Origin of the sequence: Acinetobacter sp. YH01020 (genome assembly GCF_013420275.1) — a bacterium.
GTDB classification, from domain to species: domain Bacteria; phylum Pseudomonadota; class Gammaproteobacteria; order Pseudomonadales; family Moraxellaceae; genus Acinetobacter; species Acinetobacter amyesii.
Genome location: NZ_VOYN01000022.1, coordinates 1 through 51,661, shown reverse-complemented (window position 1 = coordinate 51,661; position 51,661 = coordinate 1). Strand labels below are relative to the sequence as shown.

Annotated in this window: 50 protein-coding genes and 1 pseudogene; 28 read left to right on the top strand and 23 right to left on the bottom strand. The window is 39.2% G+C overall.

All coding sequences use genetic code 11. From position 1 onward, the window contains the following. Positions 1–867: IS4 family transposase (locus tag FTT85_RS10075; protein ID WP_180183472.1), on the top strand; the 867-nt coding region annotated here is incomplete at its 5' end. Positions 868–917: 50 nt separating this feature from the next. Here the strand turns inward: FTT85_RS10075 and putP are convergent. Further along, complete coding sequence (gene putP, locus FTT85_RS10070) at positions 918–2,420, bottom strand: sodium/proline symporter PutP (RefSeq protein WP_180183471.1); 1,503 nt, start codon at positions 2,418–2,420, stop codon at positions 918–920. A gap of 423 nt (positions 2,421–2,843) precedes the next feature. Between putP and aspA the strand changes: the two are divergent. From aspA to FTT85_RS10045, 5 genes and pseudogenes are all read left to right on the top strand, one after another. Beyond that, a pseudogene (aspA, locus tag FTT85_RS10065) lies at positions 2,844–4,292 on the top strand (aspartate ammonia-lyase). A 335-nt stretch (positions 4,293–4,627) separates the two neighbouring features. Next, entirely contained in the window at positions 4,628–4,984 is a 357-nt protein-coding gene (locus tag FTT85_RS10060; protein ID WP_180183470.1) for a hypothetical protein, read from the top strand. 179 nt (positions 4,985–5,163) lie between these two features. Continuing rightward, on the top strand, positions 5,164–8,631 hold the full coding sequence (gene mfd, locus FTT85_RS10055; protein WP_180183469.1) for a transcription-repair coupling factor: 3,468 nt from the start codon (positions 5,164–5,166) through the stop codon (positions 8,629–8,631). Between the two features lie 222 nt (positions 8,632–8,853). Then, positions 8,854–9,288 (top strand): HIT domain-containing protein, encoded by a 435-nt coding sequence (locus FTT85_RS10050; RefSeq protein ID WP_067762788.1) that lies wholly within the window; start codon positions 8,854–8,856, stop codon positions 9,286–9,288. A 61-nt stretch (positions 9,289–9,349) separates the two neighbouring features. Further along, on the top strand, positions 9,350–10,816 hold the full coding sequence (locus FTT85_RS10045) for an adenylate/guanylate cyclase domain-containing protein (protein WP_078193484.1): 1,467 nt from the start codon (positions 9,350–9,352) through the stop codon (positions 10,814–10,816). 175 nt (positions 10,817–10,991) lie between these two features. Here the strand turns inward: FTT85_RS10045 and fdx are convergent, their stop codons facing one another. From fdx to FTT85_RS10005, 8 genes are all read right to left on the bottom strand, one after another. After that, a complete protein-coding gene (gene fdx / locus FTT85_RS10040; RefSeq protein WP_180163468.1) occupies positions 10,992–11,330 on the bottom strand; it encodes an ISC system 2Fe-2S type ferredoxin in 339 nt (112 codons plus the stop codon). A gap of 16 nt (positions 11,331–11,346) precedes the next feature. Next, on the bottom strand, positions 11,347–13,206 hold the full coding sequence (hscA, locus tag FTT85_RS10035; RefSeq protein ID WP_180183468.1) for a Fe-S protein assembly chaperone HscA: 1,860 nt from the start codon (positions 13,204–13,206) through the stop codon (positions 11,347–11,349). A 39-nt stretch (positions 13,207–13,245) separates the two neighbouring features. Continuing rightward, positions 13,246–13,761 carry a Fe-S protein assembly co-chaperone HscB gene (gene hscB, locus FTT85_RS10030; protein WP_180007824.1) on the bottom strand — a complete coding sequence of 172 codons (516 nt, stop codon included), beginning with the start codon at positions 13,759–13,761 and terminating at the stop codon, positions 13,246–13,248. Positions 13,762–13,865: 104 nt separating this feature from the next. After that, the gene (iscA, locus tag FTT85_RS10025) at positions 13,866–14,186 is read right to left on the bottom strand and encodes an iron-sulfur cluster assembly protein IscA (protein ID WP_078188668.1); all 321 of its coding nucleotides are present in this window, start codon (positions 14,184–14,186) and stop codon (positions 13,866–13,868) included. Between the two features lie 37 nt (positions 14,187–14,223). Then, entirely contained in the window at positions 14,224–14,610 is a 387-nt protein-coding gene (iscU, locus tag FTT85_RS10020; RefSeq protein ID WP_078188667.1) for a Fe-S cluster assembly scaffold IscU, read from the bottom strand. Between the two features lie 104 nt (positions 14,611–14,714). Next, positions 14,715–15,932, bottom strand: a complete 1,218-nt coding sequence (locus tag FTT85_RS10015; protein WP_180183467.1) for an IscS subfamily cysteine desulfurase — start codon at positions 15,930–15,932, stop codon at positions 14,715–14,717. Position 15,933: 1 nt separating this feature from the next. Then, the gene (locus FTT85_RS10010; RefSeq protein WP_078188665.1) at positions 15,934–16,407 is read right to left on the bottom strand and encodes an Rrf2 family transcriptional regulator; all 474 of its coding nucleotides are present in this window, start codon (positions 16,405–16,407) and stop codon (positions 15,934–15,936) included. A 112-nt stretch (positions 16,408–16,519) separates the two neighbouring features. Beyond that, positions 16,520–17,167: a hypothetical protein gene (locus FTT85_RS10005; RefSeq protein WP_078188664.1), complete on the bottom strand. Its 648-nt coding sequence runs from the start codon at positions 17,165–17,167 to the stop codon at positions 16,520–16,522. A gap of 207 nt (positions 17,168–17,374) precedes the next feature. On the opposite strand from FTT85_RS10005, the gene FTT85_RS10000 reads away from it, so the two are divergent. The 4 genes from FTT85_RS10000 to FTT85_RS09985 all read left to right on the top strand — a co-directional run bounded on the left by FTT85_RS10000 (position 17,375) and on the right by FTT85_RS09985 (position 21,463). Further along, positions 17,375–17,845: a phasin family protein gene (locus tag FTT85_RS10000; protein WP_180183466.1), complete on the top strand. Its 471-nt coding sequence runs from the start codon at positions 17,375–17,377 to the stop codon at positions 17,843–17,845. A 166-nt stretch (positions 17,846–18,011) separates the two neighbouring features. Next, entirely contained in the window at positions 18,012–18,284 is a 273-nt protein-coding gene (locus FTT85_RS09995) for an HU family DNA-binding protein (RefSeq protein ID WP_078188662.1), read from the top strand. 132 nt (positions 18,285–18,416) lie between these two features. Then, positions 18,417–20,282, top strand: coding sequence for a SurA N-terminal domain-containing protein (locus tag FTT85_RS09990; RefSeq protein ID WP_180090032.1), 1,866 nt, complete (start codon positions 18,417–18,419; stop codon positions 20,280–20,282). Positions 20,283–20,545: 263 nt separating this feature from the next. Then, positions 20,546–21,463: an alpha/beta fold hydrolase gene (locus FTT85_RS09985; RefSeq protein WP_373886885.1), complete on the top strand. Its 918-nt coding sequence runs from the start codon at positions 20,546–20,548 to the stop codon at positions 21,461–21,463. Positions 21,464–21,540: 77 nt separating this feature from the next. Here FTT85_RS09985 and FTT85_RS09980 read toward each other — a convergent pair whose 3' ends face one another. Further along, on the bottom strand, positions 21,541–22,410 hold the full coding sequence (locus FTT85_RS09980; protein ID WP_180183473.1) for a DUF2797 domain-containing protein: 870 nt from the start codon (positions 22,408–22,410) through the stop codon (positions 21,541–21,543). A 34-nt stretch (positions 22,411–22,444) separates the two neighbouring features. Between FTT85_RS09980 and FTT85_RS09975 the strand changes: the two genes are divergently transcribed. Next, a complete protein-coding gene (locus FTT85_RS09975; protein ID WP_180114243.1) occupies positions 22,445–22,915 on the top strand; it encodes a DUF6231 family protein in 471 nt (156 codons plus the stop codon). A 111-nt stretch (positions 22,916–23,026) separates the two neighbouring features. After that, the gene (locus tag FTT85_RS09970; protein WP_180114242.1) at positions 23,027–23,653 is read left to right on the top strand and encodes a YidB family protein; all 627 of its coding nucleotides are present in this window, start codon (positions 23,027–23,029) and stop codon (positions 23,651–23,653) included. A gap of 99 nt (positions 23,654–23,752) precedes the next feature. Here the strand turns inward: FTT85_RS09970 and FTT85_RS09965 are convergent, their stop codons facing one another. From FTT85_RS09965 to FTT85_RS09955, 3 genes are read right to left on the bottom strand one after another with little or no spacing between them, the layout of a single operon-like run. Next, entirely contained in the window at positions 23,753–24,361 is a 609-nt protein-coding gene (locus FTT85_RS09965) for an OB-fold-containig protein (protein WP_180183465.1), read from the bottom strand. Between the two features lie 16 nt (positions 24,362–24,377). Continuing rightward, entirely contained in the window at positions 24,378–24,704 is a 327-nt protein-coding gene (locus FTT85_RS09960; RefSeq protein WP_078188656.1) for a Rieske (2Fe-2S) protein, read from the bottom strand. Continuing rightward, a complete protein-coding gene (locus FTT85_RS09955) occupies positions 24,704–25,708 on the bottom strand; it encodes an adenosine kinase (protein ID WP_180183464.1) in 1,005 nt (334 codons plus the stop codon). The genes FTT85_RS09960 and FTT85_RS09955 overlap by 1 nt, the downstream gene beginning before the upstream one ends. A gap of 278 nt (positions 25,709–25,986) precedes the next feature. Between FTT85_RS09955 and FTT85_RS09950 the strand changes: the two genes are divergently transcribed. The 4 genes from FTT85_RS09950 to FTT85_RS09935 all read left to right on the top strand — a co-directional run bounded on the left by FTT85_RS09950 (position 25,987) and on the right by FTT85_RS09935 (position 31,634). Further along, positions 25,987–26,436 carry a GNAT family N-acetyltransferase gene (locus tag FTT85_RS09950; protein WP_078188654.1) on the top strand — a complete coding sequence of 150 codons (450 nt, stop codon included), beginning with the start codon at positions 25,987–25,989 and terminating at the stop codon, positions 26,434–26,436. A gap of 173 nt (positions 26,437–26,609) precedes the next feature. Further along, positions 26,610–27,377, top strand: a complete 768-nt coding sequence (locus tag FTT85_RS09945; RefSeq protein WP_180183463.1) for a hypothetical protein — start codon at positions 26,610–26,612, stop codon at positions 27,375–27,377. 141 nt (positions 27,378–27,518) lie between these two features. Continuing rightward, on the top strand, positions 27,519–30,458 hold the full coding sequence (locus tag FTT85_RS09940; RefSeq protein WP_180022829.1) for an insulinase family protein: 2,940 nt from the start codon (positions 27,519–27,521) through the stop codon (positions 30,456–30,458). Between the two features lie 18 nt (positions 30,459–30,476). Continuing rightward, positions 30,477–31,634 carry a phospholipase A gene (locus FTT85_RS09935; protein WP_180022830.1) on the top strand — a complete coding sequence of 386 codons (1,158 nt, stop codon included), beginning with the start codon at positions 30,477–30,479 and terminating at the stop codon, positions 31,632–31,634. Positions 31,635–32,011: 377 nt separating this feature from the next. Here FTT85_RS09935 and FTT85_RS09930 read toward each other — a convergent pair whose 3' ends face one another. From FTT85_RS09930 to ilvA, 4 genes are all read right to left on the bottom strand, one after another. After that, complete coding sequence (locus tag FTT85_RS09930) at positions 32,012–33,349, bottom strand: TrkH family potassium uptake protein (RefSeq protein WP_168378596.1); 1,338 nt, start codon at positions 33,347–33,349, stop codon at positions 32,012–32,014. 51 nt (positions 33,350–33,400) lie between these two features. Continuing rightward, on the bottom strand, positions 33,401–34,060 hold the full coding sequence (locus FTT85_RS09925; protein WP_168378595.1) for a TrkA family potassium uptake protein: 660 nt from the start codon (positions 34,058–34,060) through the stop codon (positions 33,401–33,403). 104 nt (positions 34,061–34,164) lie between these two features. Beyond that, a complete protein-coding gene (locus tag FTT85_RS09920; protein ID WP_180183462.1) occupies positions 34,165–34,632 on the bottom strand; it encodes a hypothetical protein in 468 nt (155 codons plus the stop codon). A gap of 194 nt (positions 34,633–34,826) precedes the next feature. Then, complete coding sequence (gene ilvA, locus FTT85_RS09915; protein WP_180183461.1) at positions 34,827–36,365, bottom strand: threonine ammonia-lyase, biosynthetic; 1,539 nt, start codon at positions 36,363–36,365, stop codon at positions 34,827–34,829. A gap of 107 nt (positions 36,366–36,472) precedes the next feature. Between ilvA and rpiA the strand changes: the two genes are divergently transcribed. After that, positions 36,473–37,144 (top strand): ribose-5-phosphate isomerase RpiA, encoded by a 672-nt coding sequence (gene rpiA, locus FTT85_RS09910; protein ID WP_180183460.1) that lies wholly within the window; start codon positions 36,473–36,475, stop codon positions 37,142–37,144. Positions 37,145–37,260: 116 nt separating this feature from the next. Then, positions 37,261–37,938, top strand: coding sequence for a SprT family zinc-dependent metalloprotease (locus tag FTT85_RS09905; RefSeq protein ID WP_180183459.1), 678 nt, complete (start codon positions 37,261–37,263; stop codon positions 37,936–37,938). 213 nt (positions 37,939–38,151) lie between these two features. Here FTT85_RS09905 and FTT85_RS18720 read toward each other — a convergent pair whose 3' ends face one another. Continuing rightward, complete coding sequence (locus FTT85_RS18720; protein ID WP_228157131.1) at positions 38,152–38,430, bottom strand: hypothetical protein; 279 nt, start codon at positions 38,428–38,430, stop codon at positions 38,152–38,154. A gap of 131 nt (positions 38,431–38,561) precedes the next feature. Here FTT85_RS18720 and argC point away from each other — a divergent pair, with 131 nt between their 5' ends. The 5 genes from argC (at position 38,562) to FTT85_RS09875 (ending at position 43,594) form a co-directional block, all read left to right on the top strand. Continuing rightward, complete coding sequence (gene argC / locus FTT85_RS09895) at positions 38,562–39,614, top strand: N-acetyl-gamma-glutamyl-phosphate reductase (protein ID WP_180022834.1); 1,053 nt, start codon at positions 38,562–38,564, stop codon at positions 39,612–39,614. A gap of 79 nt (positions 39,615–39,693) precedes the next feature. Beyond that, complete coding sequence (locus FTT85_RS09890) at positions 39,694–40,443, top strand: hypothetical protein (protein ID WP_180026241.1); 750 nt, start codon at positions 39,694–39,696, stop codon at positions 40,441–40,443. A gap of 18 nt (positions 40,444–40,461) precedes the next feature. Next, the gene (clpS, locus tag FTT85_RS09885; protein WP_078188641.1) at positions 40,462–40,875 is read left to right on the top strand and encodes an ATP-dependent Clp protease adapter ClpS; all 414 of its coding nucleotides are present in this window, start codon (positions 40,462–40,464) and stop codon (positions 40,873–40,875) included. A gap of 12 nt (positions 40,876–40,887) precedes the next feature. Then, positions 40,888–43,164, top strand: coding sequence for an ATP-dependent Clp protease ATP-binding subunit ClpA (gene clpA / locus FTT85_RS09880; RefSeq protein WP_180183458.1), 2,277 nt, complete (start codon positions 40,888–40,890; stop codon positions 43,162–43,164). 76 nt (positions 43,165–43,240) lie between these two features. Then, complete coding sequence (locus FTT85_RS09875; protein ID WP_180177366.1) at positions 43,241–43,594, top strand: YnfA family protein; 354 nt, start codon at positions 43,241–43,243, stop codon at positions 43,592–43,594. A 47-nt stretch (positions 43,595–43,641) separates the two neighbouring features. Here FTT85_RS09875 and FTT85_RS09870 read toward each other — a convergent pair whose 3' ends face one another. The 3 genes from FTT85_RS09870 to FTT85_RS09860 all read right to left on the bottom strand — a co-directional run bounded on the left by FTT85_RS09870 (position 43,642) and on the right by FTT85_RS09860 (position 45,896). Then, positions 43,642–44,118, bottom strand: a complete 477-nt coding sequence (locus tag FTT85_RS09870; protein WP_180183457.1) for a hypothetical protein — start codon at positions 44,116–44,118, stop codon at positions 43,642–43,644. A gap of 91 nt (positions 44,119–44,209) precedes the next feature. Continuing rightward, positions 44,210–45,130 (bottom strand): ornithine carbamoyltransferase, encoded by a 921-nt coding sequence (gene argF, locus FTT85_RS09865; RefSeq protein WP_078193464.1) that lies wholly within the window; start codon positions 45,128–45,130, stop codon positions 44,210–44,212. A gap of 112 nt (positions 45,131–45,242) precedes the next feature. After that, positions 45,243–45,896 (bottom strand): TetR/AcrR family transcriptional regulator, encoded by a 654-nt coding sequence (locus tag FTT85_RS09860; RefSeq protein WP_180183456.1) that lies wholly within the window; start codon positions 45,894–45,896, stop codon positions 45,243–45,245. A 239-nt stretch (positions 45,897–46,135) separates the two neighbouring features. On the opposite strand from FTT85_RS09860, the gene prpB reads away from it, so the two are divergent. Next, positions 46,136–47,020, top strand: a complete 885-nt coding sequence (gene prpB / locus FTT85_RS09855; RefSeq protein WP_180183455.1) for a methylisocitrate lyase — start codon at positions 46,136–46,138, stop codon at positions 47,018–47,020. A 3-nt stretch (positions 47,021–47,023) separates the two neighbouring features. Next, positions 47,024–48,160 carry a 2-methylcitrate synthase gene (gene prpC, locus FTT85_RS09850; RefSeq protein ID WP_078193462.1) on the top strand — a complete coding sequence of 379 codons (1,137 nt, stop codon included), beginning with the start codon at positions 47,024–47,026 and terminating at the stop codon, positions 48,158–48,160. A 64-nt stretch (positions 48,161–48,224) separates the two neighbouring features. Here the strand turns inward: prpC and FTT85_RS09845 are convergent, their stop codons facing one another. Further along, complete coding sequence (locus FTT85_RS09845; RefSeq protein WP_180171442.1) at positions 48,225–48,842, bottom strand: aminotransferase; 618 nt, start codon at positions 48,840–48,842, stop codon at positions 48,225–48,227. Positions 48,843–48,920: 78 nt separating this feature from the next. Continuing rightward, on the bottom strand, positions 48,921–49,397 hold the full coding sequence (locus FTT85_RS09840; protein ID WP_180183454.1) for a CinA family protein: 477 nt from the start codon (positions 49,395–49,397) through the stop codon (positions 48,921–48,923). A 236-nt stretch (positions 49,398–49,633) separates the two neighbouring features. On the opposite strand from FTT85_RS09840, the gene FTT85_RS09835 reads away from it, so the two are divergent. From FTT85_RS09835 to FTT85_RS09825, 3 genes are all read left to right on the top strand, one after another. Next, positions 49,634–49,864, top strand: coding sequence for a hypothetical protein (locus tag FTT85_RS09835; protein WP_078190858.1), 231 nt, complete (start codon positions 49,634–49,636; stop codon positions 49,862–49,864). Positions 49,865–50,374: 510 nt separating this feature from the next. Next, positions 50,375–50,521, top strand: coding sequence for a hypothetical protein (locus tag FTT85_RS09830; RefSeq protein ID WP_180183453.1), 147 nt, complete (start codon positions 50,375–50,377; stop codon positions 50,519–50,521). Positions 50,522–51,052: 531 nt separating this feature from the next. Then, positions 51,053–51,262 carry a cold-shock protein gene (locus tag FTT85_RS09825; RefSeq protein WP_180183452.1) on the top strand — a complete coding sequence of 70 codons (210 nt, stop codon included), beginning with the start codon at positions 51,053–51,055 and terminating at the stop codon, positions 51,260–51,262. Positions 51,263–51,661: the final 399 nt, after the last annotated feature.

The following is a 51,661-nucleotide window of genomic DNA, read 5'->3' as shown; positions in this document are numbered from 1 at the left end:
CAACTTTTTAGCAACCTACTTAAGCACTGTGAAAATTCTAAAATTGCTCATAAATTTCGATTCAAGAATCCATTGTATTCACTTGATGCCAGTCATATCGATTTATCACTTTCACTATGTGCGTGGGCAAAAGTACATGAATCAAAAGCGAGTATAAAACTCACAGTAGGATTAAATCATAGTAATACCATTCCTGATTTTGTAGCGCTTGGAAATGGAATAGAAAATGATATGGTGCAAGGAAGACCTTTCAAATTTCCATCAGGGAGTATTGTGGTATTTGATAAAGGTTATTTTGACTATCAATGGTTTGCAGAAATGACGGATCGGAAAGTCAGTTTTGTTACACGATTACGCCCTAAAACAGTCTATCAAGTAAAATCAAAGAATAAGATACCAACTTGCAAAGGAATTCTTGCGGATGAAAATATTGAATTAAGTAGTGCTTATGCAAAAAAACGTGGAGCACCTAAATTATTAAGACGTATCGAATTTTATGATAAGGACAAAAAGAGAACGTTTGAATTTTTAACCAATAACTTTCATTTAGCGGCATCAACAATAGCGGCTATTTACAAAGATCGTTGGAAAGTGGAATTATTCTTCAAAGCGATCAAACAAAATCTAAAATTGAAAGCATTTATTGGTCGCAGTCGAAATGCAATATTAACGCAAATATGGATCGCTTTAATTGCATATTTATTGGTGAGTTTTGCAAAGCATCTGGCTCAAGAGGGTTGGACTGTTCAACGAATGTTAAGAATTATCCAAGTGAACTTATTCGAAAGGAAGTATTTGAAATCGCTATTCTCACCAGACAAGAGGGCGATAAAACAAGAGGAACCTCAATTGAGATTCCTCTTGTGATTTTTGTGGGACAGCAGTGGCATTTAGCCCCTTTTTTAGTGTCAGAAATTTTAGATTTTAGACATTTCTTTTTGATATTGCGCTTCGGCTTTTTCAAAGCGTTCAACCACATCCGCTTCTGGTGCTTTGCCCAATAAGCTCACGACAACGATACTGATCGCAGAGAAAATAAAGCCTGGAATGATTTCGTATAAACCAAGGTGGCCTAAGTAGTTTTTCCACACGATGACAGTCACAGCACCCACGATCATGCCAATGATAGCTCCGTTAAGCGTCATACGTTTCCACAGCAATGAAAGAATAATCAGCGGGCCAAATGCAGCACCGAAACCTGCCCATGCATAAGCCACTAAGCCTAAAACTTTACTTGCAGGGTTCATTGCAAAGGTGATTGCAAATACGGCAATTGCCAAGACCATCGCACGTCCAATCCAAACCAATTCTTTTTGCGATGCGTTTTTACGAATAAATCCTTTGTACAAATCTTCCGTCAAGGTGGTTGAACACACCAATAACTGACAGCTAAGTGTGCTCATCACCGCAGCTAAAATTGCGGCCAAAATAATCCCAGCAATCCATGGATTGAATAGAATTTTAGTCAATTCCATAAATACCGTTTCAGGGTTTGCATTAACGACGCTTGCCAGTTCTGGGTGAACTTGGAAGTAAGCAATACCGATATAACCGGCTGCTACAGCACCGCCTAGACATAGGATCATCCATGTCATACCAATGCGACGTGCATTCGGAATGGATTTAACAGAATCGGCTGCCATAAAGCGAACCAAAATATGCGGCTGACCAAAATAGCCTAAGCCCCACGCCATGCTGGATAAAATCGCAACTGTACTTAAGCCTTCAAATAAATTGGAAGCTTGCGGGCGAGCTGTTTCCAAAATAGCAGCAAGATTTTGACTGTTATCACCTAAAGCAAGGTAGGTGATGATCGGTGTGATCAGCAGTGCAAAGATCATCAGACCCGCTTGGAAAGTATCGGTCCAACTGATCGCTAAGAATCCACCAATACAGACATAGCTGATGGTTGCAATTGCACCAATCCACAGTGCTGTTGTGTAGTTCCAACCGAATAAACTTTCGAAAAGTCGTGCGCCAGCCACCATGCCAGAAGCACAGTAAATCGCAAAGAACACTAAAATCACTACAGCTGAAATGATACGTAAAATCTTTTTACGGTCTGCAAAACGGCTCGTGAAATAATCGGGCAGGGTCAGGGCATTATTTTGATATTCGGTATGAACACGCAAGCGACCAGCAACGATCAACCAGTTCAACCAAGCACCGATAATTAAGCCGATTGCAATCCAAGCTTCGGAAAGACCAGATAGATAAATTGCACCAGGGAGACCCATGAGTAGCCAACCACTCATGTCGGATGCACCTGCTGAAAGTGCAGTCACAACACTTCCTAAACTTCGTCCACCTAAAATGTATTCGTCAAAGTTATGCGTAGCTCTGTAGGCATACAAACCAATGGCAAGCATTGCAAGAATATAAAAAATAAAGGTGACTAATGTCGGGTTTAAATGGCTCATAGGCGGTTCGTCCTTAATGAAAGCAAATCATCTCTGTCCTAGATGAAAATTTGTACTTCTGTCGTAAGTCGCAGATTCAAGCACGATTTAAAAATTACACTCTGTAACCTTTAAGCATATTTTATGTATATTTTGTGTAAACACTATTTTTTCTTATTACAAATCGAATTTTTTATTGTACTGTTGAAATGTTGTCCAGAAGGGAATTTAAATTTTGTTAAGTAAATCTACCTAAGACTTTTCATCACAAAAAGAGAACTAATGAAATTAGGTAAAAATTACACAATGTTACATAGTGAACAAGAAATGTGCATTTGAAATATTTGGTTGCAAATGTGCATCACATCATCTGTAGTGAGATGATTTGAACAGGTCGAATATGAGGTATGCATAGTCTTGGTGCGTAATTAGAGGGAATGCGCAGTGACAACGGTTCAAATGGAAAAAACGAGAATAGAGCATGATTTATTGGGGGATAAAGCAGTCCCGCAGTCATGTTATTACGGCATACATACATTGCGTGCCATCGAAAACTTTCAAATATCAAAGCAGCATGTCGGACAAAATGTAAACTTTGTACGCGCTATTGCTCAGGTAAAAAAAGCATCAGCAGAAACCAATTATTAATTTAACTTAATACAAGATGATATTCGCCAAGCGATTCAGCAAGCGTGTGATGCTTTGATTGATCATCCTGAACAATGGGCAGATTCATTTCCAATTGATATTTATCAAGGTGGAGCAGGCACTTCTATTAACATGAATGCCAATGAAGTCATTGCCAATATTGCCCTTGAATCGCTCGGAGATGCGAAAGGCAGTTATCAAAGGATTCATCCCAACGACCATGTCAATAAGTCACAATCCACCAATGATGTCTATCCAACAGCGCTGCGTCTAGCGACATATAGTGCTTTTGATGCTTTATTTGTAGTGCTAAATCAACTTATCGGAAGCTTACATGTTAAAGCTGATGAGTTTAAACATGTCATCAAAATGGGGCGTACACAGTTACAAGATGCAGTTCCGATGACTTTGGGGCAAGAGTTCCGTGCATTTGCAACATTATTAAAAGAAGATTTGAAGTTGATTGTGCAAAATCGACAGCTTTTATTGGAAATTAATTTAGGTGCGACAGCAATTGGTACTGGCGTGAATTCTCCTGCAGGTTATGCGGCCAAGGCCGTTGAAAATCTAGCTCATTTGACCGGTCTAAAATTGCAAGGTGCAGAAGACTATGTCGAAGCAACCAGCGATTGTGGCGTATTTATTTTATTATCGAGTTGCTTAAAACGTTTAGCTGTCAAACTTTCTAAAATTTGTAATGACTTACGTCTTTTAAGTTCTGGGCCACGAACAGGTTTAGCGGAAATTCGTTTACCTGAGTTACAAGCAGGTTCGTCGATCATGCCTGCAAAGGTCAATCCTGTGATCCCTGAAGTGGTCAACCAAATTGCATTTCGAGTAATGGGGAATGATTTAACCATTACTTTGGCCGCAGAAGCAGGGCAATTACAATTAAATGTCATGGAGCCTGTGATTGCATTGTCCATGAATGAATCGATTGAGCTTTTGGTGAATGCCGTAAAAACATTAGATAGCAAATGTATCCAAGGAATTCAGGCAAATGAGCAAGCATGTTTTGATGCTGTGATGCGTAGTGTAGGAATCGTGACCTTACTCGATCCATATTTAGGTCATGCAAAATGTGATGAAATCGGTAAGCAATGTATTGCCGAAAATAAAACCATTCGCCAAGTGGTTTTAGAGCAAGAGCTGTTAACTGTAAGTCAATTGGATGAAATTTTCTCGATTGAAAATTTAGTTTCTGAAGTGACACCATTTAGTATGCCACTCGCTCAAGTGAGTTAAATGCTTATTTAAGACTTTTAAATAGCCCCATGATGAGTAATAGCCCCATGATGAGTAAATGACGAAGGTTAATCCTTCGTTTTTTATTTGAAGAAATCAGTGGTAAATCTAGAAAACTAATCTGATGGCAGTGATGTTTTAGATTTCTAAAAGAAAGTATTGGGTTGAAAATAAAACGCTATATTTGCTTAAGATCGTAATTATAGTTCTATATATAGTCATGAAGGTTTGGATGAAAAATTTAGCGCATAGATAAAGTCAGAAATACTTTAACTTGCCCAAAAAAGGATGTAATCGAAGTACAATAGGTTTTTTATCATGTTGTAGATAGTCAGATGTTTAATAAGTTAGTCGATTTATTCAAAGGCGCTAAAGAGTCGCCTGAGCAACTTTACTTAGAACAACACCACATTCAATATGATGAAACACAGGGCTATATCATTGAAGGCGTAGTTTTAAATACATTGTCTGAACGTATGGAATATCTGTCGAATAGAAAAATGACAAATTTCGATGATTTAAAACAGCTCTATGCAACTGCAATGATTATCAATGAAAAAATAGACTTGGAAATTGCAAATCAACGCTTTGTTGCACGATTAGGCAATACTGAAGAAAATCTGTTGCAGTTTAAACTCTATGTCAAACTATTGAATGATTATTATCGTCAATTCATCCGTGATCGTAAGTAAGTGAATGGACTGCAGTGTTTGAGTTTGATGTGTGCGTTAAGGGTACTCATCAATAGAAAATACAATCACAAATCCACATTGGTTAAAACACTGTATATAGTTGCTTAAATCTCGGAATGTAAAAAGCATCGTGTTAATATGATCACCAAGTTATTAAAACATTAAAAGCTATTTACATCATGTTCCAGCAAGAAATTTCACAACTCAATCTTAAACAGCTCAAAGCTGGCGAAAAGCGGTGGGTCGGAAACTTACAAGGCTCATCTGCTGCATTATTATTTAAAGAAATTAGCAAACAATCCAAACAGTTGTTTGTGATTGTAGCACGTAATAATCAGCATCTCGGGCAGTTAGAAAGTGAGCTGGAATTTTACGGAATTAAGCCGACTATTTTCCCTGATTGGGAAATTTTACCTTATGACCGGCTGTCGCCACATCAAGACATTGTTTCTGAACGCTTGGCGATTTTGTCTAATATGCCACAGCAAGGCGTGTTGTTGGTTTCGGCAACAACCTTGGCGCAGCGAGTTGCGCCTGCATCTTGGGTATTAGGTGAACACTTTGATATTAAAGTGGGTCAAAAATTTGATATCGAACAACAAAAATTAAGATTAGTACAAGCGGGCTATCACTTGGTGGATACCGTTTATGATCATGGTGAATTTGCAGTACGCGGTAGCATCATGGATATTTACGCTTCGGGACAAAGTTCACCGATTCGTGTTGACTTATTTGATGATGAAATCGATACCCTCAAATTCTTTGATCCTGAAACTCAGCGAACCACCCAAAACTTAGATCATTTTACGGTTTTACCTGCAAAAGAATTTCCATTAAAAGAAGCGCGGTCACTGTTTCGTGATCGATATGCGGAAAATTTTCCGACGGCAAATCCAAAGAAAAATCCAATTTATCAGGATGTACAAGATGGCATAGCTTCACCGGGTATTGAGTTTTATTTTCCGTTGTTCTTCTCTGAACAAGCCATGAAAGAGCAAAGTACGCTATTTTCGTACTTACCAGAGAGTGGCATTGTCATTACAGATAAAGCTATTGATGACACATTGATTCAATTTTGGTCAGACATTGTACGTCGTTATGAAGACCGCCGTCATAATGTCGACCAACCGATTTTGCCGCCAGAGCAGATTTTCCTACAACCAAATCAAGTGTTAGAACAATTAAATCTTTGCCGTCGTATTGTGGCTTCACCTGAGGCTTTTGATGAACGTAATGGCGTGATCAATCTTACTGCTGAGATTCCACCCCGTTTACCTGTCGATCCTAAACGTGAAAAGCCATTTTCTGCTGTTAAGCAATATATCGATGCGGCAAATTATCCAGTGCTTTTGGTGGCTGAAAGCGCAGGCCGACGTGAAACCTTAAAAGATGCGTTGCGTCCGAGTTTGGGTGATATCCCGACGGTCGAAAGTTTTGATGATTTTATGCATTCTATGCATGCGATTGCGATCACCAATGCGCCCTTAGATCGTGGTTTATTACTAACTGATAAGCTCAGTGTAATTTCTGAAAATCAGCTGTATGAACACCGTGTGGTTCAACGTCGTCGTAAACGCCAACAGGAAGTATCAGAAGAGTTCCTAGTTCGTAGTTTAACCGAGCTAAGTATTGGCGCACCAGTGGTTCATATAGATTATGGTGTGGGGCGATATGCAGGTTTAATTACCTTGAGTATCGATGACCAAGACCATGAATTTTTGCAGTTAGACTATGCCGATGCAGCCAAAGTGTATGTCCCTGTGACAAACCTGCATTTAATTAGCCGATATAGCGGTGGTGACCCAGATCTAGCACCATTACATAAATTGGGCACAGATGCATGGTCTAAAGCCAAACGCAAAGCTTTAGAGCAAATCCATGATGTGGCGGCAGAACTTTTACATATTCAAGCCCGTCGTCACTCGAAGCCGGGTTATGGATTTGAACTGGATCAAAGTCTCTATATGCAGTTTGCCAGTGGCTTCGCCTATGAGGAAACCCTAGATCAAGCCAATGCTATTGAAGCGACACTCTATGACATGCAACAAGCGAAGCCGATGGATCGCTTGGTTTGTGGTGATGTCGGTTTTGGTAAAACAGAAGTGGCCATGCGTGCTGCATTTGTGGCAGTAAAAAATAACAAACAAGTGGCTGTACTTGTTCCAACCACGTTGTTGGCGCAGCAGCACTACGAGTCTTTCAAAGATCGCTTCGCGGATTGGCCTGTACGTATTGAAGTCCTTTCACGCTTTGGTTCATCAAAATCACATACCAAAACCATTGAAGACCTCGCAGAAGGCAAAGTGGATATCGTGATTGGCACACATAAAATCTTGCAGGAAAGTGTGCAATTTAAAAATCTCGGCCTCATGATCGTGGATGAAGAGCATCGTTTTGGTGTACGTGATAAAGAGAGAATTAAAGCCTTACGTGCCGATGTAGATATGCTGACGCTAACTGCAACGCCTATCCCACGTACGCTGAATATGGCTTTTAGTGGTATGCGTGATCTATCTATTATTGCAACGCCACCTGCACGTCGTCTTGCTGTGAAAACCTTTGTGCAAGAACACACTGGAGATTCGATTAAAGAAGCCATCTTGCGTGAACTGTTACGTGGTGGGCAAGTGTATTTCTTACACAATGAAGTGGAGACCATTGAACGTACGGCAGAAACTCTACGTGAATTGGTTCCTGAAGCCCGAGTTGCGGTAGCACATGGTCAAATGCGTGAGCGTGAACTAGAGCAAATCATGCAACAGTTCTATCACAAAGAATATAACGTACTGGTGTGTTCAACCATTATTGAAACTGGGATTGACGTGCCAAACGCCAATACCATTTTGATTGAGCGTGCAGATAAACTGGGACTTGCGCAGTTGCACCAATTACGTGGTCGTGTCGGTCGATCGCACCATCAAGCATACGCCTATTTACTTGTACCTTCGCTCAAAGGCTTAAAGGGTGATGCTGAAAAACGCCTAGATGCCATTTCTCGTGCATCGACTTTGGGTGCGGGCTTCATGTTGGCTACAGAAGACTTAGAAATTCGTGGCGCAGGTGAGTTGCTGGGTGAACAGCAAAGTGGCTCAATGCAAACCATCGGTTATAGCCTGTATATGGAAATGCTTGAAAAAGCCACCAAAGCCATTCAAAAAGGTAAAACGCCTAACTTTGACTCTCCATTGTCATTAACGGCTGAAATTAGCATGCACATGCCAGCCTTAATTCCAGATGATTATTTAGGTGATGTACATCAACGGTTATTGTTCTATAAACGCATTAGTAATACGGATACTCAAGAGAAACTAGATAATATTCGTATGGAGTTGATCGATCGTTTTGGCTTGCCGCCGCAAGCAGTCAAGCAATTATTCTCTGTCCATCAGTTGCGTTTAAAAGCGGAACAATTGGGTATCACAAAAATTGATATCAGTTCACATGGCGGCAGTATTGAGTTCTCACCAGATACACCAGTTCAAGCCATATCGATCATTCAAATGATGCAAAAGCATCCGACTTTCTTCCGAATGGAAGGTGGACAGCGTCTAAAAGTGATGGTCATGCTCGAAGAATATGACAAACGCATTCAATTTATAAATGACTTATTAGACAGTTTGCTGAAGGAATTGGCGCCAAATCAATAGATTTGGCGTATAAATTGCTTGTTTATAATGAGTAGATTTTATGCGTGTTTTTTATATAGAAGAAACGCTTGATTTTTTTGAAAAATTTATTAGAGTCATAAGCACGCAACGTTTTATTCAAATGCAGTTTATTTGTAATGAAACGTTCTGTACAGAATATTCACACCCATAAGGATGTGATAGTATTAGCCATCATTCTAATTTTGCATCATTTATAAAGATATGTTTAGTTTACATCCACAACTTGCTCAAGATACGTTTTATGTAGGCGACTTTCCTCTGTCAACATGTCGTTTGATGAATGATATGCAATTCCCGTGGCTTATTTTGATTCCACGTGTTCCGGGAATTACAGAGCTTTATGAATTAAGTCAGGCAGACCAAGAGCAGTTTTTACGTGAATCAAGCTGGTTATCAAGCCAATTGTCACGTGTATTCCGTGCAGACAAAATGAATGTAGCTGCATTGGGTAATATGGTTCCACAATTACATTTTCATCATGTTGTTCGTTATCAAAATGATGTGGCTTGGCCGAAACCAGTTTGGGGTACGCCAGCAGTTCCTTATAACAATGATGTCTTGGCACACATGCGCCAAACACTAATGCTTGCACTACGTGGTCAAGGCGATATGCCTTTTGATTGGCGTATGGACTAATCCCGATTTACGGACAATATCAGGATAGTAGAAGAATGAGTGTCCGTATGGGGGCGATCGAGTGCCGTTAGACAATTTAATCAGCAAAGAGCCTAAACAGTTTGAATATTTTCATCGTTTGATGGGATATATCATGCTGTCTTTGGTGATTGTTGTCTATCATTACACTCAGCCAGATACGCAATATCAAATCTATATTCCTGCATTTTTATTTTTTCTGATTTTAGTCGTTCCTAAGTTTTCTCATTGGTTAATTTATCGATATAGCAATCAAGTTAAGCGTAATGTGCTTTTTCTGATCGATATCATAGTAATTGCTGTACTAATGTCTGCAGTACATTTAAGCCTTGTTTTAACTTTTCTTGCGGTCTTTGCGCTGCTATATACAACCATTTATAACAAAATCAATTTCTTAATGATGTCCTTGGCCGGGATTGTAGGCGTCACTGTATTTTATTTATGTAATATTTATGTCTTTGGTTTTCAAGAATATTTTGAGTCAACCAGCAGTGAGTTAACCGTTCTAGGTTTTTTGTGCCTTATTACGTATTTCAGTGTGGGGACATTTTATCAACACACCCAAGTTCAGTCTTTGAGCAATAAAAAGAACCACTATTATGATCAGATGAATCGTTATATGGAATTCGCCAATCAATTGAGTCGTTATGCGCCTATGCAACTTTGGCAATCGATTATGAAAGGTGAGTCTGAAGCTAAAATCGAATATAAACGTAAAAAACTCACGATTTTCTTTTCAGATATTCAAGGGTTCACAGAACTTTCTGAAACATTAATCCCAGACGATTTAGCATTTCTACTCAATGACTATTTGAGTCATATGACTGAGATTGCCAAACAGTATGAAGCGACTGTCGATAAATTTATGGGTGATGCAATTCTAATCTTCTTTGGTGATCCACATAGCCAAGGCGTAGAGCAAGACGCAAAAACCTGTTTAGAGATGGCAATGGTCATGCGTCAGCAAATGAAGTTGCTGCGTGAACGCTGGATTAAAATGGGTTATCCGCCGCTACACATTCGTATGGGTATTTCTACAGGGTATTGCCACGTTGGGAACTATGGTGCGGCTCACCGTATGGCTTATACCATCGTGGGTCGTGATGCCAACTTGGCTGCAAGATTACAGAGTGCTGCCGAAGTCGACGAAATTTTGATTTCAGACGATACGCATCATTTAGTGAAAAATGACTATTTATGTGCACCCAAAGCACCGATCTTCTTAAAAGGCATCAAAGGCCCAGTACGTACTTGGCAAGTGATGGAAAAATACACCTCTCAGAAAACAGATTATCAGCGGTGGTTCGATTACGAATATAAAGGTTTTAATCTATTATTGAACTTAGATGAAGTGCAAAACTTTGAATATCCTGAACTAATACATGTTTTAGAACGTATGATTCAACGCTTACAAACTCAGCAAAAAATGACCAACTCTGCTGGTATTGTTAAACTGAATTTAGAAGACGAAGTGATCGAAGAAGTCAAAAAAACTGAATCTCACTCTTAATTTCACATATACATTATAAAAATTAGATCTAATCGTATTGCCTTAAATTGTAAAAATAACTCAATTCATGCTTTTATCAAAACGTCTTCTTTTTTTTGATATGTTGAATACATTTATGTATAAAAAAGCCAGTTACGATAAACTGGCTTTTTAATTATAGAAAATATTCTATAAATTAATGATTTTCTGAAGCATGGTTGATGGTGTATTTGGGAATTTCAATTTCCAAATCTTCATCTTCAATTTGTACTTGGCATGACAGGCGAGAGTCTGGTTCTAATCCCCAAGCACGATCGAGAAGATCTGCTTCGACATCATCCATTTCATCTAGACCATCAAAACCTTTACGTACAACCACATGGCAAGTGGTGCATGCTTTAGACATGTCGCATGCATGCTCAATTTTGATGCCGTTTTTTAACATGCTTTCGCAAAGGTTAGCATTTGATTCGACTTCAAACTCAGCGCCGTTTGGGCAGATTGTTGCGTGAGGCAGTACTTTAATACGTGGCATAATCTTGACCTATAAATTAATTTGAGTTTGACCAGTCATCGAGTTTTGTGCCTTTCAGTGCGGCATCAATGTGCTGATTCATACGAGCTGCAGCAAATGCATCGCTATGTATTTTAAGCTGTTCTACAGCATGTTCAATAGCTTTGATATCTGTCGTTTCAAGTGCAGCATCTAAAACACTGCGTGCAGCAGTGAGGGAACTGTGTTGCTCTTGGCTGAGAAGTTGAGCATCTACTTTAAGTGCTTGATCAAGTGCTTCAAGTTCACGTTTTGCTTCCACTTTGGTTTCTTGAAGATGACGTAAGTTTTTATCTTCTTCAGCAAATTTATAACCATCAATCAGTAAGCGTTCAGTGTCGGCATCAGATAAACCATAAGAAGGTTTGATGTCAATTTGAGCATGTACACCAGAAGTGGTTTCTTTGGCAGACACCGTGAGTAAACCATCTGCATCGACCTGGAAAGTCACTTCAATGCGCGCTTGACCTGCAGTCATCGGTGGAATTCCACGAAGAACGAAACGACCTAGACTGCGGCAATGTTCAACCAGATCACGTTCACCTTGTACAACATGAATCAACATCGCTGTTTGACCATCTTGATAGGTTGTGAATTCTTGGCGACGTGCCACTGGAATGGCTGTATTACGCGAAATAAGGCGCTCAACCAAACCGCCCATGGTTTCTAAACCTAAAGAAAGCGGCGTGACGTCTAAAAGCAGTGAACCATCTTTAGAGTTACCAATAAGTTGGTTCGCTGTAATCGACGCGCCAATGGCCACAACTTCATCAGGGTTAATAGTACAGAGCGGTTCTTGATTGAAGACATCTTGAACAGCTTTTTGTACAGCATACGAGCGGGTAGAACCACCGACCAATACCACATTTTGAATATCGCTGAGCTCAAGCTTGGCATCACGCATGACACGTTTACAAACGCTGATGGTTTTATCCAAAGCAACTTTGATGATGGATTCAAAAGTAGGGCGGTCTAAAGTCAATGATTGATCAAAAACTTTAAGCTCTACAGATTCAGCCTCGGTTAGAGCTTCTTTTGCTTTACGAGCAGAAACGATGAAATGTGCATATTCAGCATCATCTAAAGTTTCAATATTCAGTTGTTTTTTTGCCCATTTTACAATCAGACGGTCTAAGTCATCACCACCAAGCGCCGTGTGGCCACCCGTTGCTAGAACTTCAAAAACACCTTGAGAGAAACGTAAAATTGAAACGTCAAAAGTACCGCCACCCAGATCATAGATCACATAGTTTTGATCATGTGCAAGATTGGTGTCTTGGTCTAAGCCATAAGCCACTGCCGCAGCAGTCGGTTCATTTAAAAGACGGAGTACATTTAAGCCTGCAAGCTGTGCTGCATCACGCGTTGCTTGACGCTGTGCTTCATCAAAATAGGCAGGTACAGTAATCACAGCACCATTTACTGGATTGTTTAAGCTGCTTTCTGCACGGTCTTTAAGTTGTTTTAAAACTTCTGCAGAAATTTCAACTGGTGTTTTACGACCTTGTGCAGTTTCAAAAGCAGGCATTTCATTCGCTTCACCGACTAAGTTGTACGGGTGTTGGAATTTGATATCTGCTTTAGAGCGACCCATAAAGCGTTTTACAGAAACGATGGTGTTTTTAGGATCAGTCGTTAAGAATGCCTTTGCGTCGTCACCATATTGCGTAGTGGATTCGCCATAGTGTGCAATAGAAGGGAGTAACACACGACCATGTTCATCGTTAAGCACTTTCGCTTTACCAGAAAGTACCGTGGCTACTAAAGAGTGTGTAGTCCCAAGATCGATACCAATTGCGATGCGGTGTTCATGCGGCGCACTTGATTGACCAGGTTCTGCAATTTGCAAGAGAGCCATGTGTGTTACATCCTTTGAACGTCAAATATAAAAAATAAATTAAAAATCATCGTCTAAATCAAAGCTATCGTCGTCTAAGAAGCGATCTTCAGCTTTATCGATGTCAGCCATTACTTTTTGGAAGAAGCGTAATTTACGTACGGTATCACGTGCTTCTGCCCAGTCTTCGTCGTCATAATCAATTTTAAATTCACGAACCAAACCGTCTATCCATTGCTGAACTTCAGTTTTAAGTGAAGTGAGGTCATCAGCAGAGCATGCCTCATCTAACTGTTCACGAATTTCTAAGGCATCTTGTAGGAACTCAAAATCACTAATTGATTGATCAAGGTGATAATCTTGTTTTTTGAGACTTAAAAGATATGCAGCGCGGCTATCAACATTGGATAAAGCTTTAAATGCTTGATTAATCTCACTAGATTTTATCAGGGCTAGATCTTTGTCTTCGGCTTTATCTGGATGATATTGTTGCTGCAACTTTAAAAATTCAGCTTTTAAAACTGCTAAATCAATATCGAGTGCTACAGGTAAGTTAAACAACTCAAAATGATTCATGGGAGATGGTGTCCGCAATAGAGGTGCAAAAAGTGTTGCTTTAAATGCAATTAAAACAGTGAATTTTACACTGTTTTAATGCGAAAAAGGAGCGTGGAAATGGCTTAAACCGTAAACGATTCGCCGCAGCCACATTCGCCTTTTTTATTTGGGTTATTAAATTCAAAACCTTCGTTTAAACCATTTTTCACATAGTCCATCTCCATACCTTCAAGATAAACTAAGCTTTTTGGATCAACGAATACTTTTACGCCAAACTGATCGAATACTTGGTCATGCGTGTCAATATCATCGACAAACTCAAGTACATAAGCTAAACCAGAACAGCCAGAAGTTTTCACGCCAACGCGAATACCTTCACCCTTACCGCGATTCTTGATGTAATTGCTGATATGAGTTGCAGCATTTTCAGTTAAATGAATCATGAAAACTCCGTTAATCTTTTTTAAAACACGTAAACAATTAAGCTTTTACTTTCTTGCTACGGTAGTCTTCTACAGCAGCTTTGATTGCATCTTCAGCAAGTACAGAGCAGTGTACTTTTACTGGTGGAAGTGCAAGTTCAGTTGCAATATCAATGTTCTTAATTGCTTGAGCTTCATCAAGAGTTTTGCCTTTTAGCCACTCTGTTACTAATGAGCTAGATGCAATTGCTGAACCACAACCGTAAGTTTTGAAGCGAGCTTCTTCAATTACGCCGTTGTCATCAACTTGGATCTGTAGACGCATAACATCGCCACAAGCTGGTGCACCGACCATACCTGTACCAACGTTTTCTGCATTTTTGTCTAAAACACCAACATTACGAGGGTTTTCGTAATGATCAATTACTTTTTCGCTATAAGCCATGATGCTTCTCCAAACCTCGGGGTCAGCCTTAAGATTAATATGGGGGTGAAATTACGTTAATCAATGAGATAGCCTTAAAATAAAAGCTATCTCACCGGGATGAATTAGTGTTCAGCCCATTCTACAGAATTAAGGTCGATACCTTCTTTGTACATATCCCAAAGCGGTGAAAGATCACGTAGTTTTTCAACTGCTGCTTTGGTAATTTCAAGTACATGGTCAATATCGGCTTCAGTGGTGTATTTACCAAAGCTGAAACGAATCGAGCTATGAGCCAATTCATCTGAAAGACCCAATGCACGAAGTACATAGGATGGTTCTAAAGTTGCTGATGTACATGCAGAACCAGAAGATACTGCGCAATCTTTAAGTGCCATCATTAACGATTCACCTTCAACGAAGTTAAAGCTGACGTTTAGATAGTTTGCAACGTTGTATTCTGGGTGACCGTTCAGGAAGACTTGTTCAAGACCTTGCAAGCCATTCCAAAGTTTGTCACGAAGTACACGAATACGAGTTTGTTCGGCATGAAGGTTTTTACCTGCAAGTTCGAACGCTTCGCCCATACCCACGATTTGGTGAGTCGCTAGCGTACCTGAACGCATACCACGTTCATGACCGCCACCGTGCATTTGCGCTTTAATACGTACACGTGGTTGACGACGTACATAAAGAGCACCAATACCTTTAGGACCATAGATTTTGTGGCCAGAGAAGCTCATCAAATCAACTTTCATTGTTGAAAGATCAATTTCTACTTTACCTGCAGCTTGCGCAGCATCTACGTGGAAATAAGTTTTGTTTGCACGAGTCAATTCACCGATTGCAGCTACATCTGTAGTTGTACCGATTTCATTGTTCACCATCATCAAAGATACAAGAATCGTATCTGGACGAAGGACAGCCTGAACCATTTCAGGTGTAATTAAACCTGTTTTTGCTTCTGGCTCAAGATAAGTAATTTCGAAGCCTTCTTCTTCAAGCTCGCGGCAAGTATCAAGAATTGCTTTATGTTCAATTTTACTTGTAATAATGTGCTTGCCTTTAGATGCATAGAACTGAGCAATACCTTTAAGCGCAAGGTTGTCAGATTCAGTTGCACCAGAAGTCCAAACGATTTCGCGTGGATCAGCTTTTACTAGATTAGCAACTTGTTCACGTGCATATTCTACTTTTTCTTCTGCCTGCCAGCCGTAAGCATGAGAACGAGAAGCTGCATTACCAAAAGTACCGTCAAACGTTAGACATTCCATCATACGTTCTGCGACTTGAGGGTCTACAGGTGTAGTTGCTGCATAGTCAAGATAAATAGGACGCTTCATGTCAAATACCTGTAACCGATAAAAGGGCTGAATCAAAGTTTGCTGAATTTTGACGAATAGATACGGTTTGAACGTTATCGCGTGCTACAAGGTCAGCAAGGGTGATTTTTGCAAGATAATCGGCAATGTGGTGGGAGAGTTCCTGCCATAAATCGTGAGTCAAGCACATTGCACCATTTTGGCAGTTGCCTTTGTGGTCACAACGGGTTGCATCAACTGTTTCATTTACAGCTTCAATAATTTCCAAAACAGTGATGTCTTCAGCACTACGAGCAAGGTGATAACCACCGTTTGCTCCACGGATGCTGGAAACTAAGCCGTGACGCTTTAATTTTGCAAATAACTGCTCAAGATAGGCCACTGAAATGGTTTGACGAGCTGCAATTTCTGCAAGAGTGATCGTTTGTTCAGTTGGCTGCAAAGCTAGATCAAGTAGAGCAGTCACTGCGTAGCGACCGCGAGTTGTTAAGCGCATGATTCGATACACATGTTAAGTCTAGATGTGCAGATTTTATGAATCCTGACTAAAATAGTCAAGTTTTTTTGAGATTGTTTATTTTTTTTATTTTGTCTGAAAAATTATATATTTATTTGAACCACACATTATACACTAATAACGTTATTAAAAGAACAGATATTAGACTAAAAGCGATATTAATCCGCTTTTGACGACGTTCGATACGCTTAATACGGTTTTTGTATTGTTTAACTTCAACTTGCAGCGTGTTGATTTTAGAGCGTTGTTGTTCGATTTTTTCTAAAAGTGGGGCAATACGTTTTTTAGACGCAACGATATCGTTTTCTTCGACAGGTTCAGACAGCCAGTGTTTCCAGTCAGATAAAATTTTCGGCACACTAAATAATGAAACCAGATCACGAAATTCATCTTTTAGAACTACATCACCATCGATACGCATGGTTTTGATGCTTTTACGATTACCAAAGACAAAGATTTTCACCAAATCCATTAGTGTCGTACGGACATCAAGGTCGATCGCTTTATCTGGGGATTTTGTGTCGAAAAGAATACCGTGTTCAGTAAACTGAACATAAAAATCAAAATAAGGGATATAGCTATTTATCTTAAGTGCGACTTTTTGATCAACAAATTTTTTAGCTTGTAATGCTACAACGCGGTCATGTTTTAAAATGAAAGTAAAAATCGTTTCTAAAACAATCAGGGTCATAGTAAGCAACAAATGTGGTTGAGCTTGTGTTTGTTGCGTATCACTCATAAAAAAAATGTCCTTGTTAAAATCTGAAAGCACTGGAAATTGAGCATCCTGCTCTAGAGGAACTTAGAATATACCAAAAAGTTGGTAATTCACCAGCTTTGTAGAACAGTTTAATCAATCTATCAAGTCATATGTTTGCTATTATGCTATTAAAATGAAGAATCACATGTTGCTGTGCACATAAAATAATCAGGAGAAGTGCGGATTATGGAAAATACAGAAAGCATAATTGACGATGTGCAAGAAACATCAGGAAAGCAGGTTAAACCTCGGGTACGTAGTCATTCTGATCGCCGCTCTAAAATGGATTTTCGCAAATATACCAAACAGATTTGGTTGGCTGGATTAGGTGCTTTTTCACGTGCAGAAGGCGAAGGAAATAAGCTTTTTGACTCTTTAGTCAAAGTTGGAGAGGAGCTTGAGTCCAAAACGATTGATATTGCAGATCAAACTGTAGAAAAGGTTTCAGAAAAAGCCAAAGAATCTGTAACCGATACGAAAGATAAAGTAGAAAAAATTTTAGATAATAGTGTTAATCATTCTTTAAACCGTTTAGGATTGGTGACTGTAAAGGATTTACAGCACTTAGAAAGGCTTATACTTCAATTACATACTAAAGTTGACCTATTGGCCGAAGAAAATGCCCAACTGAGGGCCGAAATACTAAAAAAACACTAACTTTTTTACTATTATCGAATTTTCAAGGTTTTTTTCGTCAAAAAATTCTATAAAAAGAGGTTGAGGAGTATTGCGTTTAACCCTAAAGCATTGCTATAAAGGCGTTATGGCGTTTTATACAAATTTTTGAACCTTAAATAAACGATATTAAGAGGACTTAATTTTCATGAATAAATCAGAATTAATTGATGCAATTGCCGAAAATGGGGGATTATCTAAGGCCGATGCCGGTAAAGCTTTAGATGCTACAATTGCTGCAGTTACCAATGCATTGAAAGCTGGTGATACAGTTACTTTAGTTGGTTTTGGTACTTTCAGCGTTAAAGAACGCGCTGCACGTACTGGTCGTAACCCACAAACTGGTGCGACTTTAGAAATCAAAGCAAGCAAAGTTCCTAGCTTCAAAGCTGGTAAAGGCTTGAAAGATTCTGTAGCTTAAGCTTATTAAGCACATGAGACGCGCCATTATTTGGCGCGTTTTTTATTGGTAAATGTGATTAATTGATATATCGCATTCATTCATCTCGGGTTTTCGGTTAAAATTCACCGCAAATAAAATATTGGAATACTTATGGAATCGTTTCGTAAAGTCATTAAGGGTTGGCTGGGCAAGGTCTTGCTCGTTTTGTTTTTGACCCCTTTAGCACTTGTAGGTATTGAAGGATATTTTAGTGGTGGATCTAAAGATGCAGCAAAGACTGTAAACGGTACTGAAATTTCGCAAAAAGAACTCGAAGCACTGACGAACTCATTAAAAGAACAATATCTGGCATATGCTCAGGGTGATGAAACATTATTGAATCAAAATTTCATTAGCAATAAAGCGATGGATACTTTGGTTTCACGCCAATTGTTATTGCAACAAGCTGATAAATTAGGCATTAGCTTGAGTGATGCACAAATTGTGCAAATGATTCATCAGCAGCCAAGCTTCCAAGTCAATGGTCAATTTTCAGATGAAGCGTTTGGGAGATACCTCGAATCGATTGGTATGACGAACCGCACATTCATTGATAACTTACGTAAAGACCATGCTTTAAAAATGTTGTCTACAACATTTATGGAATATGCATTGGTGAGTAAGCTTGATATCTTGCAAATTGCGAACTTACAAACGGAACAACGTAGTATTCAGTTGGCGAGCATTAATCTTGAAAATTACAAGAAAAATGTAAAAGTATCTGATGCCGAAATTGCCGCTTATTATGAGCAGCATAAAAACAAATTTAAGCAAGCAACCAGTATTGATGCAGATTTTGTCGTATTAACACCTGCCAATATTACTGCACCTGTAGAAGCTGCAACTGATGCTGAATTGAAAGAAGCGTATAACAGCTTTGTTGAGAATGCACAGAAGTCAGTTAAACCACTCGTTAAGCACATCATGATCACTGCAGACAGTCGTTCAGATGCCGAAGCTAAAAAACTGGCTGAAAGTGTTCAAGCTAAAATTAAAGCGGGTTTAAGCTTTGACCAAGCTGCAGCGCAATTCTCTGAAGATCCTGAATCTAAAGCAAAAGGTGGTGAACTGGTTGCTTATGAAAAAGGTGTGTTTGGTGATGCGTTTGATGCTGCAGTTGAAGGTGCTCTAGCTGGTCAAGTGACTGCTCCAGTGAAAACAGACAGTGGTTATCACTTGATCGAAAAAGTGGCGCCAGCTGTAAAAGTGGCTTCATTTGAACAGGAAAAGGCACGTCTACAAGCAGAAGTCGCTGCTTCGAAAAAAGCCAATGTTTTTTCTGACACTGTAAACAGCCTCAATGACATGGTCGTGAGCAGTGATGCCCTTGATGTCGTGGGTCAAGAAGTGAAAGGCGTAAAAGTACAATCATTGAATGGCTTAACATTAGCATCGCAACATCCAGTTTTAAGTGATGCAAACGTCAAAGTTAAATTGTTTAACGATGATGTTAAAAATGGTGAACGTAATGTTTCATCGAGCATTCAGTTGAAAAATGGTGATGTGGTTTGGGTGAAAGTGCGTAACTATCATGCTGCGGGTGTTCAAACTTTAGCTGAAGCGAAAGCGCATGTGAAAACTCAGCTGATTGAAAAGAAAGCGTCTGATGCTGCAAAAGCCCAAATTCAAGCGACATTAAAAGAGTTTGCTGCAAAACCTGCTGCTTCAGTTGCGAAAGGCAGTTTAAACTTTGAAAATGCGGGTACCTTCACTCGTGCGGATGGCTTGTTGAAACGCGAAATTCAACGTGCTGCATTTAGTGTAAAAGCGCCGAAAGCAGGTCATTGGTCTGTTACTACGACTAATCTACCAAATGAATTGGTTGTGGTTGCTGTGACTGCAGTGAACAAACAATCTGATGCGGCATTAACGGGTGAGCAGTTAGATGAGTTAACAAAACTTTATCAACAGCTTCGTGGTCAACAAGAATTTGATGACTACACACGTTATCTAAAAGATCATGCCAAAATTAAATAATTAAGGCCGCTTTTAAAAAACCAGCTTCCGAGCTGGTTTTTTTGACTTAAATTGACAGATATAATTTTTATTTAAAAGATTTGGCAAATGAAATATCGACTCTAGCATCGTAGATTATTGTTCTCAAAAAAATAATATGAAGAAAAAATAACTCATCACGACAAAGGATTAAGCGGATGATATCTCTGTATATGCCTCAATGTAAACGTTTAAAGAACCCGTTATTGCGGTGGATAGATCATTATTTTAAGCACATGATATTGATGCTATTAACCATTTGTGTTGCTAGTGGTATTCAAGCTGCAGAACTGAACTTTCAAAAAGTTTTAGAGCAGGAAAGAGCTTGGGCGGGCTTGAGCAGTAAAAAAGTCAAAAATAATGAAATCGAATGGACATATAGTGAAGGAGGAGATCCACGAAAACCGACGCTGTTATTGCTACATGGTTTGTCAGGCACGCGTGATAATTGGAACCGCGTTGCCCGTTATTTAACGCCCAATTATCATGTCATTATTCCAGATCTGCCAGCACATGGAGAAACTCTAGTTGCAGATCAATTTGATCTATCGATTCCAAATTTAACTGAAAAATTACGACGATTTATTGATGCTGCAAAGTTTGATCCAAATTTACATATCGCAGGGCATTCGATGGGTGGTGCAATTGCCATGCTCTATAGCGCTCAGTATCCCTTAGAAGTGAAATCTTTATTGTTGGTGGATTCGGCTGGTGTCTTTAAGTTGAGCAATACAGCGTATCTAAAAGATACGGCAAAGCTTGCAGAGCTAGTGGTCAGAAAAACTGGTGATTTTGATCGCGTGATGAAGATCGTGATGCAATCTCCGCCTTTTATTCCACAAGAATTAAAAATTGGGCAAGAAAAGTTGATGATCGTTCAATCTAAACAAACCAATAAAATGGTGGAGCAACTGCAAAAAATGGCCACCTTGTATACGCCAGAGTCCTTTGCTTTGGCTGGACGAGGCATTGATGCACCTGTGTTTATTATCTGGGGGAAGCAAGATCAGATTATCAATGTTGAAGTGGCAGAAGAACTGAGACGCTTATTTAAAAAAGCTGAAAAGCCACTGATTTTAGACCATGTTGGTCATATGCCTATCTTAGAAGCGGAGCAGTTAATAGCGCTGCCATATTTAAAGTTTCTTTCAACTGTTCAATGAATAAAATCGGTAAAGTGTGTGAAAAAAAGCGAGAAATATCTCGCTTTTTTAAACTTAATTAGACACGTTAAGTCGATTTAAGTACGTACTTTAATTTCATAGCCCGTGTATTTACGAATATTGATCACACCGGTATCCAAAATCAGATACTGACCTTTAATCCCTTGTAATTTTCCTCGAATAATTGGTGTTTTGTCCAAATTATGCGATTTGATTTTTTCAGGATATTCATCTACCGGGTAGATAAATTGGCGTGGCAACTCATCTTCTAACAGTTCAACAGTTTCATTAAACTCTAAATTTTGGCTAAATTCTTCACGAATGGTCTGAATTTTTGGTGCAAATTCTTCCACCAATTGGTCGCGAATTTCGATCAGGTTGATGGGTTCTGCTTCACCTTTGAGTAATTTACGCCAATCAGTTTTATCGGCCACTTGCGTTCCAAACATGACTTCAAGCTGACCAGATAGACGACGTGAACCAACTTTCATAATAGGCAAAGCTTGCGTCGCACCTTGGTCCAGCCAACGTGTAGGCATTTGACCAAGTCGAGTAATCCCCACTTTTAAGGCACTCGAATTGGCTAAATAGACAATATGCGGTTGAAAGCAAACTTTATGGGCAAAATCATCTTCACGGCAAGTCCCGAGATGATAATGACAGGTTTCAGGCTTCATAATGCACATATCACAAGAAGCCTTAGTTTTCATGCATTTGAAGCAATGACCTTGTGAATACGATTTAGGTGTTTTTGCGCCGCAAGAAATGCAGTAGATATTTCCCGTGGCTTCGATTTCTATTTCTTGGCCAAGGCTAAATGGTAGATCAACTTCTGAGCGATCTAGAATAAATTTATACTCAACATTTGCCTTGTGTGTATGTTGATCAGTTACACTAAGGTCTTTAAGACCTGCATGCATTTTATGGCAAATGCCTTGTAGTTCCATACGAATACTCACTTCATTATTAAGGATGCGGTCAATGGCTGAACAAAATGTCATCACTTCTATGCTAGACGATTTGTCAAAAGAGCAGCCCATTTTAACCGCAATCTGTATTGGTCAGGATCTTGAGCAATACAATCAATTTCATCCAATTCAATGGCAACATTTTAACGTAACTGAGTTTTTAAATCTGCCTTTTACCCAGCGTTTTGACCTTGGATTTGTGATTCTTGATACTGAAACCATGTTGAGTTTGGATCAGCAGCAGAAAACGCAGATGTTGGTAAAATTGCGTGACCTATTTGCCAAACGCATCGTGGTGGTGAGTAAGTTACACGATGAACAATTATTACGTGCTTTAGGCTTTACTCAGCTCATTGATAAAACCACGCATGAAAGTGATTTTGCTTTATGGCAGTTTAATATTTTGACTTATAAACATATCCCAGATTGGTTTAACTCTAAATTTTGGGCAAATCCTGAAAACTGGGATAAATTCCGTTGGTAACAAATACTTAGCCTGCGAGAAATTGCAAAAATTAACAAACATTTATGACAAATCTGTGTTTTCCCACGTATGCTGTAATGAATTTATCTAGGTTTCACTGGGAAAAATAAAATGACAAATTTAAATAATATTGTTGAGATTTTAGCAAAGCAGGCCCTTGGTGGTGCAAACAATCAAAATCAACAAGGTGGTCTGGGTGGTATTTTAGGTTCGGTGCTGGGTCAATTGGGCGCAAATGCAGGCACTCAAAATACCCAAACTAATGCTCAAAACCAAGCAGGTGGTTTAGGTGGAATTTTAGGCTCTGTGTTGGGCCAACTGGGTGGTGCAGCGCAGCCGCAGCAACGTAGTAGCGGTGGTAATGCATCAACCATTTTAGTAGCAGTGTTACCTCTGGTGCTGGCTTGGATTCAAAAACAAGGTGGCCTACAAGGTGCTTTGGATAAATTACGTGGACAGGGCTTGAGCAGTCAGGTTGATGATTGGGTATCTACAGGCCCTGGCGATAATGCTGCTGTGAATAATCAACAAGTACAAAATTTATTTGATGATGCCGAAGTGGAGCAAGTTGCACAAGAAACTCAAACTCAGAAACAAGATGTGTACAGTGCAATTTCAACAGTATTGCCGCAAATTATTGACTCATTGACGCCACAAGCTGGACAAACCAATCAGCAAGAAGCGAATGCTGATATTCAACAAGTGATGAATTTGGTTTCAGGTTTTCTTAAGCGTTAATCACAATATCGTTTGATGGTATTTGATTGAATACAAGCCAATGAACACTGGCTTTTTTATGATTTGAAAAATGATAACAATGTGTCACTAAGATTGTCACTAGGATGGATTAAATAAACGGTTCGACACACTGATTTTTTTGCCAATATAGTGTGATTTTTTTTGACGAATCAAAATGATTTTCGACTGAAACTCTAACTCACCAAACTCTGGTTCAACTTGCACATAATGTAGTTGACCAAACTCATCACGCACACGCGCTTGAGCGGAAAAGCCGGGACGGGCACTACCACTCGAAATTGTTGCAAGGCGGCCAAGCAAGTTAACCGTTTGCTTTTTATATTTGGGCGGAACGACTTGATCCAAACAATGAATCATAAATACCGTAAAGAATATGGCAATAATCAACGCAGGTAGAATGAGATAATAAGCAGGAACGAATTGACCGTCTTTGGCATGGATACAGAACTGAAGTACATAGCCTGCAAAGCTAAAATTCATCAGTAAGAAGAACAAAATCAGAGTTTTGGAAAATTTGACATTTAATAATGCCAATTCTTGTATGCGCTGTGGGGCAATTCTTTTCAAAACTTGGCTAGGACTAATATTGATGTAATAGCCAATGGTTTCAACCATGCCCAATAACAGTACGGTCAATAAACTTAAATGAAAGGGAATTAAGTTATAGTCTGTTAAAAATGCGGACATGGTTGTATTCCAGTGTTTATTCTTCTGTGAGGTAGATTCCACCATCAGAATGCACGTTAATATTCACTTTTTCAAGGGCTTGACCTTGGCATGGGCCAGAAATACATTCCCCAGATTCGACCATAAACAGGGCGCCATGTGTTGAGCACTCAATAAATTCTTGGTCACGATCTAGAAACTGATTTTCTAGAAACTCAAGTTCCACGTGCAAGTGTGGGCAGTTATTTTGATAAGCGTAAAACATGCCATCACGTTGGGTGATAAAAATCGTTTCACCTTCAGGCGTTTCGAATGATCGTGCTTCACGTTCAGGCACATCATCCGTCATGCAAATTTTAAACATTAAGCACATTCCTTTTGAAATGATTGTAAAAGCTGAGCATAGTCTTCAACTGCTAGGCGTGGACCAAACTGAGCCACAACTTCACTTGAAATCAAGATGGCAAGTTCAGCAGCCGTTTGATAGTCATGACCTGCATTCAGTGCATACAGGAAAGCACCAGCAAATGCATCACCAGCACCATTGGTATCTACTGCGGTAACTTTACGACCTGGCACGGTAAATGTAGCTGCTTCATTATGAATTAAGGCACCTTTGGCACTTAATGTAATGACAATATGTTTGCTTAGTGATTGCAATTTAGCAAGTGCAGCATCTAATTGATCTGTTTCTGTGTACATCAGCGCTTCTTGTTCATTACAGAACAATAAGTCCACGCCATCATCGAGTAAATCATCTAGACCTTGACGCGCATATTGCACCATTGCTGGATCAGATAAGGTCAATGCAATTTGTACACCATTGGCTTTGGCGATTTGACGTGCTTGTTTTACCGCAAGACGCGCGCTATCTGATGTTGAAAGATAACCTTCGATATATAGCCATTTCGCAGTATTTAAGCTGCCAAAATCAATTTGGCTATCAGTCAATTCCGCAGTAATACCGAGGTAAGTATGCATCGTACGTTCAGAATCAGGGCTGACCAATACCATACATGTGCCAGTTACACCTTCACTGATTGATTGAGTTGCAGTTTGGATGCCAGCGTCGTTTAAACCATTTAGGTAAATTTGACCTAAGTCATCATTGCCGACACGACAACCATAAAATGCAGTTCCGCCTAAAGCACTAAAAGCAACCGTTGTATTTGCTGCAGAACCACCAGAAGCTTGACCTTTATATTCTTGAGTGGCTTTTAGATTGTTATAAAGGGCTGCTTGAGTATCGCCATCTGTCAGTTGCATCGTACCTTTTTGCAGATTGTGTTGAATTAGGAATTCGTCAGAGACTTTAAATTCTTGGTCAATAAGTGCATTACCAATTGCAAAAAGGTCAACAGTTGCCATGTTGTATGTTCACATCAAAAAAATGAAAGTGCTAAGTTTACACGAATGCTCAGGATTGCTGTAGTTTGTTGAAGAAAATTCAATTAAAGGACAAGTGTGTATAAAAATCGGGCAAATCCATTATATTTTTACATTTTTTTTTGAATTAGTTGCCGTTTTAATCAGCTTTGCTATTGTGCAAATCGAAAAATTTTACTTTTATAGAGCTATAGGGTGTTCAGACTAAATCAAGATGATTTGGTCATCATAAATAGATAACAGATTAAAAGTGTGAATATATGGAAATTACGATTCGTCCAGCAGAGCAACTTCCTGCTCAAATCGAAAATATTGCTGCTTTGGCGCAGCATGAAGGCTATACATTTATACACCGTTTAATTGAAGAATATCAAAGTGGTAAAAATCGTTTTGACCAAACGGGTGAGCAATTATTGCTTGCTTATGATGGCGATAAATTAATTGCTTGTGGCGGTTTAAATCAGCAATGGGGTGATACTGGTGTAGAAGAACGGATTGGACGAGTTCGCCGTTTCTATGTGCATCCGCAGTACCGTCAGCATGGCGTGGGTAAGCAGCTATTGGTGGAATTGGAAAAGGGTGCGAAAAAGCATTTTTCTGCACTGTGCTTAAATACAGAACTTAAAAATGCTGCAAAATTCTATCAAAAGCAGAATTATGTCTATGTTGAAAGTCATCCAAATTATAATTATTTCAAATATTTGGTTTAGTTTTCAATCCAAAAATAGACAGTAAACACTGTAAATGAAGCATCCGACATCGGGTGCTTTTTTTATTTGGTAATTCTAAAAAATAGTGCGATTTTTAAAACAAAATTTTAAGCAAAAATTCATTTCAGTTCTCGAAAATATAAGCATCAAAATAACTGCATAGAGTGAAGTATATGCAAGTGTCTGAGCTACAAGACTACGTTAAAAAAGTCCCTGAGATTACCGCACTGTTTTGGTTGACCAAAATTTTTGCGACCACCTTTGGTGAAACCAGTGGTGATGCATTGTCCATGTCCTTAAATTTGGGCTATCTACTCAGTACCTTTAGTTTCGCAGGCATATTTATCAGTTTGCTGTATTTTCAAATAAAGTCCAAAGCCTATAAACCTTATTTATATTGGGCCACGATTATTGCCAGTACAACGGTAGGTACGACTTTAGCGGATTTTGTAGATCGTTCTTTAGGGATTGGCTACTTGGGTGGTAGTTTGCTGTTGCTGAGTTTGGTGCTCATATCGCTTTTCAGCTGGTATCAGGTCGAAGGGGTAATTAATCCGAGTGTAGAGAATTTGCCGCGAACACAGATCTTTTATTGGTTGACGATTACATTTTCTCAAACGCTAGGTACAGCTTTGGGGGACTGGACTTCCGATAGTGCAGGATTAGGCTATAGCGGTGGTATATGGCTATTTGGTGGTCTAATCGTATTGATGGCGTTGTTGTATTTTTTTAGTCGGGTCTCAAAGACGATTTTATTTTGGGCTACTTTTGTTTTGACACGTCCATTGGGCGCAGTTGTCGGCGATTTTTTAGATAAGCCCATCAGTTCAGGTGGATTGGATTTAAGTCGCTTTATGGCTTCTTTTGTATTGTTATTGGCGATTGTGATTTGCGTCTATTGGTCAACACGAAATGATAGGCAATCCATAAAATCTGTCTAAATGTTTTAGTGCGAAAACAAGTGATTTTTAAAATTAAAGTTCAAGTTGATTAAAACAGTTGGAAATGTTGTTTCGGTGAATCTAGTTGTGATTTTTTAAGGTATACTTTGCCTAATTTAAATGAATAGATTAGGAGCACACATGACTGTAGATGTCACTGAAACCATTTCTCAAACTGTACATCCCGCGTTTCAGTTGATTCGTCAACATCATGTTGAAGCTTTAGACATTTTAGTGTCTGAATATAAACACAAAGTGACTGGCGCAGTGCATTATCACTTAGCCACAAACCATGACGAAAACGTATTTTTAGTTGCCTTCCGTACACAGCCGATGGATTCAAAAGGCGAGGCGCATATTCTTGAGCATACGGCACTTTGTGGCTCAGAAAAGTTCCCTGTACGTGACCCATTCTTTTTAATGATTCGCCGTTCACTCAATACGTTCATGAATGCGTTTACCGCAGCGGATTGGACGGCTTATCCATTTGCAACGCAAAATAAAAAAGATTTCCAAAACTTGTTAGAAGTTTATATGGATGCTGCTTTTGCTGCGAATTTGAACCCGCTTGATTTTGCGCAAGAAGGGATTCGTATTGAGCTAGAAAATGGCGAAGCTGTATATAAAGGCGTGGTATTTAATGAAATGAAAGGTGCAATGAGTTCACCTTCAGATCAGTTGTATCACCAACTTGCCCATCATTTATTCCCAGAAACGACATATCATTACAACTCAGGTGGTGATCCTAAAGACATTCCTGACTTAAGCTATGAAGAGTTGGTCAGTTTCTACAAATCACATTATCACCCAAGTAATGCGGTGTTTATGACCTTTGGTAATGAGCCTGCATATAATTTACAAGAACAGTTTGAAACGCTTGCTTTGTCTAAATTTGAAAAAGGTCAAACGCTGTATTCAAAACCTGAGCGCCGCTTAACTGCGCCTGTAACTGTAACTGAAACGTATGCAGTTGATGCTGAAGACCTCAAAGACAAAACATATCATGTGCTTTCTTGGTTATTGCCTGAAGCAAGTAATATTAAATTACGTTTAGGTATGCGTTTGGTTGAGGGGGTATTGCTTGAAGATTCTGCTTCGCCATTACGTCATTACTTAGAAACCTGTGGTTATGCACAGTCTACTGGTCCATTCATGGGCGTAGATGACTCAAACTATGAAATGACGTTCTACTGTGCAATTCAAGGTTCAAACCCTGAGCATGCAGAACAATTTAAAAATGGCGTGTTTAAAGTATTAGAAGACGTTGCGGCTAAGCCTGTTGATCCAGCTTTAGTTGAGGCGATTTTACATCAGATTGAATTGCATCAGCGTGAAATCAATGGTGATGGTACACCATATGGCCTAAGCTTAATTCTGAATGGTTTAAGCAGTGCGATTCACCATTCAGACCCTGTAGATGTTTGGGATGTGGATACGGCCATTGAACAAGTGAAGGAAGAGTTGAAAGACCCAATGTGGTTATCTAACTTAATCAAAACCTACTTGCTTGATAATCAACATCGTGTGCAATTAACTTTGGTTCCAGATGCTGAAAAAAATGCGTTGGAAGCGGCAGCAGAAAAAGCACGTTTAAAAGAAATTGATGCGAACTTAACTGAAGCGCAAAAAGCAGAGATTATTGCGCAGACTGAAGCACTGAACATTCGTCAAGATACCCCAGATGATTTGAACCTATTGCCTAAAGTAGGTTTAGAAGACGTTCCTGCACAATTACAGATTGTACAAGGTCAATTACGCGAAATTATCAGTAATGGCTTGGATACGCCGTTAAATCTTTACCACGCAGGCACCAATGGTCTTTACTACCAACAAGTTTTGATTCAGATTCCTGATGAAGTGGTGCAATCGCCGTATTTCAATCTCTTATCGATTTTGATGGGTGAAGTTGGTGCAGGTGAATACGATTACTTAGAGCTACAACAGTTGCAAACAGCTGTGAGTGGCGGTTTAGGTATGGGGGCATCGCTGCGTTCAAAAGTGGATGATAAAGGTCAAATTAGTGCTTGGCTAACGTTGACCACTAAATCATTGGTGAATAATCTTGAAGCCATTCGCTTATTGAAATTGGCTTTTGAACAGCTACGTTTTGATGAAAAAAATCGTATCGTAGAGTTATTGCAACAACGTAAAGCACGTTGGCAGTCACGTGTATCTGGTTCTGGTCATAGTTATGCAATGCAAATTGCAGGTCGTCAACATAGTGCATTGGCGCTACGTGATTATCATAATACAGGCCTAGGCGCGCTGAACTGGCTGTCAGAACTTGTCAGCAAAATTGAGCAAGACGACACGGCTTATAATGCCTTGATTGATGAGCTTAAGTTAATTCACAACCGTTTGCTTAAAGCACCAAAACAATTCTTGGTGGTGTGTGAGGAGCATCATTCAGACCGATTGGTTGAAGAAGTTCAAACCATTTGGGATAAAGTGGCGATTGATGATAACCCACATGCTTTAACTCAAGTGAATTTTGCAGATAGCAACAATGACGAAGCTTGGCTCATTCAAGCCAATGTTCAGTTCTGCGCTTCAGCATATCCTGCGGTGGAAGTGTCGCATCCTGATGCAGCACCTTTAATGATTTTGGCGGCTTATCTACGTAATGGCTTCTTGCATAGCGCGATTCGTGAAAAAGGTGGTGCTTATGGTGGTGGTGCAAGCTATGACGGTAATGCATGTTCATTCCGTTTCTATAGCTACCGTGACCCACGTTTAGCTGAAACGTTTAAAGATTTTGACGCAAGTGTGCAGTGGCTACTGAATGCTGAACAACAACCGCATCAGCTAGAAGAAGCGATTTTGGGTCTAATTGCTAGCATGGATAAACCGGGATCACCAGCGGGTGAAGCTATTACAGCTTGTTATGCTTTATTGCATAAACGCACGCCAGCTTTCCGTCAAATGTTACGTGAACGTCTTTTGAATGTGACTTTGGAAGATCTAAAACGTGTTGCTGTGGCGTACTTGGTTGAACAACAACCGACAAAAGCTGTGGTTGCACCGGTGGCTAAGCGAGATGCTTTGGTTGAGCTTGGTTTCGAAATAAAACAAGTGAATTAAAACAAAAAAGGGGTTTTTATGGCGTTCAAATCTCTTGAGCGTACGACATTGCAACTGAGCCTCATTGCGCTCAGTTCAATGTATGTCAGTACTGTAAATGCACAAAATGCGGATGTGGCTGCTAAGCCTGCAACCGCAGAAGCATGTGTGGCACTTGAGTCAAATGCAGAGCGATTATCGTGTTATGACGCTTTGTTTAAAGTGCAACCTGCTGAAAAAGAAATGTTGGTCTCTGAGCGTCAAGCCGCACAAGAAATTAAGCCTGAACCGACAGAGAAGCTAACTTTCAAAGAAAAAGTCAGTCATGCGTTTACGGACCGTTTATTTGCTGTAGAAGCACCGAACCTCAATCCAAATCTTTCATTATTGGATAGTCGTTGGGAGCTTTCTCCAGAAAGTAAATTGGGAACATGGAATATTCGCGGCTATCAACCTGTGTATTTAATGCCGGGATATTGGACGTCGGATAAAAATGAACGTCCATCTAGCCCGAATGAAAATAACACGGTACAAGCCGATCAGGAACAAAACCTAAAATCGATGGAAGCCAAGTTCCAATTGTCATTAAAAACCAAAGCTGTTGAAAACTTATTTGGTGATAATGGTGATATCTGGTTGGGCTATACCCAGTCTTCTCGTTGGCAAGTCTACAACGAAGACGAATCACGACCATTCCGTGAAACCAACTATGAACCTGAAGCTAGTCTGGTTTTTCGTACCAACTATGAACTCTTGGGTTTGAACTGGCGTATGTTGGGTCTAACCTTTAACCATCAGTCTAATGGACGTTCTGATCCCTTATCGCGGAGTTGGAACCGTGTCATGTTAAATCTAGGATTTGAACGTGACAATTTTGCACTGATGTTACGTCCTTGGTATCGTTTCGAAGAAGATACCAAAGATGATAACAACCCTGACATTACCGATTATGTGGGACGTGGGGATTTAACAGCATTTTATCGTCATAAAGATCATGATTTTAGTTTGATGTTACGTCATTCACTGAAAGGTGGTGATGACTCACATGGTGCTGTGCAGTTTGATTGGACTTTCCCAATCAATGGTAAATTGCGCGGCACAGTTCAATTGTTTGATGGCTATGGTGAAAGCCTGATTGACTATAACCATCGGGCAACCTATGTCGGTGTCGGTGTGTCATTAATGAATTGGTTTTAATGATTGCTCAATAATTAATTTACGGACGTAAAAGTAATTTCGCATTTTTAAGATGCTTTTAAGTCTAATCGACGGAGTCTTATATCTAGGGATTGAATAAAGGGATTAGCCTTCGGCTGGAGGTACTTTTGTTTAGGCAAAAGTACCCAAAACCATTGTCATCCGCAAAACTCGCTCTCTAGCGTCTATTTACTTAAAGTATCGCAAAAACATTTTTGATTAGAAGTCATCCTGTCTCAAACACTTGCGGATGACCTTACCGCGTATCGTTCTTTCATTTGAATCAAATTACGCTACTGATGTTACTATGTAACATCAGTAAATAAAAAAACCATGCTATGGCGTGGTTTTTTTATAACTGTGAGACAATGTACAAATCAACCAATCTGAATCTCAGAAGGTGGGTGTTTTAACCGACTCTTCTTCGGTGTGGCAATCAGATAGGCCAGTGTTAAGGGGCCAAGTCGACCTGCGAACATTAATAACATCAGGGCAACTAAACTAGCAGGTTGTAAGTCGCTGGTGATGCCACGAGATAGACCAACGGTGCAAGCAGCGGATACCGCTTCGAACAACAAATCTAAAAAGCGTTTATCAGGTTCGAGTAGTAATAGACTGAAAAAACCAATGAAAATCAACGTTACTGTAATGAAAATTACCGCTAATGCTTTAAAGGTGGTTTTTTCTGAAACAGAGTGGTTAAACACACGCAGTTCATCTTCACGTCTTAAAAAACTGACCACACTGAGTACAACAATAATAAACGTCCCGACTTTAATGCCGCCGGCTGTACTGAGAGAACCACCTCCAATAAACATCAGTAACATCGTGACGAGTGATGATGCATCGCTCATGCTTTCCATGGGTAAGCTGTTAAAACCGGATGAACGTGGAACCGTTGCATGGAACCAAGCATTTAGGGCTTGATCACCTAGTGACATCGTGGCTAAGGTTGCAGCATTATTGGCTTCTAATAACCAAATGGTGATGAAGGCAAAGACATTTAAGCCTGCAATGGTCGATAAAATCAGCTTGCTATTGGTGCTGAGTTTTTTCCAACTTTTATTGCGCTTAATGTCCATCAGTACCAAAAAGCCGATACCACCGATGATATAAAGCATACTGATGGTAAATGTAATGAAATAACGGTCAGCGAAGCTCATTAAACTATTGGGAAATAATGAAAATCCACCATTATTAAATGCTGAAACACTATAAAAGGCAGCATAAAACAGGGCCTGATTAAAATTGTATTCTTGCATCCAAGCGATGGTCAAAATTACCGTACCTACCATTTCAAAAAAGAGTGAATACAGCAGTACGCCTTTGATGGTCATGGTTACTTTGGCAAGGCTGGTTTGTCCAATGGTTTCTTGAGCCATAATTTGTTGTTTTAGCCCAATTTTAGGGGACAAACTCATAGCGGCCAATATCGCAAAGGTCATAAAACCGAGACCACCGCATTGTAGTAAACCCATAATCACGACTTTACCAAACACCGTATAGGCTTCGCCGACATTCACAACTGAAAGTCCAGTAATGGTTACGGCAGAGGTCGCTGTAAAGAGGGCATTGATCCAACTTAAATCACCATGATGTGAATATGGGAGCTTTAACAGCAAGGTGCCAATGATAATTAGCCCAAGAAAACCCAATGCCAAAATACTGGGTGGGCTGAGATTAATGGTATTACGCTGTTTATTGTGCAGTTTCATGTTTTTTACTGTCATCTTGCGTGATTATGTGCAAAAGGAGCTCGACGCTGATTACAAAGTTGCTTTAAAGTGTTTAGCCAGTCGACGTAAATGTTCGAGTAAACCTTCAACCACTAAAATATCGCCTGTTTGTAAAATCAGGTTCGGATCTAAACTATATTGAAGCTCGGTGCCACGTTTATGCAAAATCGTCTTCACTTCAGGGACATGATCCATTATTTGATTTAAACGCGTGCCTTGTTGTGACTCTTTAATTTCAACTTTCACCAAATAATGGTCATCTTCGAGCACCATGTAGCGGCTCACCATTGGATAACTTAGTGACTGAGCAACACGGACACCCATATCTTCTTCAGGATGGATGATTTTGCTGATGCCTAAATGGGTTAAAATCATGTGATGCGCTTTGGACTTGGCTTTGGCCCAAATTTTGTTGATCCCCATGTTTTTAAGATGGAGCACACATAAGATGCTGGCTTCAATATCTTCACCAATTGCGACAACGACGGCTTCACAATTTTGAATATTGAGTTCATGTAAAACGTGCTCATCTGTTGCGTCAGCAATCACTGCATGGGTCAGTTGGTCCGAAATACTTTCAACAAACTTTTTGTTGCTATCGATTCCAATGACATCGTGTTTTAAACCCATGAGTTCAGTGGCTACAGTTGCGCCAAAACTTCCTAAGCCAATCACAGCGAATTGAGCCATGCCGTATTCCTAAATTATTCTAAAGTTATTGAATATGTTGATGTTAGCTTGTTCAGCCTAGAGCGGCTATGAAAATTTACATAATCCATCTAAACCGAAAAGCTCTAATTTTTAATTTCTTCAGTATTTTGATAGGCATAAAGTTCAGCAATATTGGGGCAATTATCCATAACTTGTTGATATTTAAAAATTTCATAGCCTAATTTATTTTTTAGAATGTATTGAAATTGATGTTGATCTTCTTTAATGACATTTAGAGTGGCTTTACGAACGAGCTCGGAATTGTTCTTTAAACGGTTTAAGCCATCGCATGAAAATTCACGGATAATGGCTTGAACAGATTCGGGAGCGGTTTGATCACTTAGCTCATCAAAGCGAATATATACAATGTAATTTGGATATTGATTCAACATTTCAGCCTGCGCGGTATAGCCGTAAATATTTTCTAGATTTTGCGTACGTGACTGATTTGGAATTTGTTTCATACTTTGACGAATCTTATCTTCCTCTTGCTTAAGTTGATAAGCCGGATATACATAAAAATATCCACCTAAACCCACAATAGCGATCATAAATAAGGCATAAAAATTCAATTTTAAATATCCATTTTGTTTTATTTTCAATGGATTATAGGGCGTGGTGAATTTAACAACAATGACAGCGTTGATGAATTAATTTGATGAATTTATTTATTTTGATTCAGGAAATAGTTGATGCAAATAAAAAAGCTGGAACCTAGATCCCAGCTTTCATATAGAAATTTTACTTATTTCAAGAAACGTTGATAACCGAGGTTATTGGTAATCTCAACATATGGGTAGGTAATATTTTCCAATGTTTCAATCAAACCATCTGGGTTTTGTTTCGCATCAGTGGCTTCCATACCCACCAATACACGACCTTCTGCAGCACCGTGGTTACGGTAATGGAATAGGGTGATGTTATGCGTTGGGCCTAGACGTTCTAAGAAAGTCAGTAATGCGCCCGGACGTTCAGGGAATTCCACGCGGAATAGGCGTTCGTTTTCGATATCGGCATGACCGCCAATTAAATAACGGATATGCAGTTTAGCCACTTCATCATCGGAAAGATCGTCTACATCGTATTGGAATTTTAAGGTTTCAAAAATTTCCTGACGTTCTTTTTCGCCATTTTTGAGACTAATACCCACAAACACTTGAGCGGCACTAGAGTTGCTTGCACGGTAGTTAAATTCAGTGATGTTACGGCCTTGTAGTGCGCGGCAGAATTGGAGGAATGAACCTTTTTCTTCTGGAATAGTCACAGCAAAGATCGCTTCTTTACGTTCACCCAGTTCGGTACGTTCTGCAATGTAGCGCAGACGGTCAAAGTTCATGTTTGCACCGCAAACAATCGATACCATATTTTTACCTTCTAGACCATGCTCAGCTACATACTTCTTAATACCTGCAAGCGCCATTGCACCTGACGGTTCTACAATGCTGCGGCATTCATCAAAGGTATCTTTAATCGCTGCACAGATTTCATCGGTGTTGACTAACACAACATCACGTTCAACAATTGGACCAGAATTATCTGATTTTTGTAAGCGAATTACATCAAACGGCTTTTCACCAATTTGAGCCACGGCTGTACCGTCTGCAAATAAACCGACAGAAGGCAAGATCACACGTTCATTGGCTTCAAAAGCGGCTTTTAAACATGCAGATTCGTCATATTCAACTGGAATGACTTTAACATGCGGTGCCACATCTCCTAAATAAGCGGCTACACCGGCAATGAGACCGCCACCGCCTACAGCAACGAATACGTAGTCAACATCGCGCCATTGACGCAAAATTTCGTTGGCAATGGTTCCTTGACCGGCCATAACGAGTTCGTCGTCATAAGGTGGAATAAAGGTCATACCTTCATCTTTTGCACATTGGATTGCGTATTTATTGGCTACGTCAAAAGAATCACCATGCAGAACCACTTCACCGCCTAAGCGTTTAACCGCTTGTACTTTAATGTCTGGTGTGGTTTTAGGCATAACAATAATGGCGCGGATACCTAACTTTTTACCAGATAACGCCACGCCTTGAGCATGGTTACCTGCAGAAGCAGTAATAACGCCACGTTCCAACTGAGATTTCGGTAATTGACTAATACGGTTGTAGGCACCGCGTAGCTTGAAAGAAAAGACAGGTTGTAAATCTTCGCGTTTAAAGCGAATGTTATTGTTTAGTTTTTCACTAATTCGTGGCGCTGCTTCGAGTGGGGTTTCGATTGCAACGTCATAGACTGTTGCCTGTAATATTTGTCGAACCAAACGAGACAGCATGTTAATTTTCCATCTAACAGTTTAAAATAGGTGTTCATTGTAACAAACACCCGTACATTTGGGCTGTAAAATCAGCAACAAATGTCAAAAAATAGTTGAGCCAAGTTATGAGTCTGTATGCTACCCAAGATGAAAAGAAACAAGCTGCCGCAAAAGCTGCATTAAAGCATTTGCCAAAGGGCGGTATTTTGGGTGTTGGTACAGGAAGTACTGTGAACTTCCTCATCGAATTATTGCCAGAGCTTCAACTCGAAGCTGCGGTTGCCAGTTCTGAAGCAACTGCACAACGTTTGAAAAAATTAGGCATTGAAGTGGTTGATATGAACCATGTTGGTGGTTTAAATGCCTATGTGGATGGCGCAGATGAAATCGACCGTCATATGCACATGATTAAAGGCGGCGGCGCTGCACTGACTCGAGAAAAAATCGTTGCATCAATTGCGAAAAAATTCGTTTGTATCGTAGATGATTCTAAATGGGTTGATCAGTTGGCACGTGAATTTCCGCTTCCTGTAGAAGTGATTCCAATGGCACGTTCTGCTGTTGCGCGTAAAATTGTTTCTTTGGGCGGTGACCCTGTATACCGTGAAGGCGTAGTAACAGATAACGGTAATGTAATTTTAGACGTACACAACTTAAATATCCTGAATGCATTGGAACTTGAAAAGACTTTGAATGACATTCCGGGTGTAGTGTGTAACGGTATCTTTGCATTAAACAAAGCGGATATTGCTGTTGTTGCAACTGATAACGGTATTGAAGAGCGTACTGCGGTTTAATCTGTTCTATTAGAATCCCCCTTTGATAAAGGGGGGACTTTTCACCTGAATTTATTTAGGTGGTTTTCCCTCCTTTGTAAAAGGAGGGTTAGGGAGGATTTAAAATTAATAAAAATATGACTCCCAAGCTTCCTGAAATTCAAATCACCCGAAAATTACGTGCCACACGCTTAAGGCTGCGTGTAGGACCAACTCAAATTAAATTAACGGTTCCCCAGTTTTGTACACAGCGCCAAGTTCAAGATTTTCTGAAACAATCAGAACAATGGATGATTGAGACATGGCAGAAGCAGCAGGAAAAAACAGGGCAGATTGATAAAACGCTACCAGTAGAATTAAAACTATTCAATTTAGAACAGCCTTTAAGCATTGTTTATAAAGTTCAAAAACATTCATTCATCTTAGATGAAGAAAATCATCAGCTATTCATCAGTGATCGGCAGCCTGAGCAATATTTAAAAAGCTTTGTGATTGCTTATGCCAAAGAGTATTTACCAATTTATTTAAAGCAAGTGAGCAGTGAAACAGGCTTGAAATATGGTGATTGCTCAATTCGTCAGCCCAAAACGCGCTGGGGAAGCTGTTCAGCGCGCCATGATATTATGCTGAATAGCGCATTGGTGCTGTTTCCAGAGCAAGTTGCACGATATGTGGCTGTACATGAGTTAGCGCATACCAAGCATTTTGATCATAGTGCAAACTTTTGGGCTGAAGTTCAGAAACATGATATTCATTTCCAGCAGCATCGGAAAATACTAAAAATGACGGCAATGCCTTGGTGGTGGGTGCTCTGAATTAAAGGCACTAAGTTGTAAACACTAAAGCATTTCTTAATATATTATTTCAATTAAATCAAATCCTTCTTGGTATGTAGGCGGTTCTAATGCGTAATAAACATTGGTTAATGCCATCAGATCGACTATTTCATCTGAAGGGTGTTGAGCGTTTCTTTTTATGCATACTTCGAGCGGGATTTGAAACCATACAGCAACGCATTTTTTACCCAATTATTTAGCTTGCTCAATTATCGGTAGACGTTCAGATTGCTTTACTAAAATAGCATCAAAAATAATATTTTCAGGTTCGCGGGATATTTGGTTTTTGGCCCAAGTTGATTTCCCAGCCCCTTGGCATCCGATCAATATATAAATGATTTTAACCTTTGGGTTAGTTTTTAATTCATGCTTAAAAGCGTCAAAACAGCATTGCCATGCTGGAATATTTCTTTCTTTAGTGAAGACACGACCTTGAGCTGTGGATAGGTAATGATCAGGATTTATATGCATGATCTGACTTAATAGGATTCAGAAGATAAGCTAACATTATAAAGTGAAGCTTTATATGTCAAAACAGTTCAGAAATCCTCAACTTCCTGTCATACTAGGCAGTCATCAAATGGATACTTTGAATAGAGGTAATGAGCGTGATTTCAGTAGGTATTGTCGGCGGTACAGGTTACACAGGTGTTGAATTACTGCGTATTTTACTGCGACACCCAAATGCGGAAGTGAAAGTTTTAACTTCGCGTACTGAAAATGGCCGCCGTGTGGATGATATGTTCCCAAGTTTGCGTGGACATACAGACCTTTGCTATTCAGATCTAAATATTGAAGAACTAAAACACTGTGACGTTGTATTCTTTGCGACGCCGCACGGTGTTGCAATGAAACACGCAGAAGAGTTAGTTGCTGCAAATACTAAAGTGATTGACCTTGCTGCTGACTTCCGCTTGCAAGATTTAGCTCAATTTGAGAAATGGTATGGCCTAGATCATGCATGTCCAGAGCTATTAAAAGATTCAGTTTATGGTTTGTCTGAATTAAACCGTGAAAAAATTCAAAAGGCTTCAGTGATTGGTAACCCAGGTTGTTACCCAACAACTGTTCAGCTCGGTTTAGCGCCAGTATTAAAAGCCGAAGGATTAGTGAAACCTGAAAGCATTATTATTGATGCAAAATCAGGTGTGTCTGGTGCAGGTCGTAAAGCCAGCCTAGGTATGATCTATTCTGAAAATGCAGATAACTTTAAAGCATATGGTGTAGCAGGTCACCGTCATCATCCCGAAATAGTAGAAGCCTTAGAAAATATATCAGGTCAAAAAGGTGTGTTTAACGAAATTTTATTCGTACCGCATTTAGTACCGATGATTCGTGGCATGCTCAGTACTATCTATATTGATTTGACAGACGCAGGTGCTTCTGCGGATTTACAAAGCATATATGAACAGTTCTATGCCAATGAGCAGTTTGTAGATGTTATGCCTGCAGGTAGCTCACCTGAAACACGTACTGTGCGTGGTGCGAACCAATTACGTATTGCGATTTGCAAACCTCAACCGAAAAAATTAGTGATTTTGGTGGCTCAAGACAATTTGGTGAAAGGTGCAGCAGGTCAAGCCGTACAAAATATGAACTTGATGTTTAGTTTTGCTGAAAATGCAGGACTTCAAGGCATTGGTTTATTACCATAAGAAACGATTTAAAACTTCACACACATTTAAAACTGGATTTAAATGTGTGCCTTGAGTGAACTAAAAATAAGAGATGACGATGTCGAATACAGAATCTAATTTCAAGTCAGAACCTGAAAACAGTGAAAAAACGCCTTTTATGAAGACGAATATGCCACTGGCGATTGGTGCAGTTGTACTTGCATTGAGCAGCGGTTTGCTCGGATATAGTATCGGTCATCGTCAGGGCTTAACTGTGGTCGGATATGATGCAGATGCAGAGCAACTGGTTGATGTGGTGCAAAAGCAAAAAACTGAATTAGCAGGCCTGAATAAAAGTTTGAATGCGGCAATTCAAGAGCGTGATGTCGCTGTAAGTAATTCAAATGATTTATATTTGGCCGTTAAAAAAGCACGTGATGATCAAGAGTTAACCGGTAATTTGGGTGTTTTGTATCGTGAAGTATTGCGCCAACGTGGGGGTATGCCGCTTGCAGTACAACATTTAGCGATTAAATCGTTACCTGAAAATGCGTATGAATACCAACTTGATCTCGTTCAAGTAAGTCCGTCAAAAAGTAATGTATCTGGAAGTGTTGAGCTGCGTCTAATTAAGGGTACAGAAGTACTTGCAGTGCCTTTAGAAGACAAAAACTTTAACTTTAGCGAAAGTGAGCGACTCACTGGACGTTGGACCATGCCAAAAGGCTTTAGTCCAGACTTTATTGAAGTGCGTTTAACCGGTTCTAAACCCGTTATTCGCCGTTTTAGCTGGTCGAAAGGTCAGCCTGTTGAAAATCAATCTGCCTTCCTTTCAGAAATTCCTCAAACTGAAGCAAGTGCAAACTAAGTGTGAAACCTAAATCCTATGCGAACCAATAAGCGTCAAACGTGTTTATCTGACATTAAAAATTCATTTTACCAATCTGGTTTAGTGGACTGGCATCTAAACCCGACTCTCAGCCAAGGTACGCAGGATGATGGTGATTCAGACATTCAAGTATTGACTGCGCCACCTGAGTTAAAGCGTCCTCCTATGTATGCTGTCGTTTTAATGAATGATGATTACACCCCAATGGACTTTGTAATTGAAATTTTACAACAATACTTTGCTTTGAATCTTGACCAAGCCACTCAAGTAATGCTAACTGTACATTATGAAGGAAAGGGTGTTGCAGGGGTTTATCCGCGAGACATCGCAGAGACTAAAGCAAATCAGGTCAATAATTACGCTCGGTCGCAAAGTCATCCATTACTTTGTCAGATTGAGCCAAAAGATTAATAAGGGGATTACATGCTCAGTCGTCAATTAGAAGTATCACTACGTTTGGCTGTCAGCATGGCTCGTCAAAAGAGACATGAATTTTTGACGGTAGAACATTTATTATTGGCTTTACTGGATAATGATTCCGCTGTTAATGCATTGAAAGCATGTGGCGCAGACATTATTGTGCTTCGCAAAGAACTTGAAGAATACGTAGAACAACATACCCCTAAGCTTGGCGAAAATAGCGATCAAGCACCACATCCTACAGAAAGTTTTGATCGTATTTTGCAGCGTGCAATTTTCCATGTGCAATCGAGTGGAAATGACCGCACTGTAGAAGGTGCAGACATTTTAGTTGCGATGTATTCAGAGCGTGATTCATTTGCGGTGTATTTACTTAAACGCCATCAAATCAACCGTTTGACATTAACGCAGTATTTGTCTCATGGCACACGTAAAGATGAAGTCCAAGCCGAAGAAGAAATCGAAGAGCTCGATGGTGAAAGCACTACGTCTTCAAATTCTGGCCCATTAGAGCTTTATACGACCAATCTCAATGTTGAAGCTCAAAAAGGCAAAACAGATCCACTGATTGGTCGTGAAAAAGAGATTGAACGTACAGCTCAAATTCTATGCCGTCGCCGTAAAAACAACCCACTTTTGGTGGGTGATCCGGGTGTAGGTAAAACTTCGATTGCTGAAGGATTGGCTTGGCTCATTGTAAATGGTAAAGCACCTAAACCGCTTGAAAATGCAGAAGTGTTTAGCTTAGACATTGGTGCTTTAGTCGCTGGAACTAAATACCGTGGTGATTTTGAAAAGCGTTTAAAACAACTGCTAAATGCCTTGAAGAAAAAGCCCGAAGCTATTTTATTTATTGATGAAATTCACATGATCATCGGCGCAGGCTCAAGTATGGGCAGCACGATGGATGCATCGAACCTCATCAAACCTGCTTTGGCGAATGGTACTTTGCGTTGTATCGGTTCGACGACTTTCCAAGAATACCGTCAAGTCTTTGAAAAGGATCATGCATTATCTCGTCGTTTCCAAAAAATTGATGTCAATGAACCATCTATTTCAGAAACGATTGATATTCTGCGTGGCTTAAAAGGCAAATTTGAAGAATTCCATCATGTGAAATACGAAGATCAAGCGTTGGTTTCTGCGGTAGAACTATCTGCAAAATTTATCAATGATCGTTTCTTGCCTGATAAAGCCATTGATGTGATTGATGAAGCTGGTGCGCAGCGTCGTTTAAAAGCTGAGCAAGATGATACGGTCATTTCAGTTGAAAACATTGAAGATATCGTTTCGAAAATTGCGCGTATTCCACCGAAAACTGTCTCTAAAGATGACAAGAGCGTTCTTGAAAATCTTGAGCGTGATCTGAAACGTGTGGTGTTTGGTCAAGATGAAGCGATTGAAGCGCTTGCATCTGCGATTAAATTATCTCGTGCAGGTCTTAAAGCGCCAGATAAGCCTGTGGGTAATTTTGTCTTTGCTGGTCCTACAGGTGTGGGTAAAACTGAAGTCACTAAGCAATTGGCGAAATTATTAGGCGTCGAACTTGTACGTTTCGATATGTCGGAATACATGGAACGTCATGCCGTATCTCGTTTAATTGGTGCGCCTCCGGGTTATGTGGGTTTTGATCAAGGTGGTTTGCTCACCGACGCGATTCATAAGAATCCGCATTGCGTACTTTTACTAGACGAAATTGAGAAAGCACATCCAGATGTCTTTAATTTGTTATTACAAATTATGGATCATGGTTCATTAACGGATAACAATGGTCGTAAGTCTGACTTCCGTAACGTCGTGTTAGTGCTGACTACAAATATTGGTGCGGAATCAATTTCACGTGTGAGCATTGGTTTCATGGATCAAGATAACAGTAATGACAACCAAGACGCGATGAAAAAAGCCTTCTCTCCAGAGTTCCGTAACCGTTTAGATGGTGTCATTCAATTTAAAGCATTGCCAACAACTGTCATTGAAAGTGTGGTTGATAAGTTTTTAACAGAGCTTCAGGCACAGTTAGATGACAAAAAAGTGGTTCTTGAGGTTGACCAAGATGCACGCGAATGGATGGCAGAGCAAGGATACGATCGCTTGATGGGCGCTCGTCCAATGCAGCGTTTAATTCAAGAGCATTTGAAGAAACCGCTTGCTGAAATGATTTTGTTTGGCGAGCTTGCGGAACATGGTGGTAATGTTGGTGTTTCAGTGAAGAAAGAAAATGGCAAAGCTGTGGGCTTAAAACTCGAAGTGTTTGAAGACGAAACCGCTGAACCTGCTTAATCAATTTAATTAACAAAAACCCGTGCTTGCACGGGTTTTTTATATTTATTCAACGCTAGATTTGGATTTCTCAATGATGGACGTATCATTAACAAAAGTGCTGACCACTTTCGGTTTATTTGCACTAACAGCATTGATGGAAATTTTAGGCTGTTACTTCCCATATTTGATTTTAAATCAGCAAAAATCGCAGTGGTTATGGATTCCTACAGCCCTTGCATTGGCTGCATTTGTTTGGTTATTGACTTTGCATCCAGCAGCTTCGGGTCGTATCTATGCAGCCTATGGCGGAATCTACATTTTCTCTGCATTACTGTGGTTGCGTTTTGTCGATCACGTAACTCTAACACGTTGGGATATGCTAGGTGGTGTCATTGTATTGGTAGGTGCAGCTGTGATTGCATTACAGCCTCAAGGTTTAATTCGTTAAGTTTAATATTGCAGAAGTTAAACCAGGAGCTGTAAGAAATCAGATTTTTATTTAAATTTACATTCAGCGTTGTGGATTTTTATTTCGTATTTCTGTTGAGGTGAAGATAAATCCATTTCCAATACATATGGATTTACACGTTGAAATTGATGCTCAAATAGCAATTCACAATTTTGTAGAGAATTCTTTTTGATCAGTTGTTTGACTTGCTGTTGACCCACTGATTCTGCAAATTGTGTAAAGTCAGGTGTGGTGATAATTCCTTCGATTTCTATTTTATCTGCTGAAACTTCCATTTTTTCCATCAACACATTTTGGTCAACTTGATAAGGAAGAGTACGAGAGTCCTCGTCACTTATGGCAGCCAGTATTTCGTTTAAAGCTGTTTTATTTTTAATTTTAAAATTGCTATCTAAAATCTGATTTTTCACCAAGTATTGATCTAATTCACTTGGTTCACCAGCAAAGCTAAAAGTAGATAAGCTCAATCCAAGAGCCAATAAGCAAATATTTCTTAAACGCATAATCTTAATCACTTATAAAAGTTATGGTTTTATTAAAGCATGCAAAAACAAAAAAAGCACCCGAAGGTGCTTCATTTATCTAAGTAAAACCTTAGTCTTTTTTAAGATTTTCGTTAATTAAGAATTCAACAAGTGCTTTTTGTGCATGTAAGCGATTTTCAGCTTCATCCCAAACCACAGCATTTTTGTGGTCAAGCATATTTTCAGAAATTTCTTCGCCACGATGCGCAGGTAAGCAGTGCATAAATAGGCAGTCAGCGTGAGCAAGATCCATCAGGCGTTCATTCACTTGATAATCAGCAAACGCTTTTTCACGAATTTTTTGCTCTTCTTCTTGGCCCATACTTGCCCAAACATCTGTAACGATTAAATCTGCATTAACTGCAGCATCTTCGGCAGAATCAACAAGTTCCACACAGTGTGCAAATTCAGATAGAAATTCTGCTTTAGGTTCATAGCCCTTAGGTGCAGCGATTTTTAATTTAAAGCCCCACATATGAGCAGCTTCAATATATGAGTTACACATATTGTTGCCATCACCAATCCAAGCAACCGTTTTACCTTCAATAGAACCACGGTGTTCAACGAATGTTTGAACATCGGCAAGTAATTGGCAAGGGTGGTGATCATCTGTTAATGCATTGATGACAGGAACTTTTGAATAAGAAGCAAAACGTTCAACAATGTCATGACCAAAAGTACGAATCATCACAATATCAAGCATGCTTGAAATCACACGTGCAGAATCTTCCACTGGCTCACCACGACCTAATTGAGAGTCGCGAGATGAAAGGAAAATTGCGCTACCACCAAATTGGCTCATTCCTGCTTCAAACGATACACGTGTACGGGTGCTCGATTTCTCAAAAATCATGCCCATGACTTTACCAACGAAAGGTTGGAAAACTTCATTGTTATGCTGTTTGCGCTTGAGTTCGATACCGCGCTGTACAATTTGATTAAGTTCTAAAGTCGATAAATCGCGTAAAGTTAGAAAGTGACGTAGAGCCATTGTTACTCCACAATAATTGCTGAATCAAAAAACAAAACAACAATTAGTTGTTGGTTGGTTAGAGAAAAAGGAATCGATTAATATACTATAAGAGAGGTAAATTGCAAAAAATCTAGCGCTTTTGGTGACCGTCTAGGAAACGATCGACGCAATAACTGATGTAATTGATGGTTTCTTGATCATTTTCATCAATGGTGATGCCCATGAGAACGCGCCATTCTAAATTTCGCAAAATTCCAAAATAAAATTGAGCCGAAAACAGCGGGTTTTCACAATACAGCAAACCGTGTTGATGTGCTTGATATAAAATTTCCGCAACGGTGTTCTGAATTTGTTTCGTACCTTGCTCATGAATATAACGTGCTATTTCCGGATTACGTCCAGTTTGTTCTAAAACTAAACGCATAAATGCCGCATTTTCAGGCATCACAATATGCTGATGAAAGTCACTTAAAGTATTGATGAGATAAGCACGAATATCGGTGTCAGGGCTCACCGTAAATGGTAGGCAAATATCTTTGAAAAATAAGCAGCGACGATAGTCACAAATAGCCTTAAATAACCCGTCTTTATTACCAAAATATTTATAGATTGACGCTTTTGAACCACCTGCATGATTCACGATGTCATCTAATGAAACTGCATCAAACCCACGTTTTAAAAAAAGCTCCGTAGCACTTTCTAAAAGCGCAACACATCGTTCATGTCCGCGCCGTGTTTGTGGCTGGTCATGCGTTAAAGGTTCAATGTGTATTAAATCTTGCATAAAGTGATAATATTTAACAAAAAAAGAGCTGATTTGACGATAATTATAGCAAACAATTCAGTACTTTTCTGCTTTGCTCATAAATAAGAGATCTTTGACTAAAGAATAACAACAGATAGGTGACAAGTGAAATATTTGACTAAAGTTTTAGAGTTAATATTCTACAAAGCCATAGAGTTGGAAAAAAATATGGATATACTCAAACTTCGAAAATTAAAGTAAATGCCGTGGAAAGGAATATGACACAACAAACGTCTGCAGGCTTAAGATTTAGACAAGCATTGGAAATCGAAAAACCATTACAAATCATTGGCACAGTAAATGCCTATGCAGCAATGATGGCAAAAGAAGTTGGCTATAAAGCCATATATTTATCTGGTGCAGGTGTTGCGAACTATTCATATGGTTTACCTGACTTAGGCATGACCAGTTTAGATAATGTTTTGGAAGATGTTCGTCGTATTACTGAACGTGTAGATACGCCATTGCTTGTCGATATCGATACAGGTTGGGGCGGTGCATTTAATATTGCCCGCACTGTGAAGCAAATGATTGCTGCGGGTGCAGCAGCGGTTCATATCGAAGACCAAGTGGCACAAAAGCGTTGTGGTCACCGTCCGAACAAAGAAATTGTGACGCAGCAGGAAATGGTTGACCGTATTAAAGCTGCAGTCGATGCAAAAACCGATTCAAACTTTGTAGTGATGGCGCGTACAGATGCATTACAAAAAGAAGGTCTACAAGCTGTAATTGACCGTGCATGTGCATGTGTGGAAGCAGGCGCAGATGCGATCTTTGCTGAAGCAATGACTGACATTACCATGTATAAAACAGTCTGCGATGCTGTGGGTGTACCTGTACTGGCAAACATTACAGAGTTTGGTGATACCCCTTACTACACCAAAGAAGAATTAGGTGAGCAAGGCATTTCAATGGTGCTCTACCCATTATCACCAACACGTGCAATGCAAAAAGCGGCACTCGAAGTGATGCATGCGATCCGCAAAGACGGTACACAAGTCAATGTACTGGATAAAATGCAACAACGAAAAGAACTCTATCAATTCCTCGATTATCACACTTTTGAAAACACCTTAGATAAATTGTTCACTGAAGGAAAATAAAAAATGGCTGAAGGAAAAGTACTCACGGGCGCAGGACTGCGCGGACAAGTAGCTGGTAAAACTGCATTGTCAACTGTAGGCAAAAGTGGTGCGGGCTTAACCTATCGTGGTTATGACGTTCAAGACTTGGCAGAAAACTGTCAGTTTGAAGAAGTCGCGTACCTCATTTTCTTTGGTGAATTACCAACAACAGAACAACTAGCAGCATACAAAGCAAAACTCAAATCATTGCGTCAATTACCACAAGCCTTGAAAGAAGTATTAGAACGTATTCCTGCTGACTCACACCCAATGGACGTGATGCGTACAGGCGTTTCAATGCTCGGTAACCTTGAAACTGAAAAATCATTCGATGAACAACAAGATGTTGCAGACCGTATTTTGGCAACGCTACCTGCGATCATCTGCTACTGGTATCGCTTCAGTCATGATGGCGTACGTGTAGAAGAAAACACCGATGATGATTCAATCGGCGCTCAATTCTTACATTTACTTCGTGGCGAAAAACCAAATGAATTGCATGAGCAAGTGATGAACGTGTCACTGATTCTGTATGCAGAGCATGAGTTTAACGCTTCAACATTCACAGCGCGTGTATGTGCATCAACATTGTCAGATATGCATTCATGTATCACAGGTGCAATTGGTTCACTTCGTGGCCCATTACATGGCGGTGCAAACGAAGCTGCAATGGAAATGATTGAAAACTGGACGTCTCCAGAAGAAGCTGAGCGAGAAATGCTAGGCAAACTTGAGCGTAAAGAAAAGATCATGGGCTTTGGTCATGCGATTTACAAAGATAACGATCCACGTAATGGCATTATCAAGAAATGGTCTGAACGCCTAGCAAAAGACGTCGGTGATACTGTACTTTATCCTGTATCAGTGCGCTGTGAAGAAGTGATGTGGCGTGAGAAGAAATTATTCTGTAATGCTGATTTCTTCCATGCATCTGCATATCATTTCATGGATATTGCAACCAAGTTGTTCACGCCAATCTTTGTAATGTCACGTGTAACAGGTTGGGCTGCGCATGTAATGGAGCAGCGTGCGGACAATCGTATTATTCGCCCAAGTGCGGACTATACAGGTCCGGAATTACGTAAAGTTGTGCCAATTGCAGAGCGTTCTGCAGCATAATTTTAAGTGTAATAAAAAAGCCTCAAAAGAGGCTTTTTTATTATTTGTTATTTAATTTAACAATCTATTTGGTTAGTAAAACTGGATCTTCAACGCTATATCCTGTTTCAAATGGAATCCCTAGATATTTAACAGTTACTAAATAAAAAGGCTTTTGCACTACACGATAAGTTTTAGAGATTTTTAAACCTTCTTTATAGGTCTCAGCCTTTTGTACAGCGCTTTTATACTGCGAATTTTTAACACGATATTGATAGGTCCATTTATCAATGGTTTCAGTGGGGTCATACCATGATTTTGCAGTGCCATTCATGGTTGTTAATACCTGTATTCGAGCATTATTGTTATTTACTGGTGTTAATTTGACTAAACGTTTTTTTATTTTCGCGATTTCTTTATTAAACTGGGTGCTGTCTTGATCGTAATCAATCCGTTTTGTCTTTGGATTAATATACAAAGACTTCACTGTAATTAATTGCGTCGGTTTTTTGCTATCTAATTGATAATAATATAATTGTGGTAAACGACCACGACCATCTTCAAAATGACGCATTAAATAGATTTTTTGGTCTTTTTTATCAAAACCTAAAACCTCAATGGTTTGAGGGCCGCCTACCGTCGCGAAAGCAGAGCAGGACAGTAGGGTGCTAATTGCGAATGCATTGAAATGACGTAGCTGCATTTTCTTGTCCTGATAAGTAAATTCCTCAATACAGTATGCGATGCAAAATGATATTTAAATATGAAGATTATGTATGTTTTATTCTGCATTTAAGATGTCTAATACACTGTGAGCAACATTTTCAGTTAACTGATCTAAGCGTTCTAAAGCCGTACCCAAAATAAAATAATGATAATTAAAGATACGACCATCATGTAAAATTGAAATATAAAATGTTCCTTCGGGTTTTTCTATGGTTGCACTGCCACCGGGTTTGAGTAATCCAGTGCAGGCCACCACGAAGTCCGCATGTAAAAATAGTTGTTGTCCTTGCTCAGCCATCGCTTGAGTCACTTCTGCGGATTCGGCCGTAAATTTTTCTATTAGTAAAGGATCTACTTTTAAAATTTCACGTTTGATCGATGGATCATAGCTCACTAGTCCACCTAATAAGATATCTGCACCACTATTCTTATAAATTGAAAATTGACTACATAAATAACCAGAGCTTGCACTCTCGATAAACGCGATGGTCATGGATTTTTGTTCTAAAGCATCGCAACACTGTTTAAGCATGTGCTTACCCCAAAGTAGAATGGTGAATGATCATTAGTATTCTTAAAATTTTAGCATTGATTCCGCTCGCCTGTAATTTCACTAAAAGTATAAGTTGGCACTTTGGATGTTGATGAATTCACAAAAATAGCGTGATTGTTTAGAAGCTGTACGAAAATATGAAATAAAGGTTTCTTCGGAAGGAAAACGATGTTAAAACTTAAAATAAAGAGCGTAACAAAAGTAGGTTTATTTCAATGAAAACGACTGTTAAATATGTAGTATTAAAAAGCCTAGACTATCAATTGGGCACGCCACTTTTTCAAGAAGAATTAGACGCAGATAGCCTGTATTTTGATCAAATTCCGGCTGTAATTCAGTATCAAAATCATCAATTTAAAGTGAAAAGCAAAGAGTTAAAGCGTGTTTATTTGGCGGAAGAAAATGAAGACATGCAAACCATTATTGTGAAAGTACTTGCCGTTTAATTTCGATCAATTTGTAGTATTAAAAATACAGTTCTCATTGAGTTGGGAGCTGTTTTTTTGTATTTGACAGACTCAAATTTATATATAAATCTAGATTTAAAGGAGATATGTATTTTTAATGACCACTTGATCGTGTCGTCTTCGCTATTCGACTAACAGCTATTTAATCCCCCAGATATTATTTAGTATAATTTATCTGTTTTTTCATGGGGGAAGAAATGATGGACTTATTTAAATTTCTAAAAAGCTTTAATACAACGGGCACTTATCTTTTAATTTCAACGATTTCGCTAGTTTGCTTAGTTGTGTATTTCTATTTTATTAATCCAAACTGATCTAAGTTGCCTGCCTATATCGTTGGCTTTAAATAAAGATCTTAGTAAATAAAACTACATAATTAAATTTTTTATCAAAAATATTGATATAAATTTTTGAATAAATTTAAAATAGAGCTAATGGTTTTAATTCATTTGTGTATGGGTAAAGCCAAAACGATAGCAAGGTTTTTCTATGCAAGATGTTATGAAAGAAGAAGCGCCACGTACGAAAGATTTTGGACGTAGGTTTGTTCATCTAGGAATTATATTGTGGAATAAGACCTTACCGGTAGGTTTGTGCAACAAAGCCTTTAACGATATAAAAACTTTAATTTTTTAAATTGTAAAAAAATAACTTTTAAGACTTTTAGGTTATGTATTTTAATTAAACTTAACAATGGTTTAGCTAGATATTTAAAATGGATAAAATTAATATCTTTAATTTACATTAATTTTTTATTTTTTTCTATTTCGCACTTTTTAAATTTATACAATTTAGTTAGATTTATAGAACAACAATTCTAAATCGAGCAATCAAAATGCCCAATCTATATGATCATCATGTTTTAAGGCAGATCTATGATTTTATAGTCGAACGGGAAGGATTCGAAAAATTAACACCCTATAACCAAGCTATGGAGTTTTTCAAAGAACTTTCTCAAGGAGATCAATCGGACGTCATACAAACGGAGCCAAATATCCTTTATGGAAAATTTGGGAGCATATCTAAAATCAATCTTAGATTAGTATCCTTATTTCGAGAAAAGGATAAGTTCTTAAAATGGGCTTATGAGCAACTAAACTAACTAAATAACTTACTAAGTATTACTAAGGAGTATGAAATAACAAACTCAAACATTAGGAATAAAAAATGACTAACAATGCCAGTGGTATAGTGAAATGGTTCAATGAAGGTAAGGGATTTGGATTTATCCAATCTGATAATGGAGAAGATTTATTTGCACACTACAGTGAAATAAACATGAGCGGCTATAAAGCACTTAAAGAAGGCCAGCGTGTACAATTTGAAATTACTCAAGGAAAAAAAGGCCGACAAGCTAGCAATATCACAGTTATGTAAGGCAACTGTGTTGGGTTGCTAACCGCAGTTAATAAACATAAAAATTTAGCCGTAAAAATTTTTTTGAGCTTTGTGCACATGGGTACAAGCTTCAAAATACTTATTACAATATTTTTCTTTAGTTTAATCGTTATTTGCTTTGTAGTTCATACGGAAAACAAGGAAATAAGGTTAAGTGAAATGAAACGATTGGTTAAATAATATTTATGTTATTAAATTTAAATAATTAATTTAATATATCAAGGGCCATTAAAATGTTACAACTTATAAAATAGACTTCCGTCATAAATCAAAAAACGTACAATTTATTTGATCTTAAATTAATCAGCAAAATTATTTAATTCGAGGGATAATCCTTGGATGAAATTCAAAGATATTCAAAAATTATCAGACGTTAAG

Coding starts and splice junctions, on each gene's coding strand:
- FTT85_RS10015 (WP_180183467.1), bottom strand. CDS start 15,932: ATGAAGCGTCCTATTTATCTTGACTATGCAGCAACTACACCTGTAGAC.
- iscA (WP_078188668.1), bottom strand. CDS start 14,186: ATGATTCATTTAACTGAAAATGCTGCAACTCATATCAGCAATTACATC.
- FTT85_RS09990 (WP_180090032.1), top strand. CDS start 18,417: ATGGAATCGTTTCGTAAAGTCATTAAGGGTTGGCTGGGCAAGGTCTTG.
- FTT85_RS18720 (WP_228157131.1), bottom strand. CDS start 38,430: ATGCATATAAATCCTGATCATTACCTATCCACAGCTCAAGGTCGTGTC.
- FTT85_RS10060 (WP_180183470.1), top strand. CDS start 4,628: ATGTTTAATAAGTTAGTCGATTTATTCAAAGGCGCTAAAGAGTCGCCT.
- FTT85_RS09965 (WP_180183465.1), bottom strand. CDS start 24,361: ATGTCCGCATTTTTAACAGACTATAACTTAATTCCCTTTCATTTAAGT.
- FTT85_RS09930 (WP_168378596.1), bottom strand. CDS start 33,349: ATGAAACTGCACAATAAACAGCGTAATACCATTAATCTCAGCCCACCC.
- FTT85_RS09890 (WP_180026241.1), top strand. CDS start 39,694: ATGTCGAATACAGAATCTAATTTCAAGTCAGAACCTGAAAACAGTGAA.
- FTT85_RS09985 (WP_373886885.1), top strand. CDS start 20,546: ATGCTATTAACCATTTGTGTTGCTAGTGGTATTCAAGCTGCAGAACTG.
- mfd (WP_180183469.1), top strand. CDS start 5,164: ATGTTCCAGCAAGAAATTTCACAACTCAATCTTAAACAGCTCAAAGCT.
- FTT85_RS09835 (WP_078190858.1), top strand. CDS start 49,634: ATGAAAACGACTGTTAAATATGTAGTATTAAAAAGCCTAGACTATCAA.
- fdx (WP_180163468.1), bottom strand. CDS start 11,330: ATGCCACGTATTAAAGTACTGCCTCACGCAACAATCTGCCCAAACGGC.
- prpC (WP_078193462.1), top strand. CDS start 47,024: ATGGCTGAAGGAAAAGTACTCACGGGCGCAGGACTGCGCGGACAAGTA.
- FTT85_RS09995 (WP_078188662.1), top strand. CDS start 18,012: ATGAATAAATCAGAATTAATTGATGCAATTGCCGAAAATGGGGGATTA.
- putP (WP_180183471.1), bottom strand. CDS start 2,420: ATGAGCCATTTAAACCCGACATTAGTCACCTTTATTTTTTATATTCTT.
- FTT85_RS09870 (WP_180183457.1), bottom strand. CDS start 44,118: ATGCGTTTAAGAAATATTTGCTTATTGGCTCTTGGATTGAGCTTATCT.
- ilvA (WP_180183461.1), bottom strand. CDS start 36,365: ATGCTGTCTCGTTTGGTTCGACAAATATTACAGGCAACAGTCTATGAC.
- FTT85_RS09955 (WP_180183464.1), bottom strand. CDS start 25,708: ATGGCAACTGTTGACCTTTTTGCAATTGGTAATGCACTTATTGACCAA.
- rpiA (WP_180183460.1), top strand. CDS start 36,473: ATGAGTCTGTATGCTACCCAAGATGAAAAGAAACAAGCTGCCGCAAAA.
- FTT85_RS09980 (WP_180183473.1), bottom strand. CDS start 22,410: ATGGAACTACAAGGCATTTGCCATAAAATGCATGCAGGTCTTAAAGAC.
- clpS (WP_078188641.1), top strand. CDS start 40,462: ATGCGAACCAATAAGCGTCAAACGTGTTTATCTGACATTAAAAATTCA.
- FTT85_RS09950 (WP_078188654.1), top strand. CDS start 25,987: ATGGAAATTACGATTCGTCCAGCAGAGCAACTTCCTGCTCAAATCGAA.
- FTT85_RS10005 (WP_078188664.1), bottom strand. CDS start 17,167: ATGAGTGATACGCAACAAACACAAGCTCAACCACATTTGTTGCTTACT.
- FTT85_RS09825 (WP_180183452.1), top strand. CDS start 51,053: ATGACTAACAATGCCAGTGGTATAGTGAAATGGTTCAATGAAGGTAAG.
- FTT85_RS09875 (WP_180177366.1), top strand. CDS start 43,241: ATGGACGTATCATTAACAAAAGTGCTGACCACTTTCGGTTTATTTGCA.
- FTT85_RS09925 (WP_168378595.1), bottom strand. CDS start 34,060: ATGGCTCAATTCGCTGTGATTGGCTTAGGAAGTTTTGGCGCAACTGTA.
- FTT85_RS09920 (WP_180183462.1), bottom strand. CDS start 34,632: ATGATCGCTATTGTGGGTTTAGGTGGATATTTTTATGTATATCCGGCT.
- FTT85_RS09840 (WP_180183454.1), bottom strand. CDS start 49,397: ATGCTTAAACAGTGTTGCGATGCTTTAGAACAAAAATCCATGACCATC.
- FTT85_RS09975 (WP_180114243.1), top strand. CDS start 22,445: ATGGCTGAACAAAATGTCATCACTTCTATGCTAGACGATTTGTCAAAA.
- FTT85_RS09970 (WP_180114242.1), top strand. CDS start 23,027: ATGACAAATTTAAATAATATTGTTGAGATTTTAGCAAAGCAGGCCCTT.
- FTT85_RS09945 (WP_180183463.1), top strand. CDS start 26,610: ATGCAAGTGTCTGAGCTACAAGACTACGTTAAAAAAGTCCCTGAGATT.
- FTT85_RS09905 (WP_180183459.1), top strand. CDS start 37,261: ATGACTCCCAAGCTTCCTGAAATTCAAATCACCCGAAAATTACGTGCC.
- FTT85_RS09845 (WP_180171442.1), bottom strand. CDS start 48,842: ATGCAGCTACGTCATTTCAATGCATTCGCAATTAGCACCCTACTGTCC.
- clpA (WP_180183458.1), top strand. CDS start 40,888: ATGCTCAGTCGTCAATTAGAAGTATCACTACGTTTGGCTGTCAGCATG.
- FTT85_RS09960 (WP_078188656.1), bottom strand. CDS start 24,704: ATGTTTAAAATTTGCATGACGGATGATGTGCCTGAACGTGAAGCACGA.
- FTT85_RS10000 (WP_180183466.1), top strand. CDS start 17,375: ATGGAAAATACAGAAAGCATAATTGACGATGTGCAAGAAACATCAGGA.
- FTT85_RS09935 (WP_180022830.1), top strand. CDS start 30,477: ATGGCGTTCAAATCTCTTGAGCGTACGACATTGCAACTGAGCCTCATT.
- argC (WP_180022834.1), top strand. CDS start 38,562: ATGAGCGTGATTTCAGTAGGTATTGTCGGCGGTACAGGTTACACAGGT.
- FTT85_RS10010 (WP_078188665.1), bottom strand. CDS start 16,407: ATGCGCTTAACAACTCGCGGTCGCTACGCAGTGACTGCTCTACTTGAT.
- iscU (WP_078188667.1), bottom strand. CDS start 14,610: ATGGCTTATAGCGAAAAAGTAATTGATCATTACGAAAACCCTCGTAAT.
- hscA (WP_180183468.1), bottom strand. CDS start 13,206: ATGGCTCTCTTGCAAATTGCAGAACCTGGTCAATCAAGTGCGCCGCAT.
- FTT85_RS09830 (WP_180183453.1), top strand. CDS start 50,375: ATGCAAGATGTTATGAAAGAAGAAGCGCCACGTACGAAAGATTTTGGA.
- prpB (WP_180183455.1), top strand. CDS start 46,136: ATGACACAACAAACGTCTGCAGGCTTAAGATTTAGACAAGCATTGGAA.
- FTT85_RS09860 (WP_180183456.1), bottom strand. CDS start 45,896: ATGCAAGATTTAATACACATTGAACCTTTAACGCATGACCAGCCACAA.
- FTT85_RS09940 (WP_180022829.1), top strand. CDS start 27,519: ATGACTGTAGATGTCACTGAAACCATTTCTCAAACTGTACATCCCGCG.
- argF (WP_078193464.1), bottom strand. CDS start 45,130: ATGGCTCTACGTCACTTTCTAACTTTACGCGATTTATCGACTTTAGAA.
- hscB (WP_180007824.1), bottom strand. CDS start 13,761: ATGAATCATTTTGAGTTGTTTAACTTACCTGTAGCACTCGATATTGAT.
- FTT85_RS10050 (WP_067762788.1), top strand. CDS start 8,854: ATGTTTAGTTTACATCCACAACTTGCTCAAGATACGTTTTATGTAGGC.